Origin of the sequence: Kutzneria buriramensis, assembly GCF_003387475.1 — a bacterium.
Classification (GTDB): domain Bacteria; phylum Actinomycetota; class Actinomycetes; order Mycobacteriales; family Pseudonocardiaceae; genus Kutzneria; species Kutzneria buriramensis.
On sequence record NZ_QUNO01000038.1, the window covers coordinates 1 to 51,273 of the forward strand.

The 51,273-nt window shown below is 70.5% G+C and carries 70 protein-coding genes; 47 read left to right on the forward strand and 23 right to left on the reverse strand.

All coding sequences use genetic code 11. The features are described 5' to 3' along the window. The 13 genes from BCF44_RS53060 to BCF44_RS53115 form a co-directional block, all read left to right on the forward strand. A partial coding sequence (locus BCF44_RS53060; RefSeq protein ID WP_147329051.1) for an AAA family ATPase occupies window positions 1-274 on the forward strand: 274 nt, incomplete at its 5' end. A gap of 67 nt (window positions 275-341) precedes the next feature. Next, window positions 342-932, forward strand: coding sequence for a hypothetical protein (locus tag BCF44_RS53065; RefSeq protein ID WP_211353679.1), 591 nt, complete (start codon window positions 342-344; stop codon window positions 930-932). A 284-nt stretch (window positions 933-1,216) separates the two neighbouring features. Then, window positions 1,217-2,467, forward strand: a complete 1,251-nt coding sequence (locus tag BCF44_RS56370) for a hypothetical protein (protein ID WP_170218255.1) — start codon at window positions 1,217-1,219, stop codon at window positions 2,465-2,467. Continuing rightward, the gene (locus BCF44_RS56375) at window positions 2,457-2,996 is read left to right on the forward strand and encodes a bifunctional DNA primase/polymerase (RefSeq protein WP_170218256.1); all 540 of its coding nucleotides are present in this window, start codon (window positions 2,457-2,459) and stop codon (window positions 2,994-2,996) included. The genes BCF44_RS56370 and BCF44_RS56375 overlap by 11 nt, the downstream gene beginning before the upstream one ends. Next, window positions 2,993-3,178 carry a hypothetical protein gene (locus BCF44_RS53075; RefSeq protein ID WP_116182227.1) on the forward strand — a complete coding sequence of 62 codons (186 nt, stop codon included), beginning with the start codon at window positions 2,993-2,995 and terminating at the stop codon, window positions 3,176-3,178. The genes BCF44_RS56375 and BCF44_RS53075 overlap by 4 nt, the downstream gene beginning before the upstream one ends. Window positions 3,179-3,730: 552 nt before the next feature. After that, the gene (locus BCF44_RS53080) at window positions 3,731-4,060 is read left to right on the forward strand and encodes a hypothetical protein (RefSeq protein WP_147329052.1); all 330 of its coding nucleotides are present in this window, start codon (window positions 3,731-3,733) and stop codon (window positions 4,058-4,060) included. After that, on the forward strand, window positions 4,051-4,611 hold the full coding sequence (locus BCF44_RS53085; RefSeq protein ID WP_147329053.1) for a hypothetical protein: 561 nt from the start codon (window positions 4,051-4,053) through the stop codon (window positions 4,609-4,611). Before BCF44_RS53080 ends, BCF44_RS53085 begins: the two co-directional genes overlap by 10 nt. Window positions 4,612-4,856: 245 nt before the next feature. Beyond that, on the forward strand, window positions 4,857-5,456 hold the full coding sequence (locus BCF44_RS53090; protein ID WP_147329054.1) for a hypothetical protein: 600 nt from the start codon (window positions 4,857-4,859) through the stop codon (window positions 5,454-5,456). 289 nt (window positions 5,457-5,745) lie between these two features. Beyond that, a complete protein-coding gene (locus BCF44_RS53095; protein WP_116182231.1) occupies window positions 5,746-6,186 on the forward strand; it encodes a MobC family plasmid mobilization relaxosome protein in 441 nt (146 codons plus the stop codon). Beyond that, window positions 6,183-7,835, forward strand: coding sequence for a relaxase/mobilization nuclease domain-containing protein (locus BCF44_RS53100; protein WP_147329055.1), 1,653 nt, complete (start codon window positions 6,183-6,185; stop codon window positions 7,833-7,835). Before BCF44_RS53095 ends, BCF44_RS53100 begins: the two co-directional genes overlap by 4 nt. A gap of 140 nt (window positions 7,836-7,975) precedes the next feature. Beyond that, window positions 7,976-8,254: a hypothetical protein gene (locus BCF44_RS53105; RefSeq protein ID WP_116182233.1), complete on the forward strand. Its 279-nt coding sequence runs from the start codon at window positions 7,976-7,978 to the stop codon at window positions 8,252-8,254. Between the two features lie 197 nt (window positions 8,255-8,451). Next, window positions 8,452-9,171: a ParA family protein gene (locus BCF44_RS53110; RefSeq protein ID WP_116182234.1), complete on the forward strand. Its 720-nt coding sequence runs from the start codon at window positions 8,452-8,454 to the stop codon at window positions 9,169-9,171. Further along, the gene (locus BCF44_RS53115; RefSeq protein ID WP_116182235.1) at window positions 9,171-10,145 is read left to right on the forward strand and encodes a ParB/RepB/Spo0J family partition protein; all 975 of its coding nucleotides are present in this window, start codon (window positions 9,171-9,173) and stop codon (window positions 10,143-10,145) included. Before BCF44_RS53110 ends, BCF44_RS53115 begins: the two co-directional genes overlap by 1 nt. 187 nt (window positions 10,146-10,332) lie before the next feature. Here BCF44_RS53115 and BCF44_RS53120 read toward each other — a convergent pair whose 3' ends face one another. After that, complete coding sequence (locus tag BCF44_RS53120) at window positions 10,333-10,761, reverse strand: hypothetical protein (RefSeq protein ID WP_116182236.1); 429 nt, start codon at window positions 10,759-10,761, stop codon at window positions 10,333-10,335. 272 nt (window positions 10,762-11,033) lie between these two features. Continuing rightward, window positions 11,034-11,963 carry a tyrosine-type recombinase/integrase gene (locus BCF44_RS53125; RefSeq protein WP_116182237.1) on the reverse strand — a complete coding sequence of 310 codons (930 nt, stop codon included), beginning with the start codon at window positions 11,961-11,963 and terminating at the stop codon, window positions 11,034-11,036. 207 nt (window positions 11,964-12,170) lie between these two features. Here BCF44_RS53125 and BCF44_RS53130 point away from each other — a divergent pair, with 207 nt between their 5' ends. After that, window positions 12,171-12,749 carry a hypothetical protein gene (locus tag BCF44_RS53130; RefSeq protein WP_116182238.1) on the forward strand — a complete coding sequence of 193 codons (579 nt, stop codon included), beginning with the start codon at window positions 12,171-12,173 and terminating at the stop codon, window positions 12,747-12,749. Window positions 12,750-12,770: 21 nt separating this feature from the next. Further along, window positions 12,771-13,388 carry a hypothetical protein gene (locus BCF44_RS53135; RefSeq protein WP_116182239.1) on the forward strand — a complete coding sequence of 206 codons (618 nt, stop codon included), beginning with the start codon at window positions 12,771-12,773 and terminating at the stop codon, window positions 13,386-13,388. 61 nt (window positions 13,389-13,449) lie between these two features. Here BCF44_RS53135 and BCF44_RS53140 read toward each other — a convergent pair whose 3' ends face one another. After that, complete coding sequence (locus BCF44_RS53140; protein ID WP_147329056.1) at window positions 13,450-14,907, reverse strand: RING finger protein; 1,458 nt, start codon at window positions 14,905-14,907, stop codon at window positions 13,450-13,452. 415 nt (window positions 14,908-15,322) lie between these two features. Here BCF44_RS53140 and BCF44_RS58385 point away from each other — a divergent pair, with 415 nt between their 5' ends. Beyond that, the gene (locus tag BCF44_RS58385; RefSeq protein WP_246016318.1) at window positions 15,323-15,745 is read left to right on the forward strand and encodes a toll/interleukin-1 receptor domain-containing protein; all 423 of its coding nucleotides are present in this window, start codon (window positions 15,323-15,325) and stop codon (window positions 15,743-15,745) included. A gap of 56 nt (window positions 15,746-15,801) precedes the next feature. On the opposite strand, the gene BCF44_RS55105 is transcribed toward BCF44_RS58385, so the two are convergent. Next, window positions 15,802-16,035, reverse strand: coding sequence for a hypothetical protein (locus BCF44_RS55105; protein WP_147329057.1), 234 nt, complete (start codon window positions 16,033-16,035; stop codon window positions 15,802-15,804). A 156-nt stretch (window positions 16,036-16,191) separates the two neighbouring features. Between BCF44_RS55105 and BCF44_RS53155 the strand changes: the two genes are divergently transcribed. The 9 genes from BCF44_RS53155 to BCF44_RS53185 all read left to right on the forward strand — a co-directional run bounded on the left by BCF44_RS53155 (window position 16,192) and on the right by BCF44_RS53185 (window position 18,940). Beyond that, on the forward strand, window positions 16,192-16,485 hold the full coding sequence (locus tag BCF44_RS53155; protein ID WP_147329058.1) for a hypothetical protein: 294 nt from the start codon (window positions 16,192-16,194) through the stop codon (window positions 16,483-16,485). Window positions 16,486-16,573: 88 nt separating this feature from the next. After that, on the forward strand, window positions 16,574-16,930 hold the full coding sequence (locus BCF44_RS53160; protein WP_116182244.1) for a hypothetical protein: 357 nt from the start codon (window positions 16,574-16,576) through the stop codon (window positions 16,928-16,930). Next, window positions 16,927-17,271: a hypothetical protein gene (locus BCF44_RS53165; protein WP_116182245.1), complete on the forward strand. Its 345-nt coding sequence runs from the start codon at window positions 16,927-16,929 to the stop codon at window positions 17,269-17,271. Before BCF44_RS53160 ends, BCF44_RS53165 begins: the two co-directional genes overlap by 4 nt. Window positions 17,272-17,347: 76 nt before the next feature. Then, window positions 17,348-17,581 (forward strand): hypothetical protein, encoded by a 234-nt coding sequence (locus BCF44_RS53170; RefSeq protein ID WP_116182246.1) that lies wholly within the window; start codon window positions 17,348-17,350, stop codon window positions 17,579-17,581. Window positions 17,582-17,698: 117 nt separating this feature from the next. Then, on the forward strand, window positions 17,699-18,109 hold the full coding sequence (locus BCF44_RS53175; RefSeq protein ID WP_116182247.1) for a hypothetical protein: 411 nt from the start codon (window positions 17,699-17,701) through the stop codon (window positions 18,107-18,109). Continuing rightward, entirely contained in the window at window positions 18,106-18,270 is a 165-nt protein-coding gene (locus tag BCF44_RS56380; protein WP_170218257.1) for a hypothetical protein, read from the forward strand. Before BCF44_RS53175 ends, BCF44_RS56380 begins: the two co-directional genes overlap by 4 nt. Further along, window positions 18,267-18,440: a hypothetical protein gene (locus BCF44_RS56385; protein ID WP_170218258.1), complete on the forward strand. Its 174-nt coding sequence runs from the start codon at window positions 18,267-18,269 to the stop codon at window positions 18,438-18,440. Before BCF44_RS56380 ends, BCF44_RS56385 begins: the two co-directional genes overlap by 4 nt. Further along, window positions 18,437-18,640 carry a hypothetical protein gene (locus BCF44_RS53180; RefSeq protein WP_116182248.1) on the forward strand — a complete coding sequence of 68 codons (204 nt, stop codon included), beginning with the start codon at window positions 18,437-18,439 and terminating at the stop codon, window positions 18,638-18,640. The genes BCF44_RS56385 and BCF44_RS53180 overlap by 4 nt, the downstream gene beginning before the upstream one ends. Window positions 18,641-18,652: 12 nt before the next feature. Next, window positions 18,653-18,940, forward strand: coding sequence for a hypothetical protein (locus BCF44_RS53185; protein ID WP_116182249.1), 288 nt, complete (start codon window positions 18,653-18,655; stop codon window positions 18,938-18,940). Window positions 18,941-18,980: 40 nt separating this feature from the next. On the opposite strand, the gene BCF44_RS53190 is transcribed toward BCF44_RS53185, so the two are convergent. The 8 genes from BCF44_RS53190 to BCF44_RS53225 all read right to left on the reverse strand — a co-directional run bounded on the left by BCF44_RS53190 (window position 18,981) and on the right by BCF44_RS53225 (window position 24,342). After that, window positions 18,981-19,202, reverse strand: a complete 222-nt coding sequence (locus BCF44_RS53190) for a hypothetical protein (RefSeq protein WP_147329059.1) — start codon at window positions 19,200-19,202, stop codon at window positions 18,981-18,983. A gap of 17 nt (window positions 19,203-19,219) precedes the next feature. Next, a complete protein-coding gene (locus BCF44_RS53195; protein WP_116182251.1) occupies window positions 19,220-19,549 on the reverse strand; it encodes a hypothetical protein in 330 nt (109 codons plus the stop codon). A gap of 151 nt (window positions 19,550-19,700) precedes the next feature. Then, window positions 19,701-20,741, reverse strand: a complete 1,041-nt coding sequence (locus BCF44_RS53200; protein WP_147329060.1) for a helix-turn-helix domain-containing protein — start codon at window positions 20,739-20,741, stop codon at window positions 19,701-19,703. Then, a complete protein-coding gene (locus tag BCF44_RS53205; RefSeq protein ID WP_116182253.1) occupies window positions 20,738-21,022 on the reverse strand; it encodes a hypothetical protein in 285 nt (94 codons plus the stop codon). The genes BCF44_RS53200 and BCF44_RS53205 overlap by 4 nt, the downstream gene beginning before the upstream one ends. Window positions 21,023-21,585: 563 nt before the next feature. After that, window positions 21,586-21,837 (reverse strand): hypothetical protein, encoded by a 252-nt coding sequence (locus tag BCF44_RS53210; RefSeq protein WP_116182254.1) that lies wholly within the window; start codon window positions 21,835-21,837, stop codon window positions 21,586-21,588. Continuing rightward, window positions 21,834-22,298 carry a hypothetical protein gene (locus BCF44_RS53215; RefSeq protein WP_116182255.1) on the reverse strand — a complete coding sequence of 155 codons (465 nt, stop codon included), beginning with the start codon at window positions 22,296-22,298 and terminating at the stop codon, window positions 21,834-21,836. Before BCF44_RS53215 ends, BCF44_RS53210 begins: the two co-directional genes overlap by 4 nt. Before the next feature lie 119 nt (window positions 22,299-22,417). Next, the gene (locus BCF44_RS53220; protein ID WP_116182256.1) at window positions 22,418-22,924 is read right to left on the reverse strand and encodes a hypothetical protein; all 507 of its coding nucleotides are present in this window, start codon (window positions 22,922-22,924) and stop codon (window positions 22,418-22,420) included. A 2-nt stretch (window positions 22,925-22,926) separates the two neighbouring features. Beyond that, window positions 22,927-24,342 (reverse strand): helix-turn-helix domain-containing protein, encoded by a 1,416-nt coding sequence (locus BCF44_RS53225; RefSeq protein WP_147329061.1) that lies wholly within the window; start codon window positions 24,340-24,342, stop codon window positions 22,927-22,929. 380 nt (window positions 24,343-24,722) lie between these two features. Here BCF44_RS53225 and BCF44_RS53230 point away from each other — a divergent pair, with 380 nt between their 5' ends. Then, a complete protein-coding gene (locus tag BCF44_RS53230; protein ID WP_147329062.1) occupies window positions 24,723-24,986 on the forward strand; it encodes a hypothetical protein in 264 nt (87 codons plus the stop codon). 25 nt (window positions 24,987-25,011) lie between these two features. Here the strand turns inward: BCF44_RS53230 and BCF44_RS53235 are convergent, their stop codons facing one another. Further along, window positions 25,012-25,653 (reverse strand): hypothetical protein, encoded by a 642-nt coding sequence (locus BCF44_RS53235; protein ID WP_116182259.1) that lies wholly within the window; start codon window positions 25,651-25,653, stop codon window positions 25,012-25,014. A gap of 342 nt (window positions 25,654-25,995) precedes the next feature. On the opposite strand from BCF44_RS53235, the gene BCF44_RS53240 reads away from it, so the two are divergent. Both BCF44_RS53240 and BCF44_RS53245 read left to right on the forward strand, forming a co-directional pair. Then, window positions 25,996-26,745 (forward strand): hypothetical protein, encoded by a 750-nt coding sequence (locus BCF44_RS53240; protein ID WP_116182260.1) that lies wholly within the window; start codon window positions 25,996-25,998, stop codon window positions 26,743-26,745. A gap of 76 nt (window positions 26,746-26,821) precedes the next feature. Beyond that, window positions 26,822-27,391: a hypothetical protein gene (locus tag BCF44_RS53245; RefSeq protein ID WP_116182261.1), complete on the forward strand. Its 570-nt coding sequence runs from the start codon at window positions 26,822-26,824 to the stop codon at window positions 27,389-27,391. Between the two features lie 111 nt (window positions 27,392-27,502). Here the strand turns inward: BCF44_RS53245 and BCF44_RS56390 are convergent, their stop codons facing one another. Together BCF44_RS56390 and BCF44_RS53250 are read right to left on the reverse strand one after the other, a co-directional pair. After that, the gene (locus BCF44_RS56390; protein ID WP_170218259.1) at window positions 27,503-27,664 is read right to left on the reverse strand and encodes a hypothetical protein; all 162 of its coding nucleotides are present in this window, start codon (window positions 27,662-27,664) and stop codon (window positions 27,503-27,505) included. 74 nt (window positions 27,665-27,738) lie between these two features. Next, window positions 27,739-28,365, reverse strand: coding sequence for a helix-turn-helix domain-containing protein (locus BCF44_RS53250; protein WP_147329063.1), 627 nt, complete (start codon window positions 28,363-28,365; stop codon window positions 27,739-27,741). Between the two features lie 789 nt (window positions 28,366-29,154). Here BCF44_RS53250 and BCF44_RS53255 point away from each other — a divergent pair. Continuing rightward, complete coding sequence (locus BCF44_RS53255) at window positions 29,155-29,895, forward strand: M50 family metallopeptidase (protein WP_116182263.1); 741 nt, start codon at window positions 29,155-29,157, stop codon at window positions 29,893-29,895. 106 nt (window positions 29,896-30,001) lie between these two features. Next, complete coding sequence (locus BCF44_RS53260) at window positions 30,002-30,529, forward strand: hypothetical protein (RefSeq protein ID WP_116182264.1); 528 nt, start codon at window positions 30,002-30,004, stop codon at window positions 30,527-30,529. Between the two features lie 66 nt (window positions 30,530-30,595). Here BCF44_RS53260 and BCF44_RS53265 read toward each other — a convergent pair whose 3' ends face one another. The 8 genes from BCF44_RS53265 to BCF44_RS53305 all read right to left on the reverse strand — a co-directional run bounded on the left by BCF44_RS53265 (window position 30,596) and on the right by BCF44_RS53305 (window position 38,245). Beyond that, window positions 30,596-31,183 (reverse strand): hypothetical protein, encoded by a 588-nt coding sequence (locus BCF44_RS53265; protein ID WP_116182265.1) that lies wholly within the window; start codon window positions 31,181-31,183, stop codon window positions 30,596-30,598. A gap of 162 nt (window positions 31,184-31,345) precedes the next feature. Next, window positions 31,346-33,706 (reverse strand): hypothetical protein, encoded by a 2,361-nt coding sequence (locus BCF44_RS53270; protein WP_116182266.1) that lies wholly within the window; start codon window positions 33,704-33,706, stop codon window positions 31,346-31,348. A gap of 78 nt (window positions 33,707-33,784) precedes the next feature. Continuing rightward, complete coding sequence (locus tag BCF44_RS55110) at window positions 33,785-35,800, reverse strand: hypothetical protein (RefSeq protein WP_147329064.1); 2,016 nt, start codon at window positions 35,798-35,800, stop codon at window positions 33,785-33,787. Between the two features lie 157 nt (window positions 35,801-35,957). Beyond that, complete coding sequence (locus BCF44_RS53285; protein WP_116182269.1) at window positions 35,958-36,884, reverse strand: hypothetical protein; 927 nt, start codon at window positions 36,882-36,884, stop codon at window positions 35,958-35,960. 62 nt (window positions 36,885-36,946) lie between these two features. Beyond that, the gene (locus BCF44_RS53290; RefSeq protein WP_116182270.1) at window positions 36,947-37,192 is read right to left on the reverse strand and encodes a hypothetical protein; all 246 of its coding nucleotides are present in this window, start codon (window positions 37,190-37,192) and stop codon (window positions 36,947-36,949) included. Continuing rightward, window positions 37,189-37,605, reverse strand: coding sequence for a hypothetical protein (locus tag BCF44_RS53295; RefSeq protein ID WP_147329065.1), 417 nt, complete (start codon window positions 37,603-37,605; stop codon window positions 37,189-37,191). The genes BCF44_RS53290 and BCF44_RS53295 overlap by 4 nt, the downstream gene beginning before the upstream one ends. Further along, window positions 37,602-37,967 carry a hypothetical protein gene (locus tag BCF44_RS53300; protein WP_147329066.1) on the reverse strand — a complete coding sequence of 122 codons (366 nt, stop codon included), beginning with the start codon at window positions 37,965-37,967 and terminating at the stop codon, window positions 37,602-37,604. Before BCF44_RS53300 ends, BCF44_RS53295 begins: the two co-directional genes overlap by 4 nt. Beyond that, window positions 37,964-38,245: a hypothetical protein gene (locus BCF44_RS53305; RefSeq protein ID WP_147329067.1), complete on the reverse strand. Its 282-nt coding sequence runs from the start codon at window positions 38,243-38,245 to the stop codon at window positions 37,964-37,966. The genes BCF44_RS53300 and BCF44_RS53305 overlap by 4 nt, the downstream gene beginning before the upstream one ends. A gap of 262 nt (window positions 38,246-38,507) precedes the next feature. Here BCF44_RS53305 and BCF44_RS53310 point away from each other — a divergent pair, with 262 nt between their 5' ends. The 17 genes from BCF44_RS53310 to BCF44_RS53390 all read left to right on the forward strand — a co-directional run. Then, a complete protein-coding gene (locus BCF44_RS53310; RefSeq protein ID WP_170218260.1) occupies window positions 38,508-39,251 on the forward strand; it encodes a GntR family transcriptional regulator in 744 nt (247 codons plus the stop codon). Continuing rightward, window positions 39,252-40,103, forward strand: coding sequence for a phosphoribosylaminoimidazolesuccinocarboxamide synthase (locus BCF44_RS53315; RefSeq protein ID WP_116182275.1), 852 nt, complete (start codon window positions 39,252-39,254; stop codon window positions 40,101-40,103). It abuts the gene before it with no gap. Between the two features lie 11 nt (window positions 40,104-40,114). Continuing rightward, on the forward strand, window positions 40,115-40,357 hold the full coding sequence (locus BCF44_RS53320) for a hypothetical protein (protein ID WP_116182276.1): 243 nt from the start codon (window positions 40,115-40,117) through the stop codon (window positions 40,355-40,357). 93 nt (window positions 40,358-40,450) lie between these two features. After that, complete coding sequence (locus BCF44_RS53325; protein WP_170218261.1) at window positions 40,451-40,819, forward strand: hypothetical protein; 369 nt, start codon at window positions 40,451-40,453, stop codon at window positions 40,817-40,819. A gap of 470 nt (window positions 40,820-41,289) precedes the next feature. Next, on the forward strand, window positions 41,290-43,353 hold the full coding sequence (locus BCF44_RS53330) for a helix-turn-helix domain-containing protein (RefSeq protein ID WP_116182278.1): 2,064 nt from the start codon (window positions 41,290-41,292) through the stop codon (window positions 43,351-43,353). Between the two features lie 383 nt (window positions 43,354-43,736). Continuing rightward, on the forward strand, window positions 43,737-44,168 hold the full coding sequence (locus BCF44_RS53335; protein WP_116182279.1) for a hypothetical protein: 432 nt from the start codon (window positions 43,737-43,739) through the stop codon (window positions 44,166-44,168). 68 nt (window positions 44,169-44,236) lie between these two features. Then, window positions 44,237-46,009 (forward strand): hypothetical protein, encoded by a 1,773-nt coding sequence (locus BCF44_RS53340; protein ID WP_116182280.1) that lies wholly within the window; start codon window positions 44,237-44,239, stop codon window positions 46,007-46,009. Window positions 46,010-46,123: 114 nt separating this feature from the next. Further along, window positions 46,124-46,537, forward strand: a complete 414-nt coding sequence (locus BCF44_RS53345) for a hypothetical protein (RefSeq protein ID WP_116182281.1) — start codon at window positions 46,124-46,126, stop codon at window positions 46,535-46,537. 76 nt (window positions 46,538-46,613) lie between these two features. After that, a complete protein-coding gene (locus BCF44_RS53350; RefSeq protein WP_147329068.1) occupies window positions 46,614-47,138 on the forward strand; it encodes a hypothetical protein in 525 nt (174 codons plus the stop codon). A 35-nt stretch (window positions 47,139-47,173) separates the two neighbouring features. Then, complete coding sequence (locus tag BCF44_RS53355; RefSeq protein ID WP_147329069.1) at window positions 47,174-47,566, forward strand: hypothetical protein; 393 nt, start codon at window positions 47,174-47,176, stop codon at window positions 47,564-47,566. A gap of 76 nt (window positions 47,567-47,642) precedes the next feature. Beyond that, window positions 47,643-47,855 (forward strand): hypothetical protein, encoded by a 213-nt coding sequence (locus tag BCF44_RS53360; RefSeq protein WP_116182284.1) that lies wholly within the window; start codon window positions 47,643-47,645, stop codon window positions 47,853-47,855. A gap of 32 nt (window positions 47,856-47,887) precedes the next feature. Then, window positions 47,888-48,118: a hypothetical protein gene (locus BCF44_RS53365; RefSeq protein WP_116182285.1), complete on the forward strand. Its 231-nt coding sequence runs from the start codon at window positions 47,888-47,890 to the stop codon at window positions 48,116-48,118. A gap of 37 nt (window positions 48,119-48,155) precedes the next feature. After that, on the forward strand, window positions 48,156-48,380 hold the full coding sequence (locus tag BCF44_RS53370) for a hypothetical protein (RefSeq protein WP_116182286.1): 225 nt from the start codon (window positions 48,156-48,158) through the stop codon (window positions 48,378-48,380). 109 nt (window positions 48,381-48,489) lie between these two features. Continuing rightward, a complete protein-coding gene (locus BCF44_RS53375) occupies window positions 48,490-49,047 on the forward strand; it encodes a Pycsar system effector family protein (protein WP_116182287.1) in 558 nt (185 codons plus the stop codon). A gap of 69 nt (window positions 49,048-49,116) precedes the next feature. After that, complete coding sequence (locus BCF44_RS53380) at window positions 49,117-49,410, forward strand: hypothetical protein (RefSeq protein ID WP_116182288.1); 294 nt, start codon at window positions 49,117-49,119, stop codon at window positions 49,408-49,410. 270 nt (window positions 49,411-49,680) lie between these two features. Further along, window positions 49,681-50,868 carry a coiled-coil domain-containing protein gene (locus BCF44_RS53385; protein ID WP_116182289.1) on the forward strand — a complete coding sequence of 396 codons (1,188 nt, stop codon included), beginning with the start codon at window positions 49,681-49,683 and terminating at the stop codon, window positions 50,866-50,868. A 122-nt stretch (window positions 50,869-50,990) separates the two neighbouring features. Continuing rightward, a partial coding sequence (locus BCF44_RS53390) for an AAA family ATPase (RefSeq protein WP_147329070.1) occupies window positions 50,991-51,273 on the forward strand: 283 nt, incomplete at its 3' end.

Genomic DNA, 51,273 nt, shown 5'->3' on the forward strand with positions numbered 1-51,273 from the left:
GCTCGCCGCCGGCGACACGATCACCGTGGACGCCACCGGCGCGGCGATCCTCGACCGCGCCAGCTGGCTCGCCCTGGCCCGGGATCACGCCGTCCCGGCCACCGCGCTCGTGCTGCGGGTGACCCTGGCGACCGTGCTAGCGCGCAACGCCGACCGGGCCCGGCAGGTCCCCGCCGACGTCGTCACCGCGATGTGGACCGCGATCGACCGCACCACCGCCGCCGAACTGCTCGCCGAAGGCTTCCGCTCTGTGATCGAGCTGCGCGAGCACTGACACGCTCCCAAACAGGGAAAACGCTGCACTGAACTCCAGTAGGTACAGGAAGCAAGGAGGGGTACCCATGGCTCAGCCCACGCCGGTCGCCGCCGACCGGGACGGCGCCACCGACACCGAGATGACGCTGATCCTCACCGAGTACGACCAGGTCAAAGGCGAGCAGCGCAACCGCATCCAGCACCGCGACGGCCTCGTGTACACCACGATCGCCGCGATGGGCGCCGTCATCGCCGCCACCATCGGCCAGCACAACGCCGCGGTGCTGTTGCTGCTGCCGCCCGTGGCCATCGTGCTGGGCTGGAAGTACCTCGCCAACGACGAGAAGATCGGCAGCGCCAACCGCTACGTGCGCGAGCAGTTGTCCCCGCGAGCCGCCGAGATCGCCGGCGTCCCCGGGGCGTTCGGGTGGGAGAGCTACCACCGGACCGGCGTGTTCTGCCGGGCTCGCTGGCTGGTGCAGCTAGCGGTCGATCTGCTCGCCTTCACCGTGCTTCCGGCGGCCGCGCTGGTCGGGTTCTGGGTCGTGGGCCCCTGCCCGGCCGGCCTGGCGGTCGTGTCCGTCGCCGAGGCCTTGCTGTTGACCGGGTTCGGCTGGCTGGTCTGGCTGGCGTGCCGGCCTCTCACCGGACACGACACCCGGCATGCCCAGTTGTAGCCCCTCAACGCTCTGCGTGCGAAACCTGCTCCAAACAGGGAGAACAGCCTCTCCGACGCACTGAAATCCAGTAGGTCCAGGAACTTGAACCCGAGCGCCTTGAGTCGCTACCCTGGCATCCGGCTCGCGCACAGCCCGTTGTCGCCGCACCGACGCCCACGCCGTCACGCGGATGCCGACCAAGGTCTTTGATCGCGCAACTCGCACCATCCCGTACGTGACCCGTGCCGTCGTATGTCGACCCGGGCGCCGGGGCGTGGGGCCGCCGCCCATGGAGATCGACCATGACTCGCGACGATCCGTTCAAGACCCGCGTCCGCCAGCGGATGGCCGTCACCGACGAGAGCTACACCCAGGCCCGCCGGCTGCTCGCCGACTACCCGGCCCCCACCGCCGACGAGCTGGCCATCGCCATGGTGGTCGAGCAGCGCTACGAGGCCCCTGCCCTGCTTCCCGACATCCGGTTCGCGCTGCCCGACCACTTCGGCCAGCCCGGCCCGGACGGCGAGGTCCGGCTGTCCGGCCGCGGCGAGTGGGTCGCCGGACAGCCGTGCCTGGCCATCGAGCTGATCGCGATCAGCAACAACCCGACCAACAAGATCCCGGGCGCATGGTGGACGTCGTTCGGCATCGAGCTGCACGAACACGGCTGGGCCTACTCGACCGCCGGCGCCGGCACCCTGGACTGGACGCTGACCCTGCGCCCGGTGCAGGGCGACGTGTGCGCCCCGACCGCCGTCCGCCTGGCCTATCCCGATGGAAAAGCCCTGTTTGATGGGCCTGTCGCGCTGTCGCCGGACTGGCTGACGAAGGTCCGCTCGCACCCGGCCGGCCTGCTGATCGTGGCCGGCCCGGTGTCCGGCAGCCAGTTCCCGCGCCGCTTCACCGACGGCCTGGTCGCCGACATGCTCAGCACTGCCGACCTGATCGCCACCCGCGTCCCGGTGACCATGGACTGGTCGCTCACCACGGGCATGACGGCCGAGGAGATCGCTGTCACGCGCATCGAGGGCCAGGGCGTGCGGGCGCTGCCGGCCGACGCCACGCCGGCGCAGCGCGCCCGCGCCGAAGCCACCTGGCACTCCATGCGCCAGGCCGACGAGGCCTGCCGCTGCTCCGGGACCGGCTGCCACCACGGCAAGGCGCATGACGACGGCGAGGACGAGCCCTGTCCCGGCCGGCTGCTGCACATCGACCGGTTCCCCGGCTCGCTGTGGACGACGGCGGCCTGGCACGACGTGTACGCCTGCGACACCTGCGAGGAGCTCTTGGAGGCCGAGGCCACGCTGCCCGACCTGCCGTGGGGCGAGCACTACACCGAGGCCTCTGCCGGCGGCGGAGAGCCGCGTGGCGGCACCCGCGTGTACGCCGGCGTGCGCCACCCCAACTTTCCCGAGTTCGACGAGGAGGACCAGCCCGTGGACGCGGCCGAGGAGTTCGACGAGGACTACTACGGCTCCGACGACCCGAACGACCCCGACTACGTCTTCTGCCGGGAGTGCGGCGCCGACAACGAGTACAGCTGTGACTGCTGACCTCGCCGCGGCCGCGCTCATCGACCGGGGCCTGGCGGTGTTCCCGCTGCCGCCAGGCGCCCGCCGGCCCGACCAACGCGGCTGGTCAGCGCGGTGCACGACCAACCCCGCCGACGTGCGGAGCAGGTGGCCGGCGCAGGCCAACATCGGCGTCGGCTGCCGCGCCAGCGGTGTCGTCGTGCTCGACCTCGACCGGCACGCCCACGGCCCGGACGGCGTCGCCGCGTTCACCGAGCTGTGCGCGCGACACCAGCAGCCGCTCCCCCGCACGCTGCGCGTGCGCACGCCCCACGGCCAACACCTGTTCCTGCGTGTCCCCGCCGGCGGGCCGCCGATCGACAGCAGCTCCGGCACCGCCTCGCCGTTCGGGCCGGGCATCGACGTCCGCGCGCCCGGCCAGCGCACCGGCGGCTACGTCGTCGGCGCCGGCTCCGTCGTGGACGGCGTGCGCTACGAGATCGACCAGGACCACGACATCGCGGACCTGCCGGCATGGCTGGCCGCCCTGCTCCTCGAGGAGGACCGGTGAGGATCACCATCGAGGGCGACCTGGCCGAGCTCGCCGAGGCCGGCGCACGCCTCGGCGAGGTGTTCACGTTGACGTCGGTCTCCGAGCCGTACGAGAACACCCGCCCGGGCCGGCCTGGGTTCGGCAAGTTCCGGCTCTACGTCCGGGCCGAACTGCCACCGCCCGACGGCCGCCGGAACTAGTCCGCATACCCATCAAACAGGGAAAACACGCCTGCGTGCCATGTCGGACAGGCCGGTGGAAAGACTCTTTCCACACCCACTGAAGGCCAGGAGCATCAGGGAAGCACTGCGCGCGGCCCGGGACCAGCTCGACGGTCTCGGGCCGTTGTCCTGCAGACCGCCGGCGGCGGTGCCCACAGCCATGGTGCTGACGGGGATGGGTCGACGGCGGACGGGGGCGAAGTGGTGACCAATAGATACTTGTCGGCGTCATCGTCGGCGGCGACAACGCCCCCTGAGCTGCAACAACAGGACCGCCGCCGCAGACGGGTCCGGTACGGGCGGCAGTACGGAGGGCGGCACGGGCGGGAGTACGGGCGGCGGCACGGAGGACGGTACGGGCGGCGGTACGGACCGCTGAGCCCCCCCGGCCAGCGTCCCGACTGCCCCGTCCAGCCGACGTTGGCGGAGCTGGTGGCCGAGAGGCCGGCCTGCATGGCGTGAGCCAGACGTGGGTCGAACGTGGGTTGGACGGTTTGCCCCCGGAGCTCGTTCTCCAGCACCGTGTCGCTCATGACGAACGTGATCCGGGCCGAACTGGTCCGTGAGGTGCTGGATGACGTGCTCATGGCCGAGAAGCGGGCGGAGCAGCCAGCTCTGCCCGCGGAGGAACTCTCCCCGGAGCTGTGGACCGTGATTTGGGGCCACGACAAGGAGGAGGAGTCAGGCAAGGACTACCAACTCGCCGCGCTGGTCGGTCGCGTACTGGCGGAAGCCACCTTGATCCGCGCCACGGTGTCGTGGACGCTCGCCGGCACCCCACCAGCAGGGCGCACCCTGCCCGAAGCCGTCGCCGATCTTGGGATCACCCTGCACGAGAGGTGGCCGACCACGTGGCGATGACCGAGCCGGAACGGACACCAGCGGGCGCTGCCGACACCCGGCGGACGGACGTGGTCGAGCTGTCCGTGCCCCGGCACGATCTCGGCATGGAGACCGAGCTGCGCGTGCAGGCAGCGGTGTGGTTACTCGACGACGGCCCGCTTGCCTTCCTGTTCTGCGACGATCCCCGCCGCACGGCCGAGACCACGGCCGCCGGCGAAAGTGTTGACCTGCTGTTCTCCACGGTTCACGAGTTCGGACTGCCGTGGCTGCATCCCGACGACGAGCTCACGTTCGCGCCCGCCGCCGGCTGGTGGTGCCGCGTCGAGGGCCAGGACCAGATCACCGTGGAGTGGCCCGGCCCGACCGGCTACCCGTTCCTGTTCGACCTGGACCTGCCATGGCCCCCTGGCTGGTGGGACGCCGCCCGGGCGAGAGGCTTCGTGGTCCTGCTGTGCGGGCGCTTCGCATCGCTCGGGGAGCGCGAACCCTACGACGTGCTCATGGCGGCCGCCGCCGACGGCGGTCTCGCCGGCGGCGCCGTCCCCTTCGAGTCCCGCCGTGGCGTCTGACCTGAGCCTGCGGCACACGTCCCAGTTCGCTGACGAACACCTCGTCGACGAGCGCGCACGGTCCCGAGCGGACCGCCCATCCATGGCCGTCGCCCCTGACATGCTCCCCCGTGAACCAGGCCAGCAACGCTCCAAACAGGGAGAACACCGGCCAAGCGTTCGTCTGAAATGGACTGACCGAAGACGGCTCCGAGACCGCGGCGCGCCACGTCGACGCGGTCGCGCGGGGAGAGCACGATGCCCTCGTGAACCGTGACGCCGTGACGCCGCCGAGGGCGACCTGCGGCTACCTGATGCGGGGACCAGGAGTGCCCTGCGGACTGCCGCCTGGGCACGACCTGCCGCACCGGCCTGGGGAGCCGCGGTTCGCGGTGCTGCCGGCGCCGGTCGCTTCCAAGCCGCTGGTCTCCCGGCGGCAGGCCCGGCGAGCCGAGCTCGACGCCGCCTACCGCGACCAGCTCAACCTCGCGGCCGATCAGCCGCTGCCCGGCGCGCTGGGCAGCACAGGAACGCGGCCCAAGGACAAGTCACCTGCCGCCAGGGCCGCCACGAGAAAGCGGCGACAACGTGCGGCCCGCCGCCGGGCTGAGCCGTCGGCGACCAGCACCACGAAGTCGGCCATGCCCCGGGCGGCGGTGCCGAAGGCCACCGAGCCCAGCACCTGCTCGGCGTGCGGCCGCGAGGTCCCCGCCGGCACCCCGATCGGCCAGTACCTCGGGCAGCAGGCCCACCGCACCTGCGCCAGGCAGCGCCAGGCCCAGGACGAGATCCTGCGGGGCACTACCTTCCGCGGGCATCAGGCATCGACCTGGCGACGAGGGCGCGGGCCCGGCAGCGTGGCGTGACGGCCTGGGGGCCACCTGCGCCACGGCGACAACGTCCTGATCGGCGCGCTGGGGGGCCGGACACCTTGAGTGCTGGCTTCGTGCCGGGCAGCCTGGCGTGCCCGGAGCAAGAAGTGCATCAGCAAGCTGATGCGAAAAGCCTCCAAACAGGAACAACGCCGCGACAACCCCGCCGGCGACACGCGACAACGCTCCCCCACGACACCCCGCCTGATGTCACGTACCGTGACATCAGGCGCGTTGTCTCGGGGGAGACGTCACCAGCGCGCGACGCCAACGGGGGGAACCGATGGGCAACCGCACGACCGCGTTCGAGCTGCACTACACCGCCACCGGCCGCGTCGCCGGCGTGCCCGGCGGCCGCAAGAACCCCGTCTACATCCGCCTGTCCGACGACGAGCTGCGGTTCCTAGAGAGCGCGGCCGCCGAGGCCGACATCCAGCTGTCCGCCTACGTGCACACCGCCGCGTTGACCTTCGTGCCGGGCCCGCGCTCCCCGCACCGCGTCCGGCCCCGGGTCCGCTCCGCCGCCCGCGACAAGGCGCTGTTCACGGAGCTGACCCGACACCACCGGCAGCTCGTCGGCATCGCCACCAACCTCAACCAGCTCGCCCACCAGGCCAACCTCAACGGCTGGGTGCTCCCCGCCGAACTCGCCGACGCCGGCGTTCGGCTCGCCAGCCTCCTCGAGGACCTGTCCGCGGTGCTCGGCTTCCTGCGACCCCGATGATCACCAAGCCGCTCCCCCGCCACCACGACCTCGCCGCGCTGATCTTCTACCTGTTCAAACAAGGCCAGGAGCCCGGCGAGGCCGAGCAGCACGAGGCCGACCACGACCACAAGGAGTGCCTGCACGTCGATCCGCACCTGGTCGCCGCCTGGGACCCCAGCCTGCTCGACGGCCAGCTGCTCGACGGCACACCGGCCCGCCCGGACGAGGCCGGGCAGCGCGCCCTGGTCGACCTCATGGACAGCCCAAGGCTGCTGTTCGGGGTGAACCTCAAGGCCGGGCACGTCTACCACGTGCCGATCGCCGCCCACCCCGACGACGGCGTGCTCGGCGACCAGCGCTGGGCCGAGCTGGCCGAGCAGGCCGTGGCCGCGATCGGCGTGCAGAACTGCCGGTGGGTCGCCGTCTGGCACGGCCCGAACGCCGCCGGCGCCGACCACATCCACCTGGCGGTGCAGCTGGTCGGCGAGGACGGCAAGACCGCCCGGCTGTCCTACGACGAACGCAAGCTGCGGACCTGGGCAAACCAGGTCGAGGAACGCCTGGACCTGGTGCGCACCGCGCGAGCTGGATCCGGCGCCCGGGGCCTGACCCGCGCCGAGCACGAGCGCGCCAAGGCCACCGGCGTCGAGCCTGAACGCCGCCAGCTGGCCCGCCTGGTGCGCGCCGCGGCCGCCGGCGCCAGCAACGAGATGGACTTCCTGGCCGCGCTCAAGGCCAAGGACGTCGACGTGCGGCCACGCGTCGAGCAGGGCCTGGTCGTCGGCTACTCCGTCGCGCGGCCGCCGGCAGGCACCGGTGGAAAGACTCCTTCCACCGACTCGACCCCGGCGCTGCGCCTGGCCGGCGGCCAGCTTGCCCGGGACCTGACGCTGCCGCGGCTGCGCGAGCACTGGCCCCCGCCGGAGAACCGGGTCGCCGAGGCCGCCCTGCTCGCCCACTGGGAGCGGCCGGGCGAGCTGCCCGAACCCCGCCGCGCCGTCCGGTGGAACACCGTGCAGATCGAGCTGAACAAGGCCAAGGCGGCTGCGGCCGCGCTCGACCCCGACGACCAGGAGCGGTGGAACACGGCGGTCACCGAGACCGCCGAGCTGGTGTGCGTGCTGGCCGTCCGCCTCGAACGCGACCAGCCCGGCCCGCTGCACCGCGCCGCAGACGCCCTGCTCGACGCCGCCCGGCTGGGTAGGCCCCAGGACCACAGGGCGGCCTGGAAAGACTCTTTCCACCGCCAGGTTGTCCTGCCGATGCTGGCCAAGGCCGCCCGGATCGCCGCCTACTCGGCCGACCCGGCCCCGGTGCTGGCCCTGGCGGTGCTGGCCATCGTCGCGGTGCTGGTCTACGACCTGGCCACCCGTCAGCGCCACGACCAGCAGCCCGGCCAGTCCGGGCCCGCCCTGCACCGCGCCGCCGGCGAACTCGCCGAGCACCGGCCTGCGCCGGCGAATCCCGCTGCCGCCGGCCCGCTGGCGGCGGACCCCGCGACCGTCGACGACAGCGCGGCGCGTGACGCCGCCGCCAAGGTCCACGTGAGCGCGACCGGCGCCCCGAAGACGACCAGGCGCTCCTTGATCGAGCCGATGGGCCGCCGGCCCGGCACGCACTCCTCCGGCGACCAGCCGCAGGCCGGCTCCCGGACGAAGGCGCGGTGACCACGATGCCCGAGGACGTGCCCCTGCCCCTGGAATTTCCGCAGGCCACTGGCGATGCTGGCGTTACTGGAGTGCCGTCACCTCCACCGCTACGCTCCCCCTCCAGAAGATCCAGGACAACCAGGCGGGAGAACACGCCCATGCCCAAGGTGGCACCGGGAGCGGACGGGGCGGACACCGTCCGGACCACCATCGATCTGCTGGTCGCCGAGCAGAAGACGATCAACACGCTTCGCTCGCGGATCGCGACGCAGATCGGGCAGGACGTGCCGTTTGCAGAGCTTGTGCGGGTGCTGGTGCGCCTGGCCAAGACCGATCGGAACCTGGCCAAGGTGGTCGGTCAGCAGCTGCTCGTCGGAGCCGGCGAGCTGCACGGAGCGATCGACAAGGACGTGCTGAAGCACACCGAGGCCGAGTGACACCCGAAGGTCGCTGTCTTCAGAGTGTCGCACCGCCCCAAGCGCCGGTGGCCCAGGTGAGGACCGGTACGGTGGCTGCCGCGTAGCGCAGACGAGCGTGGAAAGAGTCTTTCCACCCGGTCCATCCGTCCGCTGTCCAGCGGCGTGGAAAGAGTCTTTCCAGTGTTGGTGTCAAGGTCGCATCGGAGGAGGAACCGGTGGCAAGTCTGCAGATCCTGCGCCTGCTGATCGCGACGTTGAAGGGCGGCCCGGGCAAGACGACCTCGGTCATCCTGCTGGCCATCGCGCTGGCGCGTCGGAACTACAACGTCGTCGTGATCTGTGCCGACACCAGGACGCGAGGCGCCACGGACTGGGTGCAGGAGTCGCTGCGGCTCGGGTACACCGTGCCGTTCAAGCTGGCGATCTGGGAAGAGAAGAACGGGCCGCTCAGCGCGTTCGCCCGCACCGTCGAGCAGCAGACCGGCGCGGACGCCGTGCTGATCGACACCGGCGGCGAGCAGCCCGAGGCATTCGCCCACGGCTGCCTGTACGCCGACAAGCTGATCATGCCGGTCGGGCCGATGAACGGCGAACTTCGCCGCATCCTGGAGACCTACCGACACGCCGCCGCGATCAACGAAAGCGGATCCAAGCTCGACATCAGCGTGCTGCTGACCCGAGTCCCGCAGGCAGGCAAGGGCAAGGCCCGGGAAGCCCGAGAGGACCTGTCCACCGACCTGCGCGCCGCCGACGGCACGCCGGATCCGGACAAGCCGTACGCCCTGGGCCTCCACGTGCTCACCGCCGAGATCACCCGCGCCGGCGCCTACGACGAGATGTACTGCATCATCCCCGACGACGTCGGGGAGTACGAGGACCTCTGCACCGAGCTCGTCGGGCCGGGGAACAAGCCTGGCACCGAAGGAGCCGCCTGATGCCCGCGCCGAAGCGACCGCCCAAGGGCCGCCGCAACACCGGGGGACAGGGCGGCGGACACGGTGCCGCCGCTCCGCCGGTGGGACTGAACTCGTCGAACTTCAGCGACACGAGCGTCATCGTGCAGTCGGTGATCGCCAGCGCGCAGACCGAGCCCGTGTCCACGGTGAGCAGCCGCGACCTCGAGGTGTCCTGGGGCGAGTTGAAGGAATTCGCTCACCGGCCGGACAACCCCCGCTGGGAGCGCGAGTACGACCCGGAACAGGATCCGGAGCTCGCCGCGCTGGGGGAGACGCTCAACGAGTACAACATCCTCCAGGCCGTCACCGTCACGTCCATCGAAGCCTGGTACGAGCACCACCCCGAGGACCAGGGCAAGTTCGGCCCGGACGTCGACAAGATCGTCATCATGGGCAACCGCCGACTGGCCATCGCGCGCCACCGCGGCCTGGAAGGCCTGCCGTTCTTCCGCAACGACAAGTTGGCGCACCCGCGGGCGGCCCGCGAGGCACCCATCATCGAGAACTACCACCGCAAGCCCACCGACCCGATCCGGGAAGGCGCGGAGATGGTGGCCGTCCTGGAGATGACGGGGGAGAGCCGGCGCGCGTTCGCGGAGCGGATGGGGATCAGCCACACGCAGGTCAACCAGCGGATCCAGCTGCTCGACCTCATCCCCGAGTTCCAGGGCATGGTCAGCGACCTTGGTCTGCCGGTCCAGAAGGCGCTGAAGCTGGCCGTCCTCGACCACGACACCCAGCGGGCCATCCTCGAACAAGGACCGCCCTACAGCCCTCCCGGCGCCGAAGACGAGCAAGACGACGACAGTGGAAAGACTCTTTCCACTCCGTCGGCGTTGACCATCAAGCGCCGCTCCACGCCCAGCGACGTTGCCGGCGTGCTCCGCGCCAAGCTGAGCCCGGAGTTCGTCGACGAGGTGCTGAAGCTGCTGACGGCCCCGCCGCAGGACTAGACACCGCCGGGCCGAGAAGGAGACGCGGGTCGCAGAGTTCCAGTGATCTCTGCCGACCCGCCGTCGGCAGTATATCCCCGGACTCGTGCGCACCCGGTGGGCGAGCGGGGCGCGCCGCCGCTCATTTCCCCTGTTTGCAGCCCCAGCGGAGCCCAGCGCGTACGACAGGCGGTGGCCGCGAACGGCGCTACTCGTCGCCGTAGGACTCGGGTGCGGCAGCGACCTTGGCCGCCCAGCAGGTGTCGATGACGTCATCGAGCCACTTGCGGCCGACCACCCGCAGCTCGGTCGCTTCCAGCAGGCTGAGCGAGCCGACCAGGATGTCACCGAGCAGTTCCTCGACATCGGGTCCGGCGTTGGTGACGAACGGCAGCGTGTAGTCGGCCAGTTCTTCGTAGTCCCGCCGATACTCGCGGCCGTCACTGAGCACGTGCCGGACTGCACCGGCGTAGTACCTGCACATCTCGCGCGCCAGCTCGGTCTGGTGCTCTGGCAGAGCAGCCGACAAGCCTGGCCTGCTGAGCCCGTGCGGCTGGCGCAGGCCGAACGTCTTGCCCTCGGTGTAGGCGACCAGCGAGATCAGCTTGACCAGGCGCCGCGTGTGGTCGGTCTCCATCTCGCGATCATCGCAGGACCGGGGTGGCGGGGCTGCTACTCGTCCGCGCCACGGCGTGCTGCAGGCACACCGGACACCCATTTCCCCTGTTTAGAGCGTTGTCGAGGTCGTTTGGTGGCGGAGCGAGCCTGCCCAGCAGCTGGTCTGGGGCCTGAAATGGCGATGGCCCGGCGCCAGGGGGAGGAGCGCCGAGCCATCAGGTAACAAGGACTTCGTCGCAGGTCAGGCGGGCGTTACGCGCACGGCTCGAAGCCCGTGGGGTCGGTGCGCACTCAGCGCCGGGTGTCGCGTCGTCGACGGACGGCGCGGATCTCGTCGTCGGCTACCTTGTCCGCCAGCAACGCGTAGACCTGGGTGGTCTCGGTGGAGGCGTGGCCCAGCCGCTTGCGGACGGTCTCGATGCTCGCGCCGGCGTTGATCAGCTCGGTGGCGTGGGCATGGCGGAGCTGGTGGATGTCGATGTCGACGCCGGCGGCCGCGCAGTAGCCGGTCCAGCGGTGGTGGGCGGCGTCGTAGGACAGCGGTCCGCCGGAACCGTTGATGCTGGCGCGGAACAACGGGCCCGAGGTGAACTTGGCGCGGGCGAGGTACAGCCGCAGCAGCGCGACGTAGCCGCGGTCGTCCAGCAGCACGGTGCGCACCGAGCCGCCCTTGCCGTGGATGCGGGCGTGCTCGTCGTCCAGGCGCAGGTCGAGGTCCTCGACGTGGAGACCGCAAACCTCCGAGGCGCGGGCACCGCAGACATAGGCAGTCTCGAACAGCACCCGGTCGCGCAGCCGGTCGACCGGCACGTCCTTGCGCGGCCGGCGCGAGCAGATCACGCCGAGCACCTTCTGCACCTGCGCCGGGTCAGCCGGGCGGGGCAGGGTCCTGGCCACAGTGATGGAGTCGACCCGGTCCATCGGGTTGGTCGCGAGCAGCTCGTGGCGCACCGCCCACCGGCAGAACGAGCCGACCGCAGCCCGCTTGCGCTTGCGGCTGGACGCGGCCAAGCCGGCGATCTCCGTCAGGTAGGCGCGGACCACCGCGACGGTCAGCTCGGCGACCGGCCCGTCGTGGTGGGCGGCGAACTGAATGAGGTCGCCGCGGTAGGCGCGGAGCGTGTTGTCCGGGCGGCCGGCGTTGCGCAGGTCGGTGAGGAACTCCTCGATGGGCAGCGCCAGCGGGTGCGGCCCGAGTGCGTCGGCGACGGCGGTGTGCACGGCCTCTCCCTCAGGTTGCCAGATAACCGGGAATCGAAGCGGCGGCCGCCGGAGACGTTCGCCCAGCTCGATTCTCCCGATCCTAGCCAGAGTTGCCCGATAACGTAGGTTATCCCGCAACTAGGCCACGGCGCGGTCCGGCCGTGCGACGGCCGCAAAGTGTCGAGCGTTCGACACTTTGCGGGTTGCGGGTCTAGTCTGTGGCTCATGGACATACTGTCGAGTCGCGGTGAGGCCCTGGCCGCCCTGGCGGACTGGGCCGCCCGGCGAGCCGAGCTGGAGGCCGAGCGGCCGCTATTGATGGCCGCCGCGTGGAACGCCGGCGCACGCACGATCGCCGAACTGGCACGGACGGCGGTCGTCAGCAGGGACACCGTCTACTCCGACCTGGGCCAGCAGGGGATCGACTACCGAAACAAGGACGCCGACCCGCGGCTGACGCGGTTGGTTCGGGCGGTGGCCCAGCTGGCGCAGCAGTTCCAGCCCGGCCACCCGTTCACCTTCGACTGGGAGAAGGCCGCCGAGTTCGGTCCGGCCCTGGCCGAGGCGGCATCGCTGCTGGTGTCCTTCCAGTCGCCCGAGCTCGTCGTCGCGGCCGAGAAGATCCTCGCGGCAGCGCCCGACGGCAACGGCGACTACCAGCTCCTGGCCCCGTTCCTGGACGAGCTGCGGGCCGCCCTGGAGGCCTACCGGACGCCGATGCCGGCCGCGCCGTTCACCCGGCTCCGGCGCGGCCGGCCTGCTGGGCGGCTCGATCCGAACCCGCCCCGGCACCCGCAGTCCTGACCGCGAGATGGAGGTGCACACGTGAGCGACTCGGTGGCCGTGCTGACCAGCGTGGTCGGCGCCGGTGGGGCGCTGTTGGGAGCCGCGCTCAGCGCCGTGGTGACCTACTTCGTGACCAGGCGCGCGGTGCGAGCAGCGGCCGCAGAGGCCGACAAGACACGAGCGCACGAGCGAGCCCAGGCACGGACCGAACGCGAACAGGCCCGCAAGCTCGATACCTACCTCGCGGTCACTCGCTACGTCCTGGATTGGCAGCGCCAGATCGGATTCGCAGTCGACCAGGCGACCTTCCAGACCGACCCGCCCACGCCTGCGCCGCAGCAGGACTCGATCGACTACACCTTGGAAGCCCGCGCGGCGTTGATCGCCAGCGGGGAAGTGCACGGCCTGCTGCACGAGTTCAACCGGTTGATCGTCCGGTACGGCACTGCCGTGGGAAGCGCCCGGAAGATGGCGACGTTCGCCGACGCGCAGGTGCCGGACACCAAGGTGCAGGCCGCACAAGCCCAAAACGAGGCCAACGATGCGGGCCGGGCCGTGCTGACGGCAGGCGACCCGCTCCTTGCCCGGATGCGAGTGGAACTTGGCGACGGCGGCGCGACCTCCCTCGCCCCTTCCGTGAGTCCATCACCGAGCTGACAGGCGAGGTGTGGAAAGACTCTTTCCACACCTCGCCTGTCCACGGAGAGCCTCGCTGGTGTCAGTGCCCGCCCAGGCCGGGCAAGCCGCCGGTGACGGCGCGCACGCTGCCGCCCCGGGGGCGTTTGGTGATCTTGCCGTTGGCCAGCCGCCAGTCCTTCCCGCACATGTGGGCCCCGTGGTTGCCGCACTTGGTGCAGCGGGCGTCCTTGAGCGCCTCGCGGGTGGTGGTGCCCTCCAGCAGGGCGGCCAGTGCGGAGAAGGCGTCGTCCCAGCTCGCGTGGGTGCTGACCGTCTTACCGGCGGCGGTGTGCACGGTCCAGCCCAGGCTGACCGGCGCGGCCCGATCGCCGGCGGGACGTTGGATCTTGGCGCGGATCTCGCCGAGCAGGCCGCCCGCGTCCTGGTACGGGTCGGACAGCGGGGCGTGGCGGTGCACGCGGACCATCGGCTGGTCCAGGTCGGGCGCGATCACCACAGACGTGGCGGTGCCAGCGATCGACAATCTACTGGTCAGGTCGCCGTGCATCACGGTCACCAGGTTCGGCGGCTGGTCCGGGGCGGAGCAGCCCGACTCGCCGGTGACGATGAGGACCTCGGCCAGCCGCTTGGCCAAGCCCATGTTCTCGGCCAGGTGGTCGCCGTACTGGTCCCACGCCGTGTCGGGACGCCGCAGGTACCAGCCAGCGGCGACGCCGCGCTGGTCGGCGGTCCGCCGGCCGACGCGCTCCATGACGTAGTCGACGCCGTCGTAGCGGGCGTGCAGTTGCCCGGGCCAGCCCGGCTTCGTCGACCACCGCATGATCCGGCCGAACCACAAGGGCTTCTGCGGTATGTCCAGCGGGCTCACGGTACGCCTGGGACGCGGGGCCGGGTCGGCGGCCGCGGCGCGCCGGGCCTGCTGCACGGCCACCTGGCGGTGAGCGGTCTGGCGGACGACCGCGTGGTTGATGGCGGCCCGTCGGGTTGCGGCCTGCTGCACGGCGGCCTGGCGGAAGGCGGCGATCTGCTCGGCGCTCACCGGGGCGAACCCTCGGGCGGGGATGGTCTGCCCTGCGGCTTTCGCCGCGCACGGCAGGCACCGCCCCTGGACCAGCGTGCGCCGGGGGAAGCTTTTGCGGCAGTTCGGGCACGGCACCAACTGGCAGCCCTTGTGCACGCCGCTGTTCACCTCGCGCTTCTTACGCAGCGGCTTGGCACACGCCAGGCACGCCGGCCTCTCCGTCGGCGCGCTGCTGGCCGCCGGCTCGTTGACGGGCTCGTTGGCGGGCCGGCGCCGGCGGGTAGGTCGCTGGCGGGGCTGGTCGTCGGTCGGCGACTGCGGCAGGTCGCCGAGCAGCTGCCGGGTCTGCTGCCATGCCTGGGCGACGTCGGGTGTCTGGGTCAGCTGGCACAGCTGTGCGGCCAGCCGCTGGTGCTCGATGAGCTTGGTGACGTTGAGCCGCCCGCGCTGCCGGCTGCGGGCGAGCGCGGCGTAGGCCAGGGCGGTGGTGCGGAGCTGGGCGTGGTCGACGGTCACGAACACCTCCTCGCGGCCTTTCAGAGTGCCACGAGACACCGACAGTTTCCGGCAGGTCGCTGGGCGTCACTGGCCGCGCCATCAACCGGTGCAGCTCGCAAACCAGGACTGTCGGTGGTCGCTCTTAGACTGAGCCATGCGATGCACAGCGCCCGTACGCGGCCACATCCGTGGCGGCGGGGCAGACTGCCCTGTTCATGGTGGCCGGTACCGGTCGTCCTACTCACCGCCCTCGTACTCCCCGCCCTCCTATGCCTCGCCGACCCCTCGCGCTTCGAGCGGTGGAGGCGGGTCCAGCGGTGGAGGTGGCGGTGGCCGATCGGCTCGTCCGCGTTGGTCGCCGGCCAACTCTCCCGTCACCTACAGCTCTGGCGAAGTCGCGGCGCTGGATCGCTACCGTCAGAAGGTTGAGGCGGTGGGACCTCGCGCCGAGTCCTATGACCTGTTCCTCTGCCATGCCTGGGACGACCGGCGAGCGACCGCGACTGAACTGCACGACCTCCTCGAAGCGCAGGACGTGTCGGTCTGGTTCAGCGAGCGGGACATCATCCTCGGCCAGCCGTTCATGCGGGAGATCGACAAGGGCCTGGCCAAGACGCGCATCGGTCTCGTCCTCATCACGCCTGCCTTCCTCAAGCGCATCGAAAGCGGTGGTGTGTCCGAGAAGGAACTCTCTGAGCTGCTGGCTCGCGACCTGCTGATCCCCGTCGCGCACGGGGTGACCTACGACGAAATTCGGGCGATCAGCCCGCTCCTTGGCTCTCGCAACGGCCTCAGCACTGACGAGGACTCGCTGGAAGACATCGCTAGGAAGATCGCCGAACTCGTCGCCTTGTAGGACCGGGTCGCGAACCTCGAGAGTGGAGTGCGTCCCCTGCGCACGGCTGTAGAAGCTCAGCTCAGCCCCGTGTACGCGAGTCCAGACATCGACGTCGAACTGAGCGTCGCCGGTGGCCGCGTGCCACCTGCCGGCGGCACCACCGCCGACGGGGTCGGCCACGCCGGCAACTCCACCGCGTGCAGCGGCCCGGCCGCCACCGCCACCGCGAGGATCAACACCGTCGCGCGCACCGTCCGCGCCGTGCTCCCGAGCACCGTGTCCAGCAGGACCATCAGCTTCTTCGTCATGCCGATCAGCCTGGCCGTCGTCACTGGGATCTCGCGGGTGCTGAACCTGGGCCGATCCTGGTCCGGCCGCTGGGGGCGGCTGGCCGGCGGTTTGCACCCAATCGGGCTACTTCCTGAAGTGTAGATATTTGCGGCAAATCCTGTAATCTCGTGAACATGGCAAGCGAGAACCAGAGCCCCCGAGTCCTGCGGCTCACCTTCGAGTTGCAGGTCCCCGCCGGGCTTCGCCGCAACATCCACTGGTCGCGGATCGAGCCCGCGCTCACGACCTTCATCGGCGTGATCCAGGGCGTCGCCACCAGCACGTTCCCGTGGGCCAGCACCATGCGCGTCCGCAAAGAGTGGCTCTACTCCTGGTACGACGACACCGAGCAGGTCGACCTGGCGACCACCGAGCTGAACTCCGGCCCGTTCACCACCAAGGGCGACGAGAACGCCCCCACCGACTAACCCGGCTGCACCCCGGGACCTGCCGTTCCGCAGTCCCGGGGTGCGGTCCGTGCCACAACACCCGCGCCCTTCACCAGGGGGAACAGTGATGAACACCGACGAGGGCACGACCACCTGCACGCACGAGCGTCAGATCCAGTTGCTCGTCGGACGCAGCGACGCCGCGCTGCGCCGCGGCAGCACGGCCGGCGTGCTGGCGGCGAAGATGGCCGGCGACGACCTGATGGCCGCCTGTCAGGCCGAGTGCGGTGTCAACTCGCCGTACGCTGGCGTCGAGCTGCACCCGACCACCCAGCAGGAGGCGGTCGCGGCGCTCCAGCCGAGCACCTACAGCGGCATCTTCTTCGGCGAGCTCGCCGACATGGCCCGGGCGGCGAGCCACGGCATCCGCCGCATCCTGCGCCGGCCGGCCAAAACCACCTCCAAACAGGCACAACAGCGATGACCGACGACCGAGAGACGTCGCGCCGACCCCGGAGCGCGTGCGCGCTCACCCGGGGCGGCGCGCTCACCGAGCACGACAAGCGAGCACTCCTCGCCTTCATGCTGTCGCTCAAGACCCCGCAGCCGACCGACCGGGCCGGCACTGCCGAAATCCCTGCGGACGCAACGGAAAACGCGCCGGCCGACTCCGCTGGCAGCGGCGCGGCCGCCGCCAGCGAGCCGTCGTCGACCGCACCCGGCCACGCCGCCCCAGCCGCCGGCGAGCAGATCGCGCCGCAGCCCGCCAGCCTCGCCGACCGTCGGAACCGCTCCGGCGACGCGATGCGCGACAGTCCGGCGTAGCTCCATCAGCAAGGCTCCAAACAGGGAAAACGACGCCCAGCACTCCAGTAAGTCCAGTAAGTACAGGAGGTAAAAGATGATCGCCGTGCTCACCACGGGTCAGTTCGGCACCCAAATTGATCTCTACGACGTCCCCGAGATCGACGACCTCAACGACGAGGCGCCGCACTGGGACACGCTCACCGTCGACGAGGTCCTGGACCAGCCGGCCATCGTCGACCTGCTGGCCGACCACCACTGGCGGCTCTACAGCGGCTGGGCCTGGAACGAGGAGTTCGGCACCTGCTGCGTGGTCTACCAGACCAGCTGAACCCTGTTGCACCACAAGGAAAAACCGGCCCGGTGAACCGAGGAAATCGCCTGGACAGCTACCACCTCGGCACCGGACCGGCCTGCCCGACGCTTCGAGAACAGACGGGACACCACCATGATCTCGCACGTCTCCATGCGCCCGCAGCCGCGGGCCGACGGCTGGCCGCACTCCAGCTGGCAGCCGCTGCCGCCGATGTGGCGCGTCATCCCGGCCAGCGGCAAGTTCGACATCCGCACCGGCGACCTGTACGCCACCTGGTCCGAGCTCGTCGACTGGGTCGACGAGGTCCTGGCCCTGATGCCGGAGGCCGCCGACCTGGACAGCCTCGTGCGGCGCGACCCCTGGCCGTGCTGGAACCTGCTCTGCCTGGGCTGCCGGACGCAGCTCGTCGACGGCGACGAACCGCAGTGCGTGCTGCGTTCGCCTGACCGCGACGAGCTGGCCCGGATCGCCCTGGCTCAGGGCTGGCGCGGCATCGACACCCACTGGCTGTGCCCGGCCTGCGTGAACGGAGCCGGCTCATGACCCAGCCCGCCCTCCGAACCGAGCAGCAGGCCGCCCGCCAGGCCCTTGTCGACGCCTTCGTCAACGGCAACGACGACACCCGCCGCACCATCGCTGACCTGCACGGCGACCGCACCAACGCGATCAAGGACGCCGTCAGCGACGGGGAGGTGTCCCGGTGACCGAACGAGTCGAGCGGGTCGCCACGACGACGCACGTGGTCATCCCTGACACCAGCGGTATCGGCGCCTGCCGGTGCGACGCGATCAAAGGACCGTTCGGACAGCGCGTCACCCATCGTGCCGCCCACTGCGAGCGGGCCCGTGCCGAGCAGGGAGGTACGGCCCGATGAGCGACGATCCCGACGTCAGCACCATCCGCTCGGCACTGTCCGAGCTGAGCAACGCCCAGGGGCCCGATGCCAAGCGCGCCGCGTTGGCCAGGGCGAACACTGTCGGACAGCAGGTGGCCATGACCATCAGCGACCCCGGCAAGCGTGGCCAGTTCGTGAGCAGCCTGGAGGCCGACATCCGCCAGGCCCGCGACGCCTGATCACGAACAGGCATGATCGAGGGGCGCATCCTGTGGATGCGCCCCTCGACCTTGTTGGAGGAGTCCATGGCCCAGGTGCACCGCATCGGCCCCGGCGACCACCCGGTGACCCGTGACGAGGTGCTCGCTGCCATCGACCAGCTGCTGGCCGGGCACACCGAGGCCCCGGACGCGATCACCGTGCCGGGCGCGCTCGGGATCGTCCGCGGCCTGGTGGCCGGCATGCCGTCCAGCGCCGGCTCGCCGCCGGCCGACAGACCGGACGCCGTCGTGCTGCCGCTCTCACGCCGGCATACCTGAACGACTCCGCCACGCCGGCGCTGGATGTGCCGTTGACCAGCTACTCCGCCACTACGAAGCCCTCGCCGGGGAACGCGTCCGGCTTGTAGACGCTGCGCTGGAACCCGCCTGCCGGCAGTTCGTGCCACACCTCGCCGGCGTCCAGGAACACCAGCCATCGCCCACCCAGCGCCGGGCTCCGCTCCGGCTTCTCGACGAACACCACGGCCGTCGCCGCGTCCAGCTCCAGCACCTCGCGCCTGTCCCACGCGCTACCGGCCATCATCCTGTCCTTCCTGCTCAGCGGGCTGGCGGTCTCCGAGCCGACGGCGGCGCCGCGCTGACCACGCTGGGCGGCAGCAACATGCCGCAGGTCGCCAACACCTCGCCGACACCCGAGCGCAGCGGAACCTCCACGTAGACCCACCAATCCCCGTACACCGACTGCACGCAGCCCTGCACCGTCGCCGGCGTCGCCGTGGTCGGATCCCACCCCTGGCTCCGCACGATCAGCGGCGTCGCGGTACCCCAGCCCACCCGCTTCGGCCCGTACGCCCGCAGGTTGAGCAGAACCTGTTGCTCAGGCACACGTGCGGGTCGAACGGCGCGGTAGGACAAGTCCAGGGTCATACCGTCGATCGTCGTTCATATGTTCGACGCGCGCTATCCTACGTGCGCTGATCGGATCGTGGGGAAGACGACTCCAGTCAGGAAGGCCGTCGGCACGCACCCCCTCGCGCCGACGGCCTTCGCCATGCCTGCGCCCGTGCGGGCGCCGACCTCAGATCACCAGCACCGAGGCGCCCGGCTCGCGGTCGCGCTTCCCGCTCGCCAGCCCGAGCCGGAACCCGACCTCGATCGCGAGCTCGGCGACGTTGCCGCGCTCCGGCGCGTTCCGCAGCATCTTCACGATGTACGGCACGAGCTTCGCGAACAGCACCTGGGCACCGGGCAGGTTCTCGTCGAGCACGTTGAAGACCGTCTCGGTCACCGCCACCGCGATCTCCTGCTGGCGGTCGTTCACCAGCATCTCGGCGACGCCGGCCAGCGCCGCGTCCAGCTCCTCCTCGGGCACGCCGGCCTGCATGAACCGCTGCTTCGTCTTGGCCAGGACCGGCGTCGTCCAGTGCCGCGGGTCCGACATCTCGTCCTGGACGGCCTGGTGCAGCTCCAGCCAGAGCATCACGACGCGGTCCACCTGGCGCGGCGGCAGACCGCAGGCCTGCGCGAACGCCTTGACCTGGTTGACCCGTGTCGGGAGCACCCCGCGCTTCGGATTGAGCATTGAGTACAGCTGCGACCTGCTGATTCCGGCCCGCTGCGCCAGCTCGGACATGGTGTCCTTCGCTCGATCCCGCAGCGTGCGCAGCAGCCCGATGAACTCCGGCACCGTCGCCGCCATCAGCTCGTCGTCCCGCGTCGCCACCGCGCACTCGCCGCGGTGGTCGACGTCGTCGATGCTCAGCGCGTCGATCTGAGCCCACAGCCGCTCGATCCTGACGATGTCCTCGGGATGGGCCCGGGCGGCCACCAGCAGCCGGTCGTAGTTCGCCCACGGCAGCAGCTGCTTGGCAGGCTCCTCCTCCAGATACGCCGGCACCTCGACGCTGCCAGCCACCAGGAGCTTCGCCGTCAGCCGGTTGAGGTTCGCCATGGTCGTGTCGACGAGGTCGGCAGGGCGCAGGATCTCTGGCCGCGCCCCACCCATGATGACGCCGGACGTGCCCGTGTGTGTCGTGTGGTTCCACTCGGTCTCCCGATGGAAGACGCGCATGTCGCCGTTGATGCTCCCGGCCATGACCTGCTGGGACTGGTCGGTCACCACAGCGCACCAGCCCCAGTGCGGTGTCCGATCACCCGTAGCGCCGGCAGCGCGCCGGCGCCGCCGACCGCGGCCGCCGCGGTCACGACGACCAGGCCCCCGGTCAGGCACGCTGCGAGGCGGACGTCGACGCCGTACGCGACCAGCGCCAGCAGCAGCGCGGCCTCGATCGCGAACAGGAACACGACCGGCGGGCTGATCACCGCCGCCCGACCGGTGGTGAAACAGGTCGTGCGAGGGGCGGTGAAACCCGCCTTGGGAAACGTGCCACTTGTGAGCATCGCTCACTCACCGAACCTTTCTGTTCCCGTTTTTGGGATCAGTTATGAGCCGGTGCGCCACCCAGTAGTGACGCGCCGGCTATGCGATCAGCCGAGTCTTCGTCGGTCTGTTGATGCACTCCGCGGCACGCAGTTGGCGCTGCCTACCGCCGAGGTCACAACTCACGTTGTGACCAGAGCATCATGTCACCAGGGTCCGACTAATACCAACTTGCCCATCAACTCGCTGACCTGGCGTTTGGGCTCCGCCAAGGCGGAGTGATGTGCTCAATTGTGTCCAACGGAGATTCGGTCACGCCCTCCCGGTGCGTGACCGAATCTCATTTCCGCAGGTAGCGTGCGTCTAAATGTGTCCAATACAAGTTGCACCCACTTGCAAGGTGGGTATGGTGTTGACACCACCTTGTGGAACACGGCGAACTTAGCCGCTCACTTGGTGCGACGAACCTGAGCCGCTATGCGATCAGCCGAGCACAGGTAGACGGCCCCTAGTTGGCGCTGGGGGCCGTCAGTCTACGTACGGTCAGTTGGCGCTGGGGACGTGCCGTCCGCGCCGGGCATCGTCAGGCGGACGCCCCTGACCGTTTGCGGTCCAGCCCCGGCGCCGGCGTCGTGCGGCCCTCGACGATCGCGTTGGTCACCCGCTCCATCAGGTCCAACGGCATGTTGCCCTGGTCCCACGCCGCCTTGCAGCCCAGGCACAGCACGTGCAGCTCGTGCTGCTCGGTGTCGTGGTCGGGGACGAACGTCACGGCCAAACCGCTGAGCGGGTGCGGGCACTCCTTCGCCACCACCAACAACCGGGGCACGTTCACCGCTGCCTCCGGCCATCGAGGTGGTCGCCCTGCACTGGGCATTCCCGCGCGGTGACGGCCTCGGCGAACACCTCGAACCGGCTGGTGGCGTGTGCCGTCCACGCCGCGGCGTACACGCTGCGGGCCTGCGCCGCGCGCAGCGCGCACTCCGTCTCCAGCGTCGGCCACCCGGGCGTCGAGTCGCTGTTCACCTGGTTCGTCCACTGGCCAGTGGAGGAGATCCACAACTCGGCGCGGTCGCCATGGCTGCGGATCTGCTTGGCCACCCACGTGCCCACCGCGTCCGGGGACGTCAACACCGTCTCCGGCTCCGCCGCCAGGCGGATCGCCCGGTCCGCCGGCGTCGGGACGGTCTGCGCGGCGGCGACCAGGGTGTAGCCGTGCCAGTGGATGGCGTCGACCTGGTCGACCGCCCGTGTGGTGTGCGATTCGGTGGCCTCGACGTCGTCGTGCCCGGTCATGCCCGCTGTCCTTGTCCCCAGTCTCCGACACCGCTACCACCGTGGTGCGCGGCGAAGGACAACCGTAGAAACACCAGGCCAGCGGGGGTCGTACGCTCCGTACGGCCCACCCGGTCGGGCTACAGCACGCCTTTGCAGACGGTCGCCATCAGCCGTGCGATCTGCTCCTCCGACAGAGCGCCGCCGCTGCCGGCCGCGACCACGAACAGCAGCCGGACCATGCCCTTGAGCACCTCGGGCTCGGCCGCCACGAGCACGGCCCGCGCGCCGCCCCTGCCGCCCCGGAAGTACGCGACCATCGCGGAGCCCAGCAAGGCCCGACACGGCACCTGCGGGTCCGGGAGCCCGTTCTCGGCCTCGTAGGCCCGCGCGCCGGCCTCGCCGGGCGGCCACTGGCCCCAGCTCAGGCAGTACTCGACCAGCGACATCGCCGCCCGCCGCCAGGCCCTGATCCCGAGATGGTCCAGGACGATCACCAGCTGCTCGGCATGGCGAGGGTCTCCGCCGTCGGCGGCGGTCTGCACCAGGGCGCTGTGCACCTCGGCGACCGAGCCGGCCGCGCTGTCCGGCAGCGGCTCGGCGAAGGGGTTGGCCGGCGGCGACGTCATCGGCCGCAGCTGCGGCACGGTCAGACCTCGACGCCCAGGCGGCCGGCGAGCTCCAGCAGCGGCCGGTCGACCTGGCGCTGCTGGTCGACCAGCTCGGCGACCACCTGCTTGGGCAGCGACTGGTAGGGCAGCCAGTCCGGCGCCATGTCCTCCATCGTCAGCAGCGTGGTCAGCGCGTCCTTGCCCTGCCCGGTCCGGGTCTGGCACAGCGCGACGTCGGCGAGGTGGCGGGCCCGGGTCGCCAAAGGCAGCGGCGCTTCGCGCGGCAGCGTCCGGGCGATGTCCAGCGCGGTGTCGTAGTTCTCGAGCACCACCGCGCAGTCGGTCTTCAACATGACGACCTTGGCCGGCCCGAACACCGACTGGTGCTCGCTGCGCTCGTAGCCGACCCGGCCGGCCGTCTCGCCGGCGACGGCGAGCAATTCCTCGGTGTCGCCGGGCAGCTCGGCCCGCGCGGCCGCCGTCGCCGCGGTGACCGTGAGCAGGCCGTAGGCGGTGAGCTGGCCCAGCGGCGCGTCGCCGGCCGGCTCGATCCCGCGGGCGGCCGTGAGCGCCACCCGCTGCGCCTCCGGGAAACGGCCCTGCACGAGCAGTTGCCAGCTGCGGGAGATGCGCAGCGCGGCCGCGAGCAGTTCGTCGGTGCCGCTGTTGGCGGCCTTGACGGCCTCGGACAGCGCCATCCACGCCAGGTCGGGCTGTGCCAGGTGCACCATGCAGTCGCCGGCGGCCTGCAACACCCGCGCCAAGGCCTCGGCGGCCGCCGGCTGCTCGGCGACCGGGACGGCGCGCACGGTCGCCCGGATCTGCGGGATCGCGGTCGGCAGCAGCCGGGCCAGCTGCTCGAAGCGGCCGGACCAGTAGCAGCCCCACAGGTAGTCGGCGGTCCGCTCGGCGTCGCGCAGGGTCAGCGGCTCGACCGGTTCGAGCTCGTCGACCAGGTCGTCGTCGACCGGGGTGAGCGCACGCCTGATGGCCAGGATGCCCTCGGCGTTCGGGTCGGCGCTGGGCAGCGTGTCCGGCTTGGCCAGCAGCCACGCCACGGTGGTGTCCAACGCCGCGGCGACCTTCTGCAGCAGGGGCACGGTCGGCACCCGTCGGCCCTGCTCCAGCGACTCGACCGTGTGCACGCTGATGCCGGCCTTCGCGGCCAGCTCGCCGCGCTTCATGCCCGCCTTGGTGCGCTTGTGCTCGACCCGCGCGCCCAGGCTGAGGGGTTCGTTGTCCATCTCGACCACCATCTCCGTCGGCGTTCCCAGCGTGCCAGAGCCGCCATCGACGACGGAGGCCGCGCCCTGCCCGCCGACCTGCTCCCACCCACTTGGCCGATCCGCCGGCGCCGCCCGCCCGACCGCCACGCCCTCCGTCCAGGCTTCCCACCGGACGGGCACGCTCACCCTGCCGCCGCGCCGGCTCACCACGAACTGCCGTGCACGCACCAGCTCTTGCACTTGAAGTGCGACCAGGAAATGAAACCTCAAGTTTCACGTATCGCGTAGCGATACCATAGCTCAAAAGAGTTGATCTTGTGGCTAGATGAACGCCGCGCGCCCGGCTCCGGACACGCTCGCCACCAGCTCGTTCACGCCCCGTTGGCGGTGGTTTCGCGGCCTCACCGCGCGGAGCAAGATAGTGGATCAGCCGGGCTTACGCGGACCGCATCAGCACCTGTCGGCATGGCCGGCGCGGAGTGTCCGCCGCCGGCGTTCGGTGGCTGGCGAGGCGGAGCAAGATAGTGCGACAGATATCTTGTGCGGCCGCGCACGGAGGCCAGCGCGCCCCTCACGGCCGCGCGACGGCCGGCGACTAACCTTGGCCGATGACGCACATGTCGTCCCAGTCCACCACTCCAGGCCAGGCTTGCGCGCTGTGCACCGAGCCGGCGATCGAGGTTCTCCCGGTGCTGCGCGAGACCGGCGCCGACGAGGTGTGGCCGGGTGTGCCGGTGTGCGCGACCCACAAGCGCGAGTTCGTCACCGATCAGTCCATCGTCGGCCGGTGCCTGCGCGGCAAGCACTACGGCCCGTGGGGCGCGCGGTGCTTCAGCCACGGCGACCGCTTCAACACGCCGATGGTCGGATAGGACAGCGCCGCCACGACCGCCGGCGTCAGCCGCGGCGCAGTAGTTCCGGCCGGTACACGCCGACGCCGGCCATCCCGCTCCGCGCCCGCTCCAACGCGTTCGCGAACACCCGCCTCGGCAGCCGCGGCGGCACCGCCGGCGTCGACTCCGGCGTGAGCAGCTGCTTGTAGGCGACCGGCTCGGCCCACTCCGGAGTCGCCTCGGGCCGACTCGCCGGCACGTAGCCGACGACGCCGTCCTCACGGACGACCTCGCGGATTTCTCGTTCGGCTGGCCAGCGTCGGCACGCTCGGACAAACGCGGCCTCCTGCAGCTTCGTGCGGCGCCGGTCGACGGCACGTTGCTCGGGGGTGCGCAGCGTGCGCTTGGTGGTCAGGCTGCGCTCCCGGGCCCGCTTGCCAACGGCCTGCCCGGTCACTCCCAACTCGCCGCCGATCTCGGCCCAGGTGTGCCCGTCGGGGGTGCGCTGCCGAGCTGCTTCGATCGCGCGGTCGATCTCCGCCTCGACGACGGCGAGCAACGCCTCGCGTGCGGCGTGTGCCGCACGTAGCCGCGTCAGCTCCGGCGTCGCCGGCGACCGCCCCCTGTCCCCGTACCCCTCGGCGGTCGCCAGGACCCATGCCGCCACGGCGTCGGCGAGGACGCTGTCGTGGTCACCGGCGGACACGAGCGTGTCCGTCTTCGGCGACAGAAATCATGATCGACCCCCTATGCACACAGGTATCCCTCCGGGATACATGAAACTCCAGGTTTCAGCCGCCCATTGCGAAATGCCAGAGGTGTGTCGGAGTTCGATCATGTGCGAGGGCGCGTCGCCGGCGGGGGACCCCGTGGGCCTACCAGCGGGGGACCCCGTGGGACGTCCTACTAGAGAGGAACTCCCAGGGTGCGGCCACGACGCAGGTCAGCGCCGCGCAAAGGGGTCCGCTGGTTCCCCAGACTCGATAGCCAAATCGGTAGATGACGGCCATCGGCTGCCCGGAGACGGCGGACACGGCAGGCTGAGGCCGTGACCTTGACCGTGACGCCGCAGCTTCGCGCCGTGCCTGCCGGCCACGTGCTGGCCATCGCCGAGCGCGGCTTCACCGTGCTGCCGAAGGCCTTCGTCGACGAGCACGAGCACCTGGTGGTGCCGCTCGCCGAGCTCGCCGGCGACGAGCTGATCGCCGACGAGCGCGGCCGCCAGCGGCTGCCGGAGCCGGGCGTCGACGTCGTCGTAGTCGACGGCGAGAGCTGGGCGCAGGCGTGGTGGATTCCGCGCGCCGAGCTGCACACGCTGACCGCCGAGCAGGCGCCGGTCAGTGTGTGGGCCACCAGGTCGGGCCGCTACCTGCGCCGGCACGCCGGCGGTGAGGGCCTGGCCGTGCCCGCGGCCGCGCGCTGGAGCGTGCTGGAGCAGCGCGCCGCCGGCGAGCTGCTCTACCGCGTCGACGAGCAGCATCTGGTCGATGACGGCTCGCGGCTGATGGCCGTGGTGCGCGCGGCCCGCGCCGCCGTCACCGCGGTCACCCTGCCGGTGGCCGGCGACGCCGCCGGCGAGGCGGAGGCCTTCGCCGCGCTGGCGACGTGGGTGGAACTGCTCAACCAGACGGTGGTGGCCGACCTACGCCGGCAGCGCGCCGGCGTCGCCGCCCGCGTCGCCGACCAGCACGACGGCGACCTGGAGGCGGTGGCGCGGGCGCTGAGCGTGCATCGGCCGGTCTCGCAATGGACGCTCAAGGACCTGCTGCGCCGCCGCGACACCACGCGACTGGCGTAGTTGACACCCCTACCGTCGGCGCTGTGACCGGGCACACTCGAACGTCTGAGCGGTAGACCGACGTTGGGGGACGGAGATGCTCGACGAGAGCCGACGCGACGACATCGGCTGGCTGATCGCCACCTACGACCAGCTGGTCGACCAGGCGACATCGCAACAGCGCGACGAGGACCTGGCCGTGGTGCAGCGCTGGCTGCGCCGGGTCACCGGGATGCCCACCATCAGCGCGGCGCTGGACGCCGCCCGCCGGCTGACCCGGCACGGCAGTCCCTTCGTCGCGCCGGTCGTGCCGGAGCAGGCCCGGCGCGACACTCGGCGACGTGCTCAGCACGGCGTGGTGCCGGCGCTGACCGACGAGACCGCCGCCGAGTTGGAGCGGCTGCTGGCCGAGTTGGGTGACAGCCCGCGGGGCCGTCGGCCCACTGCAGCGGAGCGTGCGCAGAACGAGCGTGTCCGGCAACGGATTCACGAGCTGACCGGCTTCACCCGCATCTCGGCGGCCCACCACGCGCTGGACAGCTACGTGAAGCGCCGCGACGGCGTCCGCAAGTTCATCCCGACCAAGTCCTACGCCGAAGGCCCCGGCCGGAAGCCACCACGGATCACCATCGTCGGTGGTGGCGCACCTGGCGGCGGACGGCGGTGACGCCCCCACCCCAGCATCGGCAGCGAGTACTCCCGAGATGCGAGGAAGGGGACGTGCGCGTCGGCACGTCCCCTTCGTTGATCGTTTGCTACCTGGCCCGGCCTCGACGCACTAGTGGCCGCGGTTGTGCAGGGCGAGGAAGGCGACTGCCATCGTGCCCAGGCCAGCGAGCACGGCGCCGGGGATGTTCCAGTACGCCCAGTACGTCAGCGCGCCCGACACGACGCCGGCCAGGAACGCGATCACCGCGATGATCGCGGTGCGGCCGCTCACCGGATCCTGCGGCGGCACCGGTGTGGGCGGCTGCTGATGACAAACGCACGCACAGCCCGGGGTGCAGGACCCGCTCATACCGCCACCTGCCTGCGTTCTTCCGCAAGCACATTACGGGCGGTAAGCAACTTCGCCCTGATCGTCGCGTTGACGCCGACGACGGACAGGAACGCTACCAACGCCTTGTCCGACGGCAACTTCTTGCCGCTGAGCATCCGGTTGATGGTCGAGGTCGACACCGAGCCGTCCGCGGTCTTGTCGTGTCGGCTGAGCATCGCGACCGAGTCCGGCGTGAGCTCGTACCGGTGGTTGTTGTCGACCAGGTAGGCGCGCAGGACCGTCGCGAGCTCGGCGACCGTCTGCGGATTGGGGAAGATCAGGTCCTTCGGCTGTAAGCCCAGGTCTTCGATCGCGGCGAGGCGCCACAGCGTGTCGGCGCGCGCCACGGTCTCCTTGTTTCCGGTGAGCCTCGCGAGCTGCCTGACGAGTTTGCGGTTCGGCAGCGCGGTGCCGTTGAGCGCCTTCGACAGTGTGCTGACGCTGACATCGCAGCGGTACGCAGCCTCGCGCAGAGTCTTGTGGTCGAGGCAATCACGCAGGTACAGCTTCAGCTTCGCGACGGCGGTGCCGTCATCGATCAGCGGCGTGATGCGCCGCCCTGCTCCCAGCTGCAGTCTCACCGCAGCCTTGCGTCCGATCATGGTGACCCGTCTCTCCATAGTGCCTGTCCAGGCGAGGTGGCGGCCGTCCGCGAAGTCGGGGTGCGATGGATTCCCGTCCAATCACACCTGCGGAGGAGACCGTGAACCTCACAAGGGTCACCCACGGATGCCGTTCCTGGCAATCAATCTGCGTCACGGCGCGAACATTCAGCGCCGCATCAGTCAATCGGGTAAATGTTTCGCCATGCTGCGCGCGCGCGGCCATCGGCCATGGGGTTGACCTGCGCAGATGTGATGCATTTGTTTCGCCGTACTGTCATTTCACACCACGTGCAGGGTGGTGGCTTGCATTCTCTCCTGGCACGCAATGGGGCCCGAAACTCACCGAGAAGTCTGTCCAGGCGAGATGAAGGCACCGAGGAGGCTCGTTCCCGCGGGTCCTCCTCACCATCTTCGCGGTGCTGGCCACCGCGCATGTCAGACCGTTTGCCGCTGTTGAACCGCACCGACGCGGCCTTGCCCGGTGATTCCTGCACGTGCTGGCGTTGCACCGAAACACCAGCCGCAGTTCGGACAGCTCGCCCAACGCCCCACCCGCCGCCGGCCGCCTGGATGCGCTGGCGCAGGTAGGCGGCGAGGTCCGCTGCGCTGACCTGCTGCGGCGTGGCCGGCGGCACCAGCAGCTGCGCGAGGAGACGGACGGTTGCCAGCACCGGTGGCGCGGTGCCGGCGATCTTCAGCTCCCGCAGGGGCGGCTAGCTACCGTCCAAGCCGGGCCGATCGTTCGGCGGATTTCGTCGTTCGCGTGGATGTTGGTTGATTACCACCATGAGCGTGGGGGACGACGGGTGGTCGATCACGCAGGTGACGCCTCCGGTGGGATGGTGGGTGCCGGTGGTGACCAGTGTGTTCGCACTGGTGGCCAGCGCGACGGCGGTGCTGCCGCGCGTGCTGTGGTCGCGCCACGTCACCGTCGGCCTCAACCTGCTCAACGTGGTGACCACCGTCGGACACGAAGCTGGGCACGCGTTGGCCAGCTGTCTGACCGGCGGCGGGGTCTGGGTGATCCAGGTGTACACACCGGACTCAGGCGTCACGCACCTCTGGCATCCGTCCCGGCTGAGCTCGATCGTCACGAGCGTGGCCGGCTACGCGTTGCCGCCGCTGGCCGGGCTCGGCGCCGCGACGCTGCTGGCCCGCGGTCACGCCCCGATGCTGCTGGCGCTGACGGTCGCGGCGATGCTGCTGATCCTGGTCGTCACCCGGGACCGGATCACGTTGGCCAGCGTGGTCGCCATCGGCGTGGTGGCGGGCGCGTCGCTGTACTGGGGACCGGTGTGGCTCCAGCAGTGGATCGCCTACGGCGAGACGTGGCTGCTGCTGTTCGGCGAGGCGTTCGGAGTGCTGGTGATCACGCTCAACCGCGTCCGCAGGGGCTTCGCCGACCGCAGCGACGACGCGGCGGACCTGGCGCGGGCGACCCGCATCCCCAGCGTGGTGTGGCTCGCGGCCTGGTTGGCCCTGAGCGGCTGGGTGCTGTGGATCGCGATCCCGATGCTGTGGCCCTGACGGCGCGCGACAGGATCTCGGCAAGGCCATTCACCCGATCGGGAGAAGCGCGGCCATCCTCAAGTTCACACATAAAATTCGGCGTTCGTCCGATAGGATGGACCGCATGCGGACCAGCTCAGCGAACGCGTTCTCGGATGGCCAGGCCACGGTGCTTCTGGCCGATCTTGTCGCCCAGATCGACGCCGGCGGCGACATTGACGTGAACGCCGCGCGGGAGTTCTTGGCCAACCAGCCGCCCAACGACCCGGGGGACCGAGGGGCAGTGGCGCAATGGCTGGGCCGGCTCTGTGTCGAAGCCTCAGACAAGGTCACCACAACCTGGATTCCGCGGAACGTCGCCAGCGCGGCTGCGACGATTCTGTGGCAACACGGCATTGATCACAAGCTGAATGTGAGCCCAGTGGACAAAGGGCTGGAGCGTCTGGTTTTCTCGCCGGTCGACGGTGTGACGATCGGTGGCTCTGCTCGCCGTATCAACAGCAGCAACATCGAAGAGGTCGCCCTCTGGCTGGGTATCGACACCGCGGTCGACCCGGCTGCCACCGAGCTCGAAACGGCAGGCGGCCCGGCTCACATCGGCGACATCATCGAACGCGCCGAGAGCGGCTCCGTCAAGGTGCTCGCCGCCTAGCCAGGCTCGCAATAGGAAAGGCCCCGCCGACGTTCGGCGGGGCCTTTCCTATTTCCTGGGTAATGGTCACGTCGGGAGCCGAACGGATTCCACCTGGCGTGGCTGCGCGAACAGGCTGGGCACGCCCGCCGGCGGCGGGGCGATGACGGCCTCCTCGGCCGCGCCGTCTGTGGCGTCCAGCAGCTGGTTCCGCCGCATCGTCAGCTCCGCGAGCAGCCCCTGGGCGCTGGCCAACTCGTTCCGGTCGGCCAGCCGAGCACGGAGCATGATCCACACGGCGGCCGCGCTGACCGCCGAGACCGCCATCATCACGACCACGATCGGCGCCGGCCAGGACTGTGCCAGGGCCAGGACCGTGACCACGGCCGCGATCACGCCGGCGGCACTGGTGTTGAGGAACCGGCTTACCGTGATCTTGTCCAGCGCCTCCGACGCCCGCCGCACCCGCCGGAACGCCGCGTCGATGGCCTCGTCGAGCTGGAGCAGCTGCGGCGTGATCGCCTGCAACGCCAGCGACGTGCGCGTGAGCTTGTTGATCCGCTGCTGATACAGCACCGCCAGGTCCGAGCCCGGCTCCTGCGCGTCGCGCCACTGCGTCTGCTGGATGACACGGCCCAGCATCTGCTCCTGCAGAGTCTCGTACTGGTTCTCCACCGCTCTACTCCTCGTTACCGTGGGTGATGGCCTGGGGGTGCTCACTCACTAACTCACTCATCACCGGGGAGGGGGCTCGTGGGCGCGCGTGCGCTGGTGAGACCCCCTCCCCATCCCCGTGAGTGAGTGATGAGTGAGTGAGGTGATGAGTGATCGGTCTTGCTACTGGGCGCGACTGGACTGGTCGCCGGGCGCGGCGAACACGCTGCCTCCGGCGCTGTCGAGCTTGAGCAACTCGCCGCGGGAGACCATCTGCCGCAACAGGTTGTAGACGGCCACATCGTTGGCCACCGGGTCGCCGGCGGCCCGCAGCGCGGCGATGATGTCGGCGGAGCGCATCGGTTCGTGGGCCTGGGTGACGATCTCCACGATGCGGTCCCGCCGCGCGGTCGGCTCCGAGGCGGCGGCCGGCTCCGAGGCCTCCGGCGCGGGGGCGGCGGGCTGGTCCGTGGCCGGCTTGCCGCCGCCGCGCAGCGCCGTGAGCGCCGCGTCGAGCGAGCCGTACTGCTCCAGCAGCTCCCCCAGCGCCATCGCGAACCCGTCCTGCTCGGCCGGGGTCATCTCGAACAGCTTGATGCCGGCCAGCTCGGCGAAGCGGATCACCTCGCGCGGGTCGACCGCCATCGCCTCCAGGCAGGTGCCGGTCCCGATCACGATCTTCTCGGCGGTCGCGGCGTCCTCGGTGGCGGGCTGCGTCGGCGTTGACGGGCGCGCCGTCGAGGCCTGCGCTGCCGGAGCCTCCGCCGTCGGCATCGGCGTGGCCACACCACCGGTCAGATAGGCCAGGAATTCATTTGTCATGCGGGTGTGTCGGGCGGCGTACTTGGGGCCGGCCGCTCGCTGCGAACCCTCGTCCAACGTGCGAACAAAATGGCGTCGCGACCACGCGATGTCCGCGATCGTCTGTCCATCGTGCAGTTTGGTCTTGGACGGGTCGACCTCCTGCACATACGGGCTCTTGACCAACTGCGGATACGAACCGCTGCCGTCGTTCAGCCAGAACTCGCCCTTATTGCGCGGCATCTGCAGCTTGTAGTCGCCCATCAGGCGGCCGATCGCGGCCTCGTCGCTGATCATGAAAGCGGTGGTGAAACCGGCCTGCGCCTGGATATCGCCACCCTGGTCGCCGAGCTGGTCATTGGTGTCACGCTGAGTGGCGTATTGCAGCCAGCACTCCGCGCTGCCCGCGCCTTGCCCGATCATTCCCGCGATCTGGCTCATGTTGACCCGCTGTCCGTCGTACACGCCCCACACGTTCTTCTTTCGCAGGGCAAAAGACGCCTCGTCCATGATGCAGATGATGGTCTTGAAACCACCCCGGTCCTGAACGCGGACAGACTGCCGGTAACGCGCGACGGACATCAGCGAGCACAGCATATCGACCGTGTCCTGAGCGCCATTCGCCACCCAGTCAAACGGCAGCGGCTCGTCGGTTCCCAGATAGCATTCCAACCAACCGGCGACCAGGTCGTAGAGCTTCTCGGTGCCGCAGATCCAGACGACGCAGTCCTCGCACCGCGTCATGTAGGCCAGCAGGGTGTTCATCAGGCTGGACTTGCCCGAGCGGGTCCGGCCGATGTGCTGGCCGTGCTGGGCCAGCAGCAAGGGCACGGCCTTGGCGTCGATGCCGTAGCCGCAGGTCATCGGCTTGCGGATGCTGGCCCACTCCAGCACGTCGCGGTACTCGTACAGGCGGGCGGTGACGTCCTCCATCACCGTGGTGACCGTGTACAAGCCGGCGGCGTCCTGCTTCTGGATGCTGACCCAGCGGCTGTGCAGGTCCACGCCCATCCGGGCGCTCAGGCCGATCGCGATCGGCTCGGCCAGGCCGGCCGGGACCGCGGCCTTGTCCAGGCCCTCGGCCGCGCGGGCCGGGGGGACCCGCACGTAGAAGCGGGCGCCGAACACGCCGGACTGGTCGTCGGTGATGAGCTCGTAGCGGACCATCACCAGCCAGCCGAAGTCGAGCTCGGCCAGCACCGTCATCATGACCTGCTCGTCGTGGGAAAGCTGCTGCCAGGTGCGCTCCCGCACCGCCATGGCGCGCGAGTGGTCCAGCTCCAGCTCGGTGCCCGGGCCGGCGGTGAGCTCGGCCTGCTCCGGAAGGGGCGAGGCGGCCTGCTCGGCGGCCGGCGTGGCCTTGGCCTTGGGCGGCAGCCGCAGCCACCAGAACTCGAGGAGCTTGGCGGTGCCGATCTGCGCGCCGGTGAGCACGAGCAGGCCCAGCAGCCACACCGGCCACCAGTGGATGCCGATCAGCTGGAGGGCGCCGATGGCCAGCACGTCGGTGACGCCGGCGACGCCGATCCAGCGGATGGCCTCCGTCTTGGCGTGGTTGGGCCAGTGGCTGAACAGGCGGGCCCCGTGCACCACACGCGACGCGATCAACACGCACACCAGGGCCAGCCCGGCGGGCACGGCCACCGCGAGCAGCAGCGGGACGCCGACGATCGCGGAGAGCATGCCGATCCCGGCGGTGATCGTCGAGGCGAGGCAGGGGTAGTAGACCTTGTACGGGAGCACGGGGAGAGTCCTTTCCAGTCCAGCAAAGAGGAAGCGAGGGCCATGGCTGCCGGGGCCATGGCCCCCGCGTTCATCCGGTCAGCTACCGAGGACCACCGTGCGGATCGCCGCGTAGCCGCGGGCCATGCCCCGGCGGTTCTCCGCGGTCGTCTCGAGGTTGGTGGCCTCCTTGCTCAGCCGCTCGTGGGTCTCCGCCATGTCCGGGCGGCCGACCAGCAGACCGGCCTGCTGCCGCGCGGACCGAGCGTCGTCGTCGAACTTGCCGGCGCTCGACAGGGCGCCGTTCTCCGCCTCGGTCCACGCCTGCCACTGGGTGGAGGCGTTGGCCGGGTCGATGTTCGACGCGCTCGTGGTGGTGTCGACCTGCTGGGTGTTGTTGTCCATCGGGTTGCTCCTCACGGTTGGGATGTCCTGATGCGTGCGGGTCGGACGAGGTGGAGTCGGGCGCCCCGGCGTGGTGGTCACCACCCGCGGCGGGGTCGGCTGCGCCGACTGGGGGTTCGGGTAGAGCGGGAAACCGTTGTCGTCGAACTCCTCCTTCACGGTCGTGGGCTTGGTCTTCGGCGCAGGCGCGGCGGCCGGCTCGTCGACGACCACCGCGTCGACGACCGTCGGCGCGGGCTTCGCCGGCTTGGGCTCCGCTCGCGGCGCGCTCGTCGCCGACGCGGGCTCGGACGTGGTCGGCCTGGGCCTGGAGGGCGGAGTCGGCGAGGGGAAGCCCCCGTCGTCGACAAGGGGGCTGGCCGTTGTCGACGTCCGAGCCGGCTTCGGCGGCGGCGATGGCCAGCCGCAGTCGTCCACCGGGATCTCCTCAGTGTTCTTGGCCGCCGCGGGCTTGCCGCCGCCCCCGCTACCGCTGCCACCAGCAGTGGCGGCCGCAGTGGCAGGCGCGGTGCCGGCCTCCTCACGCTCACGACGCCGCCGACGTCGACGGGCTCCACGGCTGGTGCCCTCGCCCGGCTCGGGCGTCGGCTTGTCCGTGCTGTCGCCGCCCTTGTCGGTGGTGCCCTTGTCGGTGGCGTTGTCGTCCTTGTCGCCGCGCCGACCATCGGTCGTGTCCTTGGTCCCCTTAGTGGGACCGGTCGACGCCTCATCGCTCGACTTGGACCCGTCGGGCTTGCCGGTGCCGGGCTTGTCGGCTCCGGGACCGGGCGGGTTGACCAAGGTCATCGGATTCATCGGCTTGCCGCCCCCAGGACCACCCTTGCCTTCGGTGGGCTTGGTGCCCGACGGACGGTCACCGCCGGGCGCAGTGGGCCGACCGCCGCTCGGCCCCGAGGTCGGACGACCGCCGTTGGGCGAGGTCGGGCGACCACCAGCCGGCGCGGTCGGACGGCCCCCGCTCGGTCCAGCAGTGGGGCGACCGCCGTTGGGCGAGGTCGGACGGCCACCGGCCGGCGCGGTGGGCCGGCCACCGCTGGGCGAGGTCGGACGCCCGCCACCGTTGGGTGAGGTGGGCCTGCCACCTGCGGGGGACGTCGGTCGGCCACCGGCCGGCGCGGTGGGCTTGCCACCGGGCGAGGTTGGACGCCCACCGGCCGCCGGCGGCTTGCCGCCCGCCGGCGCGGTCGGACGCCCACCAGGCGCTGAGGGCTTGCCGCCCGGAGCGGTCGGCCGGCTGCCCGTGGGCCTGCCACCAGCGGGCGAGGTCGGGCGACCACCACCGCCGGGGCCGCCGGAAGGCCGGCTACCGGCGGGCCGAGAGCCGTTGGGCGAGGTGCCACCAGGCCGCCGGCGACGTGCCAACCAGACCAGCAGCAGCACCAGGCCGCCGACAAGGACCAACGCGCTCACGACGATCACTGCGGCCACCGGCGACACCATCCACAACGCTCCGCCGATGATCAGCACGACGACCACGCCGAGCGCCACCAGCAACCCGACATGACTGGGACCCTGCGGCGCGTCCTTGTCGCCGTTGGGCTTCTTCGACGAGGAGTCGCCGCCCGACGTGCCCGCCGACGTCCCATGCGGGGCCGGGCGGGGACCAGCCTCTGGGGCCTTGTCCTCCGCCGGCTTCGGCGGCTCCGGCGGGGCCGCGCCCGCGAACGCGGACCCGGACGGCCTCGCCTCGGGCGGCTCGACGTTCGTCATCCTCATCACCTCCTGGCTTCCTGTAGTTACTGGATCTACTGTGGTTACTGCTGCTGCCCGCTGGGCTGTTTCTGCTGTTTGGAGCTGTTACAGCGGGTCTGGTGGTGAGCCGACCGGACGCCGGTCGAGCCGACTCACCACAGCTGTGGTGGTCATGTCAAAGCAGGTCGACGCGGCCGGTCAGGCAGCGGTGGATCCGCTGTGCCACCCGGACGTCGATGCCGGCGCCGGTCGAGGAGAACGCCTTCTGGATCTGGCTGCGGCTCGGCGTCTCGGGCAGCGTGCCCATCGCGATCATGTGGCGCACGGTGCCCATCGACTCTACGAAGTCGATGTCGGCCACGCCGTGGTCCAGGTCGTTGATGTGCCGCCACATCACCGGCACGGTCTGGATCGCCAACACGGCGCTGACCGGGCCGATCGCCGAGACCATCGCGGCCAGCAGGCCAGGGTGCGAGGCGAGGAACGGCACGTGCGGCCAGATGTTGAGCGTGAGCGTCTCGCCCAGGAACACGGCCTCGGCGAACTTGATCGCCCGGTCCTTGACCAGGACACCGTTGGTGGCCATGTACGCCTGGAACCCGAACATGGTCAGCAACAGCAGCGAGATGAACGGCTCGACCAAGTAGGACAGCAGCCAGTGCGCCGACCACGCCTCGGCCCCGGCGCTGACGGTGGCCTGCACATTGGCCGTGGACCAGCCCAGCGCGCAGACCAGGCCGACGCCGACGGCCACCGTCACGCTCTTGCGCCACCGGGCCGCCGTCAGCGCCCGCCGCTGCGGGTTCTGCTGGAGCTTGTGGAGCTTGGCCGCCTCGGCGGCCCGCGTGCGCTCCCGGATCACCTGGGGCGTGTCGGCCTCGACCCACGCCTGGTCGTCCTGGAGCCCGCCGATCGCGTGCTTCTCGGCCAGTTGCCCGCGCAGCTTGCGCACCTTCCGCGTCTCGCCGGAGGCCTGCACCACCGGCGTGCCGACGGGCCGACGGGCGGGGTTCGCGCTGTTTGGAGCCGGTGCAGGGGTCTGCGCGGCGGGGACGTTGGAAACCGCGGTGTCGTCGACCGGTCCGTGAAGAGTGGAGGTCATCGCCAGCCTTTCGATGGTGCGGGTCGCAGGGGACGTCGTCGAGGTCCGGGGATCGGGGATTGTCATCCTGTGCTCGGGAAATCGTTGCCGCTCATGGGAATGCGGCCGGTCAGGTGGCCGTGGATGGCGCTGATCTTGCAGTACGCGCCGGCGGCCGTGATGCCAACGAGGCCGCCGAACACGGTGGGCGGCCCGATCACGCCGACCACCAGCGCGAGCTCCAGCAGCGCCGTAAACAGCAGAAACAGTGCGGCGTGGGTGGCGAGCCGGGTGCACTCGCCGGTCCAGATGTGGTGAGGGAGGCTCATGACCACGTCCTCCAGTCCGGCACCATGTAGACGCCGTGGCGCTGCGCCCACTGCTGACACCAGCGGCCGACCTCGTCATCGCGCTGGACGTCGACATGGCCGGCGTCCACCGCGGCGGCGAAGCTCTCGGCGGTGGAACGGGCGATGCCCTGCCGCTCGCACTGCACCGGCAGCGTCCCGAACGGATGCGCGACCAGCCACGTCCTCAACAAGACGGTGAAGCTGCTGATCTCGCCCTTGGCGTCGGGGTGCCCGATCAGGCCCGGCAGCACGGCCATGCCGTGCGGCAACTGCCACGAGTCGATCGCGACCGGTGCGCAGAACGCCCTGTTGAGGGCCGTCCGCGCCCAGACGCACTCGACCGTGGAGGCCTGGTAGAGCGGCGTCGACTGCTGCATCGGCACGGGGATCATCGCAGGCCCCCGTTGGCGGGCAGCGGGCAGTAGCCGTTCCAGCGGCGCAGCGTGGCCTGGCCGTCGAGACTGGGGCTGATCTGGTGCGCCATCTGCACGATGCCGTTCCAAGTGCACCAGGTCAGCCGCCACTGGCCGGGCTCGATCAGCGTGCCGGTGGCCATCATCTCCCAGACCATCTGCCGCTCCTGATCGGCCAACAGCCGGGGCGCGATCTCGTCGGTCGGCCGGTGCAGCAGCGTCCCGAGCTTGGTCCAGCTCCGGTCCTCGCTCGGAAGCACGAGCAGCTCCCCCAGAGCGGCGGCCTGGAGCAGGCGGTGCGGCTGCCACATCGCCTGGTCGAGGGTCGAAGGCGCGCTCATGCCGACACCGGCACCGCGTTGAGGAACTCTGCGGCGGCGGAGTCGACGAGGCGCTGTGCCCTGCGCACGGCCAGGTCGTTCCGCTGCCCCCCGATGGCGGCGATGCCGGCCTCCAGCGTCAGCATCGACTCCAGGCGCCGCTCCAGCGCCACGTCGATCGCGCTGGAGTACGTTGATCCGGCCTGCTCCAGCGTCAGATGGACGCTCAGCGCCATCAGGTCACCGTCGGTCGGATCCACCCAGGGCAGCTCAGCTGCTGTCGTGTCGAGTGAGCGCAACCGCGCTCCCCCTCGACCTGGGACACTTCCCTTCACGACCGGTCTCCTCTCCAGGTGGGCGGTCGATGAGGTCCCGTCGGATGCCCCCGGCGGGATCTCCTCTTTTTCGGGCCTTGACAGGTTTCGACCGTAGCGAGTGTGCTAGAACACTGTCAATAGTGGTGTTCTAGAACGCTGCGTGTGATCATCTCCACCGCGCTGGTCATCGGAGCGTGAAGCGTGCTAGAACACCGACAACTGCAAGATGAGGGAGAGCAGTCCAGTGCCAGCCGTCAACCGGGAGCCGCCGTACTTGCAGGTGGCGCGTGCCTTGCGCGAGCAGATCCTGTCCGGGGAGCTTGCCGAGGGGAACACCTTCCCGTCCGCACGCAAGATCGCCCAGGACTTTGGCCTTGCGCACGCGACGGCTGCCCGGGTGATCAAGACCCTCCAAGACGAAGGGCTGGTGGCCAGCAGGCCAGGAGCCGGGACAGTCGTCACGCGGAACTCCCTACACCGGTCAGCGCAGGACCGGCTTACCGCGATCACCCGTACCGGTCTGATCTACCCGGAGGGCCACTACGCGGTCATCCGCTCCGCCGAGCTGGTCCCCGGGCCTGGGTACGTTGTTGAGGCGTTGGGTCTGGAGCCGGATTCGGCGGTCATTCGTCGCCAACGCACCACGTACAACCCTGACGAGGCACCTGAGTCCACCTCGATTTCATGGTTCGACGGAGCCTTGACCGAGAACTGCCCCGATCTCCTTGTGGCTGAACGGATCCGCAGAGGCACGATCAACTACATCGCCGACCGAACCGGGCGCGCCCTGCGCCATGGTCGTGACGGTGTCGCCGCTGGTAGGGCCACCGACGAGATCGCGGCCGAGCTGAGGGTCGAGCCGGGCGCGCCCGTGCTGCTCGGGCGCAACTGGTGGACCGACTCCGCAGGCTGGGTGGCCGAGTTCGGGGAGTCGATCGCCCCAGAAGGCCGCTGGGTTCACTACGACTATGAGATTGGTAGCGAGTAAGTGAAGAAGGTTCACTCCGGGAAGGTCCGCGACCTCTACGAGCTGGACGGCGGTGACCTGCTCCTCGTCGCCACTGACCGAGTCTCGGTCTACGACGTCGCGTTGCCCACCGACGTCCCGGACAAGGGCAAGCTGCTCACGTCGTTGTCGGCCTGGTGGTTCGAGCGCATGGCCGACGTCGTCCCCAACCACGTGATCAGCGTCGACGACGTCCCGGAGGAGTTCGCCGGCCGGGCCATGCGTTGCCGGCCGCTGCGAATGCTGCCCGTCGAATGCATCGCCCGCGGCTACCTCACTGGTCTTGGCCTGCGCGAGTACCAGCGGGACGGCGCGGTCTCGGGCGTCACGTTGCCCGAGGGCCTGGTGGACGCCGACCGGCTGCCGGAGCCGATCTTCACGCCCACCACCAAGCTCCAGACCGAGAGCGGGCACGACGAGTTCATCACCTTCGACGACGTCGTCGAAGCCGTCGGCAGCAGCGACATCGCCGAGCAGCTGCGCGAGCTCACCCTCGACATCTACCGACGCGGCGCGGCTCGCGCGCTGGAGCAGGGTGTGATCATCGCCGACACCAAGCTGGAGTTTGGCCTGGACGCCAACGGCACCCTGACCCTGGCCGACGAGGTGCTCACCAGCGACAGCAGCCGATTCTGGCGCTTGGACGAGTGGCAGCCCGGCCGGCCCGGCGGCCAGCGCTCCTACGACAAGCAGTACGTCCGCGACTGGTCGGTCAGCACCGGGTGGGACAAGACATACCCCGGGCCCGCCATGCCGGACGACGTCGTCGCGGCGACTCGCGCTCGCTACGTTGAAGTCTACGAACGCATCACCGGCCTGACCTGGTCAAACTGAAGGAGAACGCGGTGAGCAACAGCGACGACAACACGTATGACCCCGTCCATCTCACGCACGAGGTGTTCCGGCTCCTGCTCGACAAGGGCCTCCCCGTGACGCGGGACGGGGACTTCGACGCCGCCGTCGACGGCGCCAGCGCCATCCTTCGCTGGTTGGGGCTCGAGCCCGAGATCCCGGCCCAGGTCGCCGGCTACAGGCGGCTCGACTACAACGGCCAGCTCGGATACAACCGCCGGATCCACGGCGACTGACAGCTGATACCCCACACGCCGGTGATCAAAAACCCGAGGGCTGCACGGCGTGGCGGCGGGATTTCTGCAAACAGATGCGCTGGGATGGACGTCATGAGTGGTCTGCGGAAGGCGGGACGCCCAAGCAAGGGCGACCGCGTCGCGGCTCGCACCCTTCTCCCCCAAGAGGTGCGGGCCAACGTTGACCTGCTCGTGGACGGCCCCGGTCTGCTCGGCGAGATCGTCGCGACGTTGGCCGAGGTGGGTCTCCAGTACGTCGAAGAAGCCGTTTTCGCGCCTTCCCCCGCGGACGCGGTGCCTACCTGGACTCGACTTCCCCGGTCGGTCCGGATCAAGATCGACGACCTGGTGAAGGCCACCTCGCGCAACATCGGCGACGTGATCGCCGCCCTGGTGACGGTCGGTTTGCGCCACCGGAACACGTCTGCGCATGGAGCGCAGCAGGAGGCCCTGATGACCTAGCAAAAGAAAAGGCGACCCCGTCGTCCCAACGGAGTCGCCTCAAAGTCGCACCGCTAGTTGGACTTCCCCATCCAACTCGGCGGTGAGGAGAGGAACCGGATCCCCACCCGGCGTCTCTCCACCTTCACCCGGTTGTCAGCCGGTGTTTCAACCCCTCGCTCCAGAAGGGCCTTTGTTATGCCTGGAGACAGGCTAGCTCAGGCCCGCGAGACACACAAAGCACCGATCAGTGGCGTGTCTGCGGGCTCTTCTGCTGTCAAAATCGTTTTCGCAGGTCAGAGGCGGTATGACCACCTCTGGCAGATGATCTGTGTCTCAGGCCGCCCTGTACGCGCTCGGCGAACCTCCTGGCACAGCACAAAAGCCGACCCGCGCTCGGCGGCTGCCGAACGCGGGTGCTGCCGTCCGGACAGCCTGCAAGGCTCCAAACAGGGAAAACAGGCTGAGCGACTGTCGCCGGCGGTGTCTGCGTGACCACCGCACAGCGCACCCGCACCACCTCCTCGGCGTCTCGCACGGCCCTGCTCGACGGCCCGTGCGTGACCTGCCATGTCTCCGCCGGCCGCCAGCGCGGCACGCGCCTGTCCACTGTGGTCTGTGGCCCGTGCTGGGCTGCGTTCGGCGGCAAGCCAGCCGCGGACGAGATCGGCCCCGAGCCGACACACACCGCGCCGCTGCGGATGCCGTCCGGCCAACGGCACTGGCTGGCCTCGCTGCGCCGCGCCGAGTGGGTCGAAGGCATCCGCCGGGACGGCCGGGACAACGTCCTGGACATCGCCAAAGTGCTGGCCCGGCACGCCTCCTGGGACACCCTGGAGACCTGGCCGGGCTGGGACACCCTCATGGCCCGCACCGGTCTGAGCGAGACCACCATCCAGCGCTGGCTGCAGGAGCTGAAGCTGCGCGGCTGGATCATCGTGATCGAGACCGGCTCCACCCCGCTGACCAGGCCGATGGCGCTGTGCGGCACCCCGGCCGCCGCCGGCGAGCAGGGCCTGGCCGAGTTCGCCGACGCGGCCGCCGGCGTGGTCCGCAAGCTGCGCGGCGAGGTCGAGGGCAACCGCCGCGCCGTCTACGCCCTGCGCGTCCCGCTGTCCCCCACCGAGGCCGTGGCGTGGGCCGCCGAGCAGATCGCCCAGCAGGCCGCCCAGGTCGCCCAGGACGCCGCTGAGCGGGCCGCCGCCGAGGCTCGCGCCAAGATGGTCACCCGCGTGCGCGGGCTGCTGGCCAAGGCCGCCTGCACCGACTACGACCCCGAGCGGCGCTCGCTGCTGGCCAAGGCCGCCGCGCTGCGCGCCGAGCACGGCATCGGCCCGGCCGAGCTGACCGACCCCGAGCTGGCCACCGCCCAGGCCCGCCGCCAGGAGGCCGTCGAGTTCTCCGAGGCCATGGCCGACCCCGCGACCGCCGCGGCGTTCACCCGCATCCTGAACGACCTGGAGAACGGCGCTGACCAGGCCGAATCCGCTTCACTTGGGGAAGAAAAGGGGTGGCCTACGTACTTCCCTGATCAAGATCAGGGAAGTACCAGCGTGGGTTACGCGCGCGCGAGGGCTCGCGTTGTGGATGACTGCGGCCAGCCGCTGGCGGATCCGTGGGGCGGACAGGACCAGAATGACGCCCTTCGGGCGCGCTTCGAGGAAGAGCAAGGCTGGGCTTCCCGGGTCCCGACCAGCCCGTTTGAGGAGCTGATTGCGGCCGCCTGGGTGCAGCGCAGGCTGGAGATCGCCGGCCACCTGACCAGATTCGCCGTCCGGCAGCTGTGCCGGCCGTTCTGGCGCGCTGGCTGGGCAGGCGTCGACCTGGTGCACGCCGTCGACCACCTGCCCAGCGCGTTCGGCGCCCGCGCCGGCGTGCCGATCAACCGGCCGGTCGACCTGCAGCTGGGTCGGCCGCCGGCGCACCTGTCGCCGGCCCGGCAACGGTCCTGGCTGCGCGAGCAGCAGCTGCGGCTGCGCAAGCGGATCTGGGCCCACCTACGCAGCCGGCTCGACGCCTGGCGCACCCCCGACGGTGGCATCCGCACCGGCTATTACCAGACCCGCGGCCGCCGCCTGGCCATCCGAAAAGCCCTGGTCAGCCAGCATGGCCGCGCGGCCGCGCAAGTGCTGCGCGACGAGGACCTGGCCGCCGACGTCACCCTCACGCCGGAGCACATCGCCGCGTTCGGCCGGCGCATCGCCGAGCAGCTGCGCCGCACCGAACCAGCCCGGCCCGGTCGGCCGGCCGTGCCCCGGTCCAGCCAGGCCACCCGGGCCGCCGCCGTCGACGAGCTCGACACCACGATCGCGGTCAACCGGGCCCGCCGCGCCGCCGACCAGGACGTCCACCAGCAGGTTCGCGACCGCTACCGCGACCAGTTGGCCGCCGCCCGGGCCACGCTGGCCGAGCGCACCGGCGCGGACCTGGCCGGCCGGGCCGCCCCGCTCGCGCCCGACGCCGCCGACCTCACGCCCGAACAGCGCTGGGAGCGCGCCCGGGCGATGGCAGCTGCGGAGGGCCGGCGCACCCGCCGCCGTGGAGGCCGCCGGTGAGCCTCGAACGAGAGTTGCGCGTACGTAGGCAAAGCCAGGCCAAATCTGTCCACTCACAGGAGGCTTCAGGCGGCAAAATTTGTAATGATCACCATCAAGATCAGCTAGTTTCAGTTATGCGTAACTCTAAAACGTTTCGAGTTTCATCGAAACGAAACGTTGGCACGATTGGCACGGTCACTTCAGTGGTGACTGACGTTCGATCAGCTCGCGGACCGCCTCACCAGCGCGAATGCGGTCATGGCGCAGTTCGATTCGCCCGCTGACCGGCCGCTGGACCGGATGGCCAGCACCCCACAGCGTCGCCCGAACGGCCGGTCGACGCGCCTTACAGTGCGCTGTAAAGTCCTTACAGCACGCTGTAAATGAGGAGGTCCGGGAGCATGACGAACACGATCGAGCCCGAGCCGGCCTGGCCGCCGGCGTGGCCGGTCACCACCGACCAGTTGGTCGCCTGGATCAACGACTACGCGCAGGCCCTGGCCGCCGGCGACGTCGACCCCGGCGCTCTGCTGGAGCAGTTCGCCCACGCCCGGGCCATCGCCCGCGCCACGGCCGGCATCGAGGAATGGCTCCTGCTGGCCTGCCGCGAAGCCGGCATCAGCCTTCCCGACCTCGCCGAGCGCATCGCCCGGCACCCCTCGACCGAGCAGCGCCGGCGCTACGTCACCGGCCCCCGCGACCGCGTGGAGCGCCTGCTGCGCGACTTCGACTCCGCCGACGGCCGCCTGGCCGCCCTGCTACGCGCTCTCGACACCAGCGTCGAGCACGACCAGGCCGCGACGCAGCCGGATCCCGATCCCACCACCAACTGACCGCGAACAGGGCTCCAAACAGGGAAAACGCAGTACTGAACCCCAGGAACCACAGGAGGATGAGGGCAGTGACGGTTCCGCCCGACGCGTCCACCCCGGGCACGCAGGGGGACGCCTGGACCCAGGCCGAGGGCAACGCGCTGTCCTCGGCGGAGCAGTTCGACAACGCCGCGCGACGTGCCCGCGAGCAGGCCGGCGAGCTCGAAGGCCGCCCGGACATGCAGCAGACCGCGCTGCGGCTCAACGAGGAGGCCACCGCCGCCGAGTCAACCGCCCAGACCCGGCGCGGTCTGGCCCGCGGCTACGCCGCGCTGCGCGCCCTGAGCGGGCAGCCGGATGCCGACGGCGCGACCACGACGACCGGTCAGGAGGCGATCACCACGGACAGCCAGCCCACCAGCCGATCCGAGAGCCCGGTCGTCGTGGACGTGCCGCTGCCCGACGACGAGGACGAGGACGGCGAGGTCGTCGACGTCGAGCCGGAGGCCTTCGACACCTGCTGGGTGTGCGAGGAGCCGCTGGACAAGCCCACCACCAACGAGGACGCCGCGGTCCACGACGACTGCGACCCGGACAAGCCCCCCAAGTACTGGATGGGCCCGCTCACGGCCAACGGCAAGAAAATCGACCCCGACCAGGGCGAGTCTTACCGCAAGCTCAAGGACCTGGCCGCCGACGCCGTCGACATGGTCCTGGAGTGGGAGATCCCGTACGGCGACACCTACGTCTCCCTGGACGGCACCATCGTCGACGCCCGCGAGTGGATCGAGCGCCCCGAGAACATCGCGCTGGGCGGCGGCCGCGAGGCCTACGCCGGCCGCGGCGAGTTCGATCCGGCCGCGCCGGACCGCTGCTGGATCGGCCAAACGCTGCCCTCGGGCCGCCTCGCCCGACCTCTCGCCCGGTCCTTCGACGACGTCGCCGAGCTGGCCGTCCACGTCTGCCGCGAGGTGTTCGAGCGCGGCCGCATGACCAGCGAGGACAACCGATACACCGTGATGTTGCCGGGCGGCGAGCTGGTGGACGCGGAGGAGTGGGCGCAGCGGCCGGAGACCCGCCGGCTGGCCGGCTACACGCCGGTCGAGTTCGACCCGGCCGTCCCGGACCGGTGCTGGATCGGGCCGACGCTGCCGGAGATCGGCCTGGTCAGTGCCGTCGCCCGGTCCTACGACGACGAGGCCGAGCTGGCCGCCCACGTCTGCCAGCAGGTCTACGGACACGGCCGCATCCCCAAGGACAGCAACGGAAACGCCGTGATGTTGCCGGGCGGCGAGCTGGTGGACGCGGTCGAGTGGGCGCAGCGGCCGGAGACCCGCCGGCTGGCCGGCTACACGCCGGTCGAGTACGACTCCAGCACGCCGGACCGCTGCTGGATCGGGCCGACACTGCCGGGCGACGGGCTGATGCTCCCGCTCGCCGAGTCCTTCGACGACGTCGCCGAGCTGGCTGCCCACGTCTGCCGTGAGGTGTTCGAGCGGTACACAGTGGACACCTTCACCCACACGGTCATGCTGCCCGGCGGCGAGCAGATGGACGCCTGCGACTGGGTGCAGCATCCCGACATCCGCGCGCTGGCCGGCTGCAGGGCCGTCCGCAACCGGGTCCAGTTCCGCGTCACGGCGACCTGCACCAGCTGCGGCGCCGAGGCCAGCGCCCTGTCCACTGACCTCGTCATGGGCGAGATCGGCCAACGACGCAAGGCCGCCGGCGCCGCCTACTGCGCCCCCTGCGACCTGTACGGCCCGCCGGCCCTCGTCCCGTTCACCCTGATCGACGACGCCACCGGCGTCTACGGCGCCGAGCCTCGCCCGATCGGCGACCTCGCCGCCGAGACCGCCTGACCCGAAGCCAGGGGGCCTGCGCGAGACAAGCCTGAGCCTCGCGCAGGCTCCCAAACAGGGAAAACAGCCTACTGAACTCCAGTAACTACAGGAACAAACCGACAGGAGGACCAGGTGCTCAACACGATCGTCGGCCGGCTGCTCGCCCGCCTGCGCCGCGCCACGCCGGCCCCGGCGGCCACCACCTCGCCGATGGCGGGATGCCGCGACAGCTGCTGCCGCCGCGGCCGCGGCCTCCCCCGCCGCAAGGCCACCGCCGCCTGCACCTTCGGCGACTGGACGTTCCGCGAGTGCGACCGGCTGGTGGACTTCGTGAACCTCACGACCGGCGACTACATCCAGTACTACGGCTGCGTGGAGCAGGTCAGCTCCGTCGACCTCACCGACATCGACGTGTTCACCGTGGTCACCGACCACGCCGTGATGACCGTCCCCTGGCCCATGCTCAAGCACCCGGACTACCAGCAGATCGAGGTCTGGGACACCCGCCCGGAGCCGCTCGCGGACGACGCGGATCACCACGCCTGAAGCACCTCGGCAGTGCTCCAAACAGGGAAAACACTGCACTGAACTCCAGTAAGTACAGGAACAATGAGGAAGGACGGTGACCACAATGGACCTCGCTGTCGCCATCGAGCTCGTCGGCGACGAGGTGCGCAGCCGGTACTTCGGCGACGACGTGCCCAACTCGCTCGCGCTGGAGATGCTGCGCGAGGGCAACGACCACCGCGACGTCGACCAGGCGCGAGCCGCTGGCATCTTCAGCCCCGCCCTGGCCGACGCCCACCACCAGGTGATCGCCGCCGACGAGGAGGAACTCGCCGAGGCCATGGAACGCCTGGAGCTCGTCGACGCCGTCCGGCTGGTCGGCGACGACCTGCGCGCCGGCGAGAACGACCCGACCGCCACCGACGAACTCGCCGTCCATCTCGCCCGCTGCGACACCGACCCCGACGGCCTGGCCGCCGAGCTGGCCGAGGGCGAGATCGCCGGCGAGCGTGCCGCCGCCTACCAGCACGTGCTCGCCGCCGGCGACGAGGAGATCACCGCGGCGCTCCAGCTCAACGCCGCCATCACCGCCGCCCGCGCGGCCCTCCGGCCGGCACAGCGCTGCGCCGAGCCCCAGTGACCACAGTGGACAACCCGCCCGAAGGGACCAGCTTCATGCCCGACACCATGACCACCGCGGAGCAGGCCGCGCTCGCCCGCTACAGCAACTGGCTGGACACGTTCCTCGAGGAGATGGCCCAGCAGCAACGGCAGCAGCGCATCCCCAGCGCCTCCATGCAGGCCGCGCGCCTGCACCGCTGGTGGGCCCAGACCGAAATGCTCCAGGCCGCCGGCGGCCCGACGCCCTCCGCCGCGTTCGCCGCCGAGCTCGACGTGGCCCTGACCAACTTCTTCACCCAGCGCGCCAACTTCCTGTTCAAGCTCGCCAGCACAGTCGGCGCGGACGTCCCCATCCCCGAAAACCAGCAGGGCGTGCTGCAGATCGGCGGCGCCACCCTCGGCCTGGTGGGCTACGTGCCCGCACGGAACATCAGCACCCCCAACTAGCCCCCGTCCACCGCTCCAAACAGGGGAAACACTCCACCAGACTCCAGTAGGTCCAGTGCTGAGGAGAGGGATCGACGTGCGTGCCAACCCGTTCCACGACCGTGGCCCCAGCCTGCCGCACGGCGGCGGGTTCGGCGGCCTGATCGACAGCTTCGCCCAGGGCGTGGCGCACGCCCTGGGCTGGCGGGCCGGCTCGGCCATTGCGCAGGCGCTGGGCCCGACGGCGCTGATCGTGCTGGCGCTGGCGGCCCTGGCCGTGTTCCTGTGGCGCCGCAAAACCCGCCGCTGACCACCTGCCCGGACCAGGAAGGACACTCCGTCATGGACCTCGGCTTCGCCATCCGGCTGGTCGGCTACGACGCCCGCAACGCGCGGGACGCCGCGTGCCTGACCGACGCCGAGGCCGTCGAGCTGGTCCGCGCCGACCCCGGCCGCGGCGACGTCGACGACCTGTGGGGCTGTGGCTACATGGGCGACGAGACCGCCGAGGCCTACCGCACCGTGCTGGCCGCCAGCGTCGACGAGCTCGGCCAGGCCCTCGCCGCGCTGTAGCCATCACCGCCCCTGACCAGGAAGGACACCGACCGCCGTGGACATCTACCAGGCCATCGCCATCGTGGCCGTGCGCACCAGAATCGACCGGGGCGCGCTGGACCTGACCGACTTCGAGGCCATCCAGGCGTTCCGGGACCACGTCACCGACGACGCCGTCGAGCAGCGGTTCGAGCGCGGCGAGATCGACGACGAGACCGCTGAGGCGTGCCACTTCGTCCTCAGCGCCGACTGGGACCAGCTCGACGACGCCCTCAGCTAGCCAACCAACCACGGCACCTCCGCGCGCCCGCCCGCAACGCTCCAAACAGGGCAAACGCCGTGCGATCTACTCCAGTAACTCCAGTAGAAACAGGAAGGAACACGCGACCGTGAACACCGGCACCCCGCTCCACACGACCGACCCGGCCCCGACCGCGCCCGACGACCTCAACCTGGACCCCGCCGTCGTCGCCGCGGCCGCCGGCGAGATCAGCCGCCAGGAAAGCCGCTGCGACGACAAGGCGGACTCGCTGGCCCAGTTCAGCGGCGCGCTGGCCAGCATCATGGCCATCGTCGCCGCCGGCGCCGGCGCGATCGCCGTGCTGTTCACCCACCTCGGCCCCTGGGCACTGCTGCCGATCCTGCTGCTCGCCGGCGCGGCCGGCCTGTGGGGCTCGGCGCTGCTGGTCCTGATCTACAAGGTGATCCGTCCCGACATCACGCCGGCCGCCGGCTCGAACACCTCCTTCGTGCACGACGACCACCTGGACCGGCTGGACAGCGTCGACCTCACCCGGTTCCACCTCGACCAGGTCGTCCGCCTGCGCCCGCTGGTGGTCGCCCGCTTCCGCGCCCTCGCCCGGTCGGTCGACCTGATCGTGCTCGGCTTCGTCGCCCTGTTCGCCGGCGCGGCCGCCTTCGGCATCCTGTTCGCCCTCGCCGGCTGACACACCCTCCAAACAGCGAAAACGCCTCTACTGAAGTCCAGTAACCACCGTATCTACAGGAAGGACACCATGCGTCGCGCCGCGCTCCACGCCCACGTCCGCACCCTGATCGAGAACACCTTCGTCGACGACGACGCCGACGTCGCCAAGGCGCTGCTCGCCGAGGCCGACGAGCCCACCAGCGGCTTCGGCACGCTCGCGTTCAAGCTCGACGACACCACCGACGGCACGGCCGAGGCCATCGCCGAGAAGTTCCAGCTCCTGGCCCAGCAGGTCGACGACCGCACCAAGGACAAGATCGCCGACGGCAGCTACTTCGTCGCGCCGTGCGCGTTCCTGGCCAGCCTCCTTGACCACATGTGACCCCCTCCTCCCCCTCCAGTGGGCCCCGGTGCGAACTTCGCGCCGGGGCCCACCCGCGTGTCTGGCCCCACCGGCCCGTCACCTGCCGGCAGGCCACCAACAGGCTTCAGCGTCGTGGGAGTGGGTGACGCGAGGTCGAACAGGGCGACGCAGGGCGGCTCAAGAGGAAAACCGTCCGCCAGCGGCAGACAAGATCAACTAGAACTGATTACACGAAATGACGAATCGTTTTGCGTTACGTCGAAACGAAACGTCCGCTACGATCGAGCTATGACCGAGACGACCGAGTCCGCCCCACCCGGCGGGAGCACCGAGGTTCGCACCTGCGGATACAGCCAGTGCGGCCGGGTCCTGCCCGCCCAGGACCGCCCCGGGCGCAAGAGCGCCTACTGCGAGGACCGCCGGTGGGAGGGCAACAAGACCTGCAAGCAGATGGCCCAGCAGGAGCGCAACGCGCTGAAGGTCGCCGGCCTGGAGGTGCCGCTGACCGCCTACCGCGAGGTCGCCGACCGCGTGGTGCCCGTGCTGGAGTCCGTGCAAGCCCAGATCACCGGCCCGCTCGGCGAGCTCCGTGAGGCCCTGCGCCAGGTCGAGGACGGCGCCCTCGCCCGCGTCCAGGACGAGGAGAACACCGCCCGGATCGCCACCGAGCGCGCCGACGCCGCCGTCGCCGAGCGGGACAAGGCCTTCACGGCCCGGGACAACGCGCTGGCCGAGGCCAAGGCCGCCCGTGAGGCGAAGATCGTGGCCGAGCGGCTCCAGCGCGAGGGCATCGCCGACGCCGAGCAGAAGGCCGACCGGGCCTGGCAGCGGGCCCTGGAGTACGAGGGCGCCAAGACCGCCGCGGAGGCCGCACTGACCGAGGTCCGGGCCAACCTGGAGGCGCAGGTGGGCCGCTACGACCACCTCTCCGAGCGGTTCGACACGGTGCAGAACGCCAACAAGGAGCTGACCAGCGAGAACACCACACTCAAGGCGAACATCAAGGCCGCCGAGCAGCGCGCCACCGAGGCGGACACGAAGGCCGCCGAAGCCACGCAGCTGGCCGAGCAGCGTGCTGGCGAGGTGGCGGCGGCCCGCGAGGCCCAGGCCGCCGCGGAGGGCGAGCGCGGCCGGATCCAGGCCGAGAACGAGCGCCTGGTCGCCGAGGTGGGCACCCTGCGCACGGCCCTGGACACCGAGAAAGGCACGGTCAGCGAGCTGCGCCAGCAGCTGGCCGCCGCCGAAGGCCGCGAGCAGGGCCTGATCGGCGAACGCGACGCCGCCCAGACCGCCGTGACCGAGCTGCGTGACGAGCTGACCACGGAGAAGGGCGCGACCGCCGAGCTGCGCCAGCAGCTGGCCGAGCAGCAGACGGCCCTCGACGAGGCGCGCCGGCTGCTGGCCGAAGCCACGGCCCGCGCCGGCACCGTCGAGGAGCTGCGGGTCCTGATCACGCAGGCGGCGCCCAAGAAGTAGAGCAGCGAGCCCTGCCCGTGCAGGGGATCGGAGGCAAGCCCTGCGTGTCCACGCACGCAGGGCTGCAAACAGGGAAAACGACGCTCTTAGGTCCAGTACGTACAGGAAGTACAGGAGGGCTCGTGAACCACGTCCGTGTCCTGATCGGCGCCCCCGGAGCCGGCAAGACGCACTTCTGCACGCAGCACGCCGGCCGCCTGGGCGTCCTGCTCAGCCTCGACCGCGCTCGCGCGATCGTCGGCCGCGGCGAACACGACCAGGCCGCGACCCCGGCCGCCGTCGACCTCGTCCGCCGGCAGGCCGCCGACGCGCTCGCCGCCGGCGACACGATCACCGTGGACGCCACCGGCGCGGCGATCCTCGACCGCGCCAGCTGGCTCGCCCTGGCCCGGGATCACGCCGTCC

Coding starts and splice junctions, on each gene's coding strand:
- BCF44_RS53100 (WP_147329055.1), top strand. CDS start 6,183: ATGATCACCAAGCCGCTCCCCCGCCACCACGACCTCGCCGCGCTGATC.
- BCF44_RS53380 (WP_116182288.1), top strand. CDS start 49,117: ATGCGTCGCGCCGCGCTCCACGCCCACGTCCGCACCCTGATCGAGAAC.
- BCF44_RS55105 (WP_147329057.1), bottom strand. CDS start 16,035: ATGACGAAGAAGCTGATGGTCCTGCTGGACACGGTGCTCGGGAGCACG.
- BCF44_RS53385 (WP_116182289.1), top strand. CDS start 49,681: ATGACCGAGACGACCGAGTCCGCCCCACCCGGCGGGAGCACCGAGGTT.
- BCF44_RS53260 (WP_116182264.1), top strand. CDS start 30,002: ATGCGGACCAGCTCAGCGAACGCGTTCTCGGATGGCCAGGCCACGGTG.
- BCF44_RS53195 (WP_116182251.1), bottom strand. CDS start 19,549: ATGACCCTGGACTTGTCCTACCGCGCCGTTCGACCCGCACGTGTGCCT.
- BCF44_RS53245 (WP_116182261.1), top strand. CDS start 26,822: ATGCTCGACGAGAGCCGACGCGACGACATCGGCTGGCTGATCGCCACC.
- BCF44_RS53335 (WP_116182279.1), top strand. CDS start 43,737: ATGACGAACACGATCGAGCCCGAGCCGGCCTGGCCGCCGGCGTGGCCG.
- BCF44_RS53080 (WP_147329052.1), top strand. CDS start 3,731: ATGACGAACGTGATCCGGGCCGAACTGGTCCGTGAGGTGCTGGATGAC.
- BCF44_RS53365 (WP_116182285.1), top strand. CDS start 47,888: ATGGACCTCGGCTTCGCCATCCGGCTGGTCGGCTACGACGCCCGCAAC.
- BCF44_RS53355 (WP_147329069.1), top strand. CDS start 47,174: ATGCCCGACACCATGACCACCGCGGAGCAGGCCGCGCTCGCCCGCTAC.
- BCF44_RS53215 (WP_116182255.1), bottom strand. CDS start 22,298: ATGACCGGGCACGACGACGTCGAGGCCACCGAATCGCACACCACACGG.
- BCF44_RS53285 (WP_116182269.1), bottom strand. CDS start 36,884: ATGACCTCCACTCTTCACGGACCGGTCGACGACACCGCGGTTTCCAAC.
- BCF44_RS53120 (WP_116182236.1), bottom strand. CDS start 10,761: ATGGAGACCGACCACACGCGGCGCCTGGTCAAGCTGATCTCGCTGGTC.
- BCF44_RS53180 (WP_116182248.1), top strand. CDS start 18,437: ATGAGCGACGATCCCGACGTCAGCACCATCCGCTCGGCACTGTCCGAG.
- BCF44_RS53230 (WP_147329062.1), top strand. CDS start 24,723: ATGACGCACATGTCGTCCCAGTCCACCACTCCAGGCCAGGCTTGCGCG.
- BCF44_RS53155 (WP_147329058.1), top strand. CDS start 16,192: ATGGCAAGCGAGAACCAGAGCCCCCGAGTCCTGCGGCTCACCTTCGAG.
- BCF44_RS53095 (WP_116182231.1), top strand. CDS start 5,746: ATGGGCAACCGCACGACCGCGTTCGAGCTGCACTACACCGCCACCGGC.
- BCF44_RS53205 (WP_116182253.1), bottom strand. CDS start 21,022: ATGCTCACAAGTGGCACGTTTCCCAAGGCGGGTTTCACCGCCCCTCGC.
- BCF44_RS53065 (WP_211353679.1), top strand. CDS start 342: ATGGCTCAGCCCACGCCGGTCGCCGCCGACCGGGACGGCGCCACCGAC.
- BCF44_RS53290 (WP_116182270.1), bottom strand. CDS start 37,192: ATGAGCCTCCCTCACCACATCTGGACCGGCGAGTGCACCCGGCTCGCC.
- BCF44_RS53300 (WP_147329066.1), bottom strand. CDS start 37,967: ATGAGCGCGCCTTCGACCCTCGACCAGGCGATGTGGCAGCCGCACCGC.
- BCF44_RS55110 (WP_147329064.1), bottom strand. CDS start 35,800: ATGACGAACGTCGAGCCGCCCGAGGCGAGGCCGTCCGGGTCCGCGTTC.
- BCF44_RS53115 (WP_116182235.1), top strand. CDS start 9,171: ATGCCCGCGCCGAAGCGACCGCCCAAGGGCCGCCGCAACACCGGGGGA.
- BCF44_RS53170 (WP_116182246.1), top strand. CDS start 17,348: ATGATCGCCGTGCTCACCACGGGTCAGTTCGGCACCCAAATTGATCTC.
- BCF44_RS56380 (WP_170218257.1), top strand. CDS start 18,106: ATGACCCAGCCCGCCCTCCGAACCGAGCAGCAGGCCGCCCGCCAGGCC.
- BCF44_RS53255 (WP_116182263.1), top strand. CDS start 29,155: ATGAGCGTGGGGGACGACGGGTGGTCGATCACGCAGGTGACGCCTCCG.
- BCF44_RS53160 (WP_116182244.1), top strand. CDS start 16,574: ATGAACACCGACGAGGGCACGACCACCTGCACGCACGAGCGTCAGATC.
- BCF44_RS53130 (WP_116182238.1), top strand. CDS start 12,171: ATGGACATACTGTCGAGTCGCGGTGAGGCCCTGGCCGCCCTGGCGGAC.
- BCF44_RS53295 (WP_147329065.1), bottom strand. CDS start 37,605: ATGATCCCCGTGCCGATGCAGCAGTCGACGCCGCTCTACCAGGCCTCC.
- BCF44_RS53185 (WP_116182249.1), top strand. CDS start 18,653: ATGATCGAGGGGCGCATCCTGTGGATGCGCCCCTCGACCTTGTTGGAG.
- BCF44_RS56370 (WP_170218255.1), top strand. CDS start 1,217: ATGACTCGCGACGATCCGTTCAAGACCCGCGTCCGCCAGCGGATGGCC.
- BCF44_RS53250 (WP_147329063.1), bottom strand. CDS start 28,365: ATGATCGGACGCAAGGCTGCGGTGAGACTGCAGCTGGGAGCAGGGCGG.
- BCF44_RS53165 (WP_116182245.1), top strand. CDS start 16,927: ATGACCGACGACCGAGAGACGTCGCGCCGACCCCGGAGCGCGTGCGCG.
- BCF44_RS53175 (WP_116182247.1), top strand. CDS start 17,699: ATGATCTCGCACGTCTCCATGCGCCCGCAGCCGCGGGCCGACGGCTGG.
- BCF44_RS53190 (WP_147329059.1), bottom strand. CDS start 19,202: ATGGCCGGTAGCGCGTGGGACAGGCGCGAGGTGCTGGAGCTGGACGCG.
- BCF44_RS53325 (WP_170218261.1), top strand. CDS start 40,451: ATGAGTGGTCTGCGGAAGGCGGGACGCCCAAGCAAGGGCGACCGCGTC.
- BCF44_RS53105 (WP_116182233.1), top strand. CDS start 7,976: ATGCCCAAGGTGGCACCGGGAGCGGACGGGGCGGACACCGTCCGGACC.